45 protein-coding genes are annotated in these 50059 nt (G+C 27.3%); 28 read left to right on the forward strand and 17 right to left on the reverse strand.

Annotation, left to right across the window (positions count from 1 at the left end; all coding sequences use genetic code 11):
- Positions 1-152 precede the first annotated feature (152 nt).
- From CRU91_RS10100 to CRU91_RS10110, 3 genes are all read left to right on the forward strand, one after another.
- Positions 153-1118 (forward strand): helix-turn-helix domain-containing protein, encoded by a 966-nt coding sequence (locus CRU91_RS10100; protein ID WP_235826996.1) that lies wholly within the window; start codon positions 153-155, stop codon positions 1116-1118.
- Positions 1119-1188: 70 nt separating this feature from the next.
- The gene (locus CRU91_RS10105; RefSeq protein WP_113895103.1) at positions 1189-2424 is read left to right on the forward strand and encodes a BaiN/RdsA family NAD(P)/FAD-dependent oxidoreductase; all 1236 of its coding nucleotides are present in this window, start codon (positions 1189-1191) and stop codon (positions 2422-2424) included.
- Positions 2425-2438: 14 nt separating this feature from the next.
- The gene (locus tag CRU91_RS10110) at positions 2439-3281 is read left to right on the forward strand and encodes a YitT family protein (RefSeq protein WP_113895104.1); all 843 of its coding nucleotides are present in this window, start codon (positions 2439-2441) and stop codon (positions 3279-3281) included.
- A gap of 17 nt (positions 3282-3298) precedes the next feature.
- On the opposite strand, the gene CRU91_RS10115 is transcribed toward CRU91_RS10110, so the two are convergent.
- The gene (locus CRU91_RS10115; RefSeq protein WP_113895105.1) at positions 3299-5239 is read right to left on the reverse strand and encodes a methyl-accepting chemotaxis protein; all 1941 of its coding nucleotides are present in this window, start codon (positions 5237-5239) and stop codon (positions 3299-3301) included.
- Positions 5240-5531: 292 nt separating this feature from the next.
- Between CRU91_RS10115 and CRU91_RS10120 the strand changes: the two genes are divergently transcribed.
- The 6 genes from CRU91_RS10120 to CRU91_RS10145 are packed head-to-tail and all read left to right on the forward strand — an operon-like array spanning position 5532 to position 9374.
- On the forward strand, positions 5532-5957 hold the full coding sequence (locus CRU91_RS10120; protein ID WP_113895106.1) for a TerB family tellurite resistance protein: 426 nt from the start codon (positions 5532-5534) through the stop codon (positions 5955-5957).
- A gap of 17 nt (positions 5958-5974) precedes the next feature.
- Positions 5975-6169 (forward strand): hypothetical protein, encoded by a 195-nt coding sequence (locus tag CRU91_RS10125; RefSeq protein ID WP_113895107.1) that lies wholly within the window; start codon positions 5975-5977, stop codon positions 6167-6169.
- Positions 6166-6375, forward strand: a complete 210-nt coding sequence (locus CRU91_RS10130; protein ID WP_113895108.1) for a hypothetical protein — start codon at positions 6166-6168, stop codon at positions 6373-6375. The genes CRU91_RS10125 and CRU91_RS10130 overlap by 4 nt, the downstream gene beginning before the upstream one ends.
- 19 nt (positions 6376-6394) lie before the next feature.
- Positions 6395-6805: a hypothetical protein gene (locus tag CRU91_RS10135; RefSeq protein WP_146951611.1), complete on the forward strand. Its 411-nt coding sequence runs from the start codon at positions 6395-6397 to the stop codon at positions 6803-6805.
- Entirely contained in the window at positions 6802-8649 is a 1848-nt protein-coding gene (locus CRU91_RS10140) for a primosomal protein N' (RefSeq protein WP_113895110.1), read from the forward strand. Before CRU91_RS10135 ends, CRU91_RS10140 begins: the two co-directional genes overlap by 4 nt.
- A 35-nt stretch (positions 8650-8684) precedes the next feature.
- Positions 8685-9374, forward strand: a complete 690-nt coding sequence (locus CRU91_RS10145) for a tetrahydrodipicolinate N-succinyltransferase N-terminal domain-containing protein (RefSeq protein ID WP_113895111.1) — start codon at positions 8685-8687, stop codon at positions 9372-9374.
- An 11-nt stretch (positions 9375-9385) separates the two neighbouring features.
- Here CRU91_RS10145 and CRU91_RS10150 read toward each other — a convergent pair whose 3' ends face one another.
- Positions 9386-9580 carry a hypothetical protein gene (locus CRU91_RS10150; protein WP_113895112.1) on the reverse strand — a complete coding sequence of 65 codons (195 nt, stop codon included), beginning with the start codon at positions 9578-9580 and terminating at the stop codon, positions 9386-9388.
- 290 nt (positions 9581-9870) lie between these two features.
- The gene (locus CRU91_RS10155) at positions 9871-11124 is read right to left on the reverse strand and encodes an ATP-binding protein (RefSeq protein WP_113895113.1); all 1254 of its coding nucleotides are present in this window, start codon (positions 11122-11124) and stop codon (positions 9871-9873) included.
- A 197-nt stretch (positions 11125-11321) separates the two neighbouring features.
- Between CRU91_RS10155 and CRU91_RS10160 the strand changes: the two genes are divergently transcribed.
- Together CRU91_RS10160 and CRU91_RS10165 are read left to right on the forward strand one after the other, a co-directional pair.
- Entirely contained in the window at positions 11322-13082 is a 1761-nt protein-coding gene (locus CRU91_RS10160) for an ABC-F family ATP-binding cassette domain-containing protein (RefSeq protein ID WP_113895114.1), read from the forward strand.
- A gap of 75 nt (positions 13083-13157) precedes the next feature.
- A complete protein-coding gene (locus CRU91_RS10165; protein ID WP_113895115.1) occupies positions 13158-13859 on the forward strand; it encodes an MOSC domain-containing protein in 702 nt (233 codons plus the stop codon).
- Here the strand turns inward: CRU91_RS10165 and pdxR are convergent.
- On the reverse strand, positions 13840-15231 hold the full coding sequence (gene pdxR, locus CRU91_RS10170; protein WP_113895116.1) for a MocR-like pyridoxine biosynthesis transcription factor PdxR: 1392 nt from the start codon (positions 15229-15231) through the stop codon (positions 13840-13842). The two genes, CRU91_RS10165 and pdxR, sit on opposite strands and share 20 nt — an antisense overlap.
- Positions 15232-15325: 94 nt before the next feature.
- Here pdxR and CRU91_RS10175 point away from each other — a divergent pair, with 94 nt between their 5' ends.
- The 3 genes from CRU91_RS10175 to CRU91_RS10185 are packed head-to-tail and all read left to right on the forward strand — an operon-like array spanning position 15326 to position 16649.
- Positions 15326-15646 (forward strand): antibiotic biosynthesis monooxygenase family protein, encoded by a 321-nt coding sequence (locus CRU91_RS10175; RefSeq protein WP_113895117.1) that lies wholly within the window; start codon positions 15326-15328, stop codon positions 15644-15646.
- Between the two features lie 21 nt (positions 15647-15667).
- Complete coding sequence (locus CRU91_RS10180) at positions 15668-16033, forward strand: FMN-binding protein (RefSeq protein WP_113895118.1); 366 nt, start codon at positions 15668-15670, stop codon at positions 16031-16033.
- A gap of 10 nt (positions 16034-16043) precedes the next feature.
- Complete coding sequence (locus CRU91_RS10185; RefSeq protein WP_113895119.1) at positions 16044-16649, forward strand: pyridoxamine 5'-phosphate oxidase family protein; 606 nt, start codon at positions 16044-16046, stop codon at positions 16647-16649.
- A 9-nt stretch (positions 16650-16658) separates the two neighbouring features.
- On the opposite strand, the gene CRU91_RS10190 is transcribed toward CRU91_RS10185, so the two are convergent.
- Complete coding sequence (locus CRU91_RS10190; protein ID WP_113895120.1) at positions 16659-18263, reverse strand: YcaO-like family protein; 1605 nt, start codon at positions 18261-18263, stop codon at positions 16659-16661.
- A 251-nt stretch (positions 18264-18514) separates the two neighbouring features.
- On the opposite strand from CRU91_RS10190, the gene CRU91_RS12285 reads away from it, so the two are divergent.
- The 3 genes from CRU91_RS12285 to rhuM all read left to right on the forward strand — a co-directional run bounded on the left by CRU91_RS12285 (position 18515) and on the right by rhuM (position 21921).
- Positions 18515-18721 carry a hypothetical protein gene (locus CRU91_RS12285; protein ID WP_222718454.1) on the forward strand — a complete coding sequence of 69 codons (207 nt, stop codon included), beginning with the start codon at positions 18515-18517 and terminating at the stop codon, positions 18719-18721.
- A gap of 184 nt (positions 18722-18905) precedes the next feature.
- Positions 18906-20855: a TonB-dependent siderophore receptor gene (locus tag CRU91_RS10195; RefSeq protein WP_222718455.1), complete on the forward strand. Its 1950-nt coding sequence runs from the start codon at positions 18906-18908 to the stop codon at positions 20853-20855.
- Between the two features lie 220 nt (positions 20856-21075).
- Positions 21076-21921 (forward strand): virulence RhuM family protein, encoded by an 846-nt coding sequence (rhuM, locus tag CRU91_RS10200; protein WP_113895121.1) that lies wholly within the window; start codon positions 21076-21078, stop codon positions 21919-21921.
- 42 nt (positions 21922-21963) lie between these two features.
- Here the strand turns inward: rhuM and CRU91_RS10205 are convergent, their stop codons facing one another.
- Together CRU91_RS10205 and CRU91_RS10210 are read right to left on the reverse strand one after the other, a co-directional pair.
- Positions 21964-22467 (reverse strand): peptidylprolyl isomerase, encoded by a 504-nt coding sequence (locus tag CRU91_RS10205; protein ID WP_113895122.1) that lies wholly within the window; start codon positions 22465-22467, stop codon positions 21964-21966.
- 14 nt (positions 22468-22481) lie between these two features.
- Positions 22482-24335: a peptidoglycan D,D-transpeptidase FtsI family protein gene (locus CRU91_RS10210; RefSeq protein ID WP_113895123.1), complete on the reverse strand. Its 1854-nt coding sequence runs from the start codon at positions 24333-24335 to the stop codon at positions 22482-22484.
- A 42-nt stretch (positions 24336-24377) separates the two neighbouring features.
- On the opposite strand from CRU91_RS10210, the gene CRU91_RS10215 reads away from it, so the two are divergent.
- Together CRU91_RS10215 and CRU91_RS10220 are read left to right on the forward strand one after the other, a co-directional pair.
- On the forward strand, positions 24378-25649 hold the full coding sequence (locus CRU91_RS10215; protein WP_113895124.1) for an FtsW/RodA/SpoVE family cell cycle protein: 1272 nt from the start codon (positions 24378-24380) through the stop codon (positions 25647-25649).
- On the forward strand, positions 25646-26671 hold the full coding sequence (locus tag CRU91_RS10220) for a UDP-N-acetylglucosamine--N-acetylmuramyl-(pentapeptide) pyrophosphoryl-undecaprenol N-acetylglucosamine transferase (protein ID WP_113895125.1): 1026 nt from the start codon (positions 25646-25648) through the stop codon (positions 26669-26671). Before CRU91_RS10215 ends, CRU91_RS10220 begins: the two co-directional genes overlap by 4 nt.
- Here CRU91_RS10220 and CRU91_RS10225 read toward each other — a convergent pair.
- Positions 26660-27430, reverse strand: a complete 771-nt coding sequence (locus tag CRU91_RS10225) for an undecaprenyl-diphosphate phosphatase (RefSeq protein WP_113895126.1) — start codon at positions 27428-27430, stop codon at positions 26660-26662. The two genes, CRU91_RS10220 and CRU91_RS10225, sit on opposite strands and share 12 nt — an antisense overlap.
- Complete coding sequence (locus CRU91_RS10230; RefSeq protein ID WP_113895127.1) at positions 27427-28095, reverse strand: MqnA/MqnD/SBP family protein; 669 nt, start codon at positions 28093-28095, stop codon at positions 27427-27429. The genes CRU91_RS10225 and CRU91_RS10230 overlap by 4 nt, the downstream gene beginning before the upstream one ends.
- 71 nt (positions 28096-28166) lie before the next feature.
- Between CRU91_RS10230 and CRU91_RS10235 the strand changes: the two genes are divergently transcribed.
- The 5 genes from CRU91_RS10235 (at position 28167) to CRU91_RS12520 (ending at position 33779) form a co-directional block, all read left to right on the forward strand.
- Positions 28167-28388: a MoaD/ThiS family protein gene (locus CRU91_RS10235; RefSeq protein ID WP_113895128.1), complete on the forward strand. Its 222-nt coding sequence runs from the start codon at positions 28167-28169 to the stop codon at positions 28386-28388.
- A gap of 2 nt (positions 28389-28390) precedes the next feature.
- Positions 28391-28840 (forward strand): molybdopterin synthase catalytic subunit, encoded by a 450-nt coding sequence (locus CRU91_RS10240; protein WP_113895129.1) that lies wholly within the window; start codon positions 28391-28393, stop codon positions 28838-28840.
- Positions 28837-29640 carry a histidinol-phosphatase HisJ gene (gene hisJ / locus CRU91_RS10245; RefSeq protein ID WP_113895130.1) on the forward strand — a complete coding sequence of 268 codons (804 nt, stop codon included), beginning with the start codon at positions 28837-28839 and terminating at the stop codon, positions 29638-29640. The genes CRU91_RS10240 and hisJ overlap by 4 nt, the downstream gene beginning before the upstream one ends.
- A gap of 340 nt (positions 29641-29980) precedes the next feature.
- Positions 29981-31408, forward strand: coding sequence for a type I glutamate--ammonia ligase (gene glnA, locus CRU91_RS10250; RefSeq protein ID WP_113895131.1), 1428 nt, complete (start codon positions 29981-29983; stop codon positions 31406-31408).
- Positions 31409-31793: 385 nt separating this feature from the next.
- Entirely contained in the window at positions 31794-33779 is a 1986-nt protein-coding gene (locus CRU91_RS12520) for a TonB-dependent receptor domain-containing protein (protein WP_235826997.1), read from the forward strand.
- 159 nt (positions 33780-33938) lie between these two features.
- On the opposite strand, the gene mscL is transcribed toward CRU91_RS12520, so the two are convergent.
- Entirely contained in the window at positions 33939-34367 is a 429-nt protein-coding gene (gene mscL / locus CRU91_RS10260; RefSeq protein WP_113895133.1) for a large conductance mechanosensitive channel protein MscL, read from the reverse strand.
- A gap of 188 nt (positions 34368-34555) precedes the next feature.
- Here mscL and CRU91_RS10265 point away from each other — a divergent pair, with 188 nt between their 5' ends.
- On the forward strand, positions 34556-37477 hold the full coding sequence (locus CRU91_RS10265; protein WP_113895134.1) for a methyl-accepting chemotaxis protein: 2922 nt from the start codon (positions 34556-34558) through the stop codon (positions 37475-37477).
- A gap of 16 nt (positions 37478-37493) precedes the next feature.
- Here the strand turns inward: CRU91_RS10265 and CRU91_RS10270 are convergent, their stop codons facing one another.
- The 7 genes from CRU91_RS10270 to bioD form a co-directional block, all read right to left on the reverse strand.
- Positions 37494-38330, reverse strand: a complete 837-nt coding sequence (locus tag CRU91_RS10270; RefSeq protein ID WP_113895135.1) for a DUF5718 family protein — start codon at positions 38328-38330, stop codon at positions 37494-37496.
- Between the two features lie 137 nt (positions 38331-38467).
- Positions 38468-39964 carry a fumarate hydratase gene (locus tag CRU91_RS10275; protein ID WP_113895136.1) on the reverse strand — a complete coding sequence of 499 codons (1497 nt, stop codon included), beginning with the start codon at positions 39962-39964 and terminating at the stop codon, positions 38468-38470.
- Between the two features lie 170 nt (positions 39965-40134).
- Entirely contained in the window at positions 40135-41118 is a 984-nt protein-coding gene (locus tag CRU91_RS10280; protein ID WP_113895137.1) for an HpcH/HpaI aldolase/citrate lyase family protein, read from the reverse strand.
- 33 nt (positions 41119-41151) lie between these two features.
- Entirely contained in the window at positions 41152-42210 is a 1059-nt protein-coding gene (locus tag CRU91_RS10285; RefSeq protein WP_113895138.1) for a MaoC family dehydratase, read from the reverse strand.
- Positions 42211-42219: 9 nt separating this feature from the next.
- A complete protein-coding gene (locus CRU91_RS10290) occupies positions 42220-44739 on the reverse strand; it encodes an aldolase/citrate lyase family protein (protein WP_113895139.1) in 2520 nt (839 codons plus the stop codon).
- A 19-nt stretch (positions 44740-44758) separates the two neighbouring features.
- Entirely contained in the window at positions 44759-45892 is a 1134-nt protein-coding gene (locus CRU91_RS10295; protein WP_222718456.1) for an HpcH/HpaI aldolase/citrate lyase family protein, read from the reverse strand.
- A 170-nt stretch (positions 45893-46062) separates the two neighbouring features.
- Entirely contained in the window at positions 46063-46695 is a 633-nt protein-coding gene (gene bioD, locus CRU91_RS10300; protein ID WP_113895140.1) for a dethiobiotin synthase, read from the reverse strand.
- Positions 46696-46767: 72 nt separating this feature from the next.
- Here bioD and CRU91_RS10305 point away from each other — a divergent pair, with 72 nt between their 5' ends.
- Genes CRU91_RS10305 through CRU91_RS10315 form a run of 3 tightly spaced genes read left to right on the forward strand, consistent with a single transcriptional unit; the run spans position 46768 to position 49825 of the window.
- Positions 46768-47067 carry an ATP-dependent Clp protease adaptor ClpS gene (locus CRU91_RS10305; protein ID WP_113895141.1) on the forward strand — a complete coding sequence of 100 codons (300 nt, stop codon included), beginning with the start codon at positions 46768-46770 and terminating at the stop codon, positions 47065-47067.
- Positions 47068-47069: 2 nt separating this feature from the next.
- The gene (clpA, locus tag CRU91_RS10310; RefSeq protein WP_113895142.1) at positions 47070-49280 is read left to right on the forward strand and encodes an ATP-dependent Clp protease ATP-binding subunit ClpA; all 2211 of its coding nucleotides are present in this window, start codon (positions 47070-47072) and stop codon (positions 49278-49280) included.
- Between the two features lie 56 nt (positions 49281-49336).
- Entirely contained in the window at positions 49337-49825 is a 489-nt protein-coding gene (locus CRU91_RS10315; protein ID WP_113895143.1) for a c-type cytochrome, read from the forward strand.
- The last annotated feature ends 234 nt before the right edge of the window (positions 49826-50059 follow it).

Here is a 50059-nt window from a genome sequence, read left to right on the forward strand (position 1 = left end):
ATTTGCATATAACAGTGAACTTACAAATAGTGATGCAAGTATTAACTTTCTTTCCATTTTTATTCCTTTCACCCGATTTTAAATAAGTTTGAATTATAATGATAAACACTATTTGTTTCAAGGAATAGTTTCTTATATAAGGATTAGTTTTTATGGAAAAAGTGCTAAATAGATTTTCATTTGAAAATATGAATGAGTTTATATCTTCTTCATCATCTGAAAAAAACTTATTTTCATTGCCAAATAATTTAGGATATATGTTTTCAGAAAAAAATATTATCTCGGAAAATATCTATCTTTTTAAATCTATTTCTAAATTAAATAAAAAATATTCAATTGAAACCAATTCTAAATTCGATAGTTTATTTATAAATGTAATATTGCAAGGAAGTATAAAATCTCAAAATAAAAATTCAAAAAAGATAGAAACTGTAAGAGTAAATAGTTCTTATATCAAATATGTAGATGAATGTAATGTAATCTCAACTTTCAATGAAAACTCTTCTAAATCAATAGAAATAATGATAAAAAAAGATTTTCTTGAAAAGAACTTCTCTAAACTTCTTGAGATTCACTCAAAAGATTTTGCTTCACTTCCTAGTATAACTTTAAAAAATCAAACTTCAAAAAATATTCATCTTGCAAATGATTTGTATAATTCACCTTTTGAAGGTGAACTTCAAAATATATATTTGCAAAGTAAAGTTTTAGAGCTAATTTACAATGAATTTAGTGAAATGTTAAATAAAGAAGAAAATGAAAAATATAAAACAGTTAAATTAACTCAAGATGATATAGAAGCTCTACATAAGGTGCGAAATTTTATTTTATTAGAAAATGATTTCTCAGATTTGATGACATTTTCAAGAAAAGTGGCTTTAAATGAATTTAAACTGAAATATGGTTTTAAACAATTGTTTAAAACTACAATAGGACAACTAATACTAGAACAAAAAATGACTTATGCAAAATATTTATTAGAAACTAGCGAATTTTCTATCTCTGAAATTTCACATTTTGTTGGATACAAACATCAACAAAACTTTTCAACTGCATTTATCCAATTTTTTGGAATCAAACCTAAAGATTTAATGAAAAGTAGAAAATACTACTATTGATTTTTATATATCAAATTGATAAATTTGTAATAACTAGCTAAAATTTCAACTATTTAAAAAAAGGTTTATTTTGAAAAATATTTATGATTGTGTAGTTGTTGGTGCAGGAGCTGCTGGAATAATGGCTAGTATAAGTTGTGCCAAAAATAATAATAGAGTTTTACTTTTGGAAAAACTTCCTAAAATTGCAAGTAAATTAAAAGCAACTGGTGGTGGAAAATGCAATCTTACGAATACTCTAAGCCAAGATGAATTTGTAGCTAAATTTGGCAAAAATGGAAGATTCATCCAAAGTGCTTTAGATGAATTTAGTCAAAAAGATTTGCAAGATTTTTTTGCTTCTATTGGAGTTGAAACTATTGCAAGAGATGGTTTTAGAATATTTCCTATAAATCATAGTTCAACTATCATATTAGAAGCTTTAAGTAAAGAGTTAGAAAACCAAAAAGTTGAGGTAAAAACTTCAATAGAGATATTGGAAATAAAAAAAGATGAAGAACTTTTTGAAGTAAAAACTTTAAATGAAACTTTTAGGGCAAAAAATATCATAATAGCAACTGGTGGTTTAGGTTATCCAACACTTGGAGCAACTGGAGATGGATATAAGTTTGCTTCAAATTTTTCTCACACAATCACACAAACTCATCCAGCTATGATGCCACTTTTTACAAAAGAGAAAAACTTTGCATCTTGCAAAGCTGATACTATTTCAAAAGCTATTTTAAAAGTAAATATTCCAAAATATAAAAATTTAAAGTTAGTGGGTGATTTGATATTTACGGCTCAAGGGCTAAGAGGTCCAGTAATCTTAGATTTTGCTAGAGAAATAACTCCAATTTTAGCAAAATTTGATGAAGTTCCACTTTTGATAAGTTTCTTAAAAGGTAAAAATGAAGAAGAGATTTATAAGCATTTAAAAGATGAAATAGTAAAAAATCCACAAAATAATATCTTACAAAATTTAGAAACATTACTAGCAAGTAGTGTAGCAAATGAGATTTTAAATATCTGTCAAATAGATTCACATTTACGATTTAAACAAATTGAAGGTTTTAAAAGAGAAAAGTTAATCAAAACCTTATCTTGGACTCCTTTTACTATTATAGGTCATGATGGATTTAAACAAGCTATGATTACAAGAGGTGGAATAAACCTAAAAGAAATAGATTCTAAAACTATGCAAAGTCGTTTAATAGATGGTTTATATTTTTGTGGAGAAGTAGTTGATATTGATGGACCATGTGGTGGATATAATCTTCAATGGTCTTTTTCAAGTGGGTATTTAGCTGGTAAATTATTAAATTAAAATTTAGGAAAAATATGAAAAAAATAAATTTAAAACATTATATATTTATAGTTTTGGGTTCATTAGCAATGGCATTTGGAACAGTGTGCTTTTTATCTCCAAATCAGATAATTACAGGTGGTGGAGTAGGTATTTCTTTACTTTTACATGCACTTTTCCCTCAAATCACTTTAGGTATTTTTATGGCGATAGTTAGTATTCCATTTTTGATTATGTCTTATATTTATTTTGGAAAATACTATTTATTTAAGACTTTTATTGTTGTTATTCTTCTATCAACTTTTACGGATATATTTAAAGAAATTTTACAAATAAAAGCCATGACAAATGATATTTTATTAGCAGCTATTTTTGGTGGGATTTTTATAGGTTTAGGTGTAGGATTAGTTATAAAAGGAAGAGCTTCAACTGGAAGTACTTCGGTTGTTGGAGAAATAGTTGCTAAAAAGACAAAATTCAAAGCAGCTGAAGTTTTATTGGCTATTGATGCAACTATTATGTTTGCTTCAGTTTTTGTATATAACGATATAGATAAATCACTTTATAGTATGCTTAGTGTTTATGTTGGAATAAGAGTTATAGATATGATTTTAACAGGGCGACCTTCAAAGAAAATAGTAAATATTGTTTCAAATAATGTAGAAGTTTTAAAAGAGCAAATCAGAGAAAGAATTGAAGAGCATGGTACTATTTTAACTGGAATTGGACTTCATCAAGGACAAAATAAAACTATTATTTATGTTACAGTTGAAGCTAGTAAGATTGATTTGCTAAAAAACTTGATAAGTAAATATGATCCAGATGCTTTTATGATAATTACAGAAGCTTCAGAGTTTTTAGGTAGAAGTTCAAAATAATCTAAAATAGACAAGTTTTAAAAACTTGTCCATTCCTCGTCATTTTCTTTTTTTTGAGGAGCTATTTTTTTTATCTCTGTTTTAGCTATATTTGGAATTTTAATTTCTTGATTATTAGAAAGTACTTTAGCTTTTACTTCATTTTTTCCTATAAATTCTTTATCATCAGCATTTGCAACAATTAACTTAGCCATAGTATCTGTTTGAACAGCAATATCATAAGTTTGAGTTGCAATAGCTGCATTTTGTTGAGTTTGACTATCTAAAGAACTTACAGTATCATTTATTTGTTCAATTCCAGTAAGTTGTTCTTTACTTGAAGCTTCAACCCCTTTTATTAGTTCTATTGTTGCATCTATATTTTCGCTTAAATCTTTATAACCAATTATCATATCTTCGGCTATTTTTTTACTTTGATCTGCTTTTAAAGTTGCACTTTCAACTAGGTTTTTTATTTCACGTGCAGCTTCAGCACTTCTTGAAGCTAGATTTCTAACTTCTTGTGCAACAACTGCAAATCCTTTTCCAGCTTCTCCTGCTGTTGCTGCTTCAACTGCTGCATTTAGACTTAGAATATTTGTTTGGAATGCTATTTGGTCAATTACACTTATTGCTTCATTTATGGCATTTACTTCTTTATCAAGTTCATTCATAGCCTGTGTTGTTTGATTTGCTAATTTTTCACCTTGATTAGCCGAAGATGTAACATTTGAAGCTATTTTTGACATTTGAATAACATTATTTGTATTACTTGAAATATTACTTGTAATCTCTTCTATTGCAGCCGCTGTTTCTTCTAAAGCAGCCGCTGCTTCATTTGAATTTTTATTTAAAATATCAACATTTTTTAATAAAATCATACTAGTTTCATTTAATGTTAAACCATTTGATTTATTATCCACTAACATTTCACTTATAATATCTGCAAGTTTATTCAATCCCGTAGTAACACCACTTCTACAATTAGGTATTCTATATGTAAAATCTAGTTTTGCATAGCTTTCAAGTGCTTGTGTAACATGATTTATATTTGTACAAATTTTTATTTGTAAACTATGAAACATATCATTTAAATGTTCTCTTAGAGATTCAAGATTGTGAGATTCAGCTTTATTATTTAGTCTTTTATTTAAAAAACCATTTTTTATATCTTCTGCAATTGCATCAATTTCACTTAAAAATCTTTTGTCGGATTCTAAAGTTATTTTAGTTTTTTCAATATTTTCATTTACAACTCTTGCCATAGTACCGAATTCATCTTTTGAACTATCATCCAAATATTCTATTTTAGCATTACTATTTTTATTGATAAAATCAAAAAAACTCAATAGCCCTTTTTCAAAATTGGCTAAAGATTTAATGAGTTCATTTGCAAGATACAATGAGAAAGTTGCAAAGAAAATTATAGATAACAAGATAGTTATAATAAGCGCAATATCCATCTCTTTAATTGTTTTATCTCTTAGTTCAGCAGATTTTATACTTATCAAATTTAATTTATCTTCTAATATAAGACCTACATTTGCAATTTCTTTTATACTATTTGGAAGTTTTTCTTTATTTTCTAAATTTCCATTTGATTCATCAATTTTTATAGGATACATTCTGTCAAATAGATATAAATATCTTCCAGATAAATCTAAAAGTTCTCCAACTAAAACTATATTGTCTTCTTCTATTAATTTAGTTTTCAAATCTCTAAGATTTTCTTGAAGTTCTGAAAAATTATTTCTAACATTTAATACAGCTTGTTGATCTGGATTTTGTAAGAATTGATAAACAGAAATTCGCCCTTTTAACATTTGTTGTATTAATACATCTGTTTGTTTAACGACATTTTGTCTTTTACTTGCATTGCTCTCAAAATACAGAAATATCGAGGTACATGCAATAATTACAACAACAAATACTATCGGCAACAAAAATAACTTTTTTCTAGTAGAAACATTTTTCAGCATAGGGTTCCTTTGATGGAGTTTAAATAATTATTTTAAAATATAAACAAGTTACTTATAACAAGATTAAAAAAAGAAAAAGTTATAAATAAGATAAAAGAATCTTATTTGAAATATTCATTTAGTTACATTTTTATTGTTTTAAAAACTAATATTTTATAAATTAAATATAAATTTATTTTTATAGAATCCTAAAATAAGAATTAAATAATAAAAATTGAAATTTATGTTTACCACAAATTAGAAAAAATATACTATAATAAGGGAATATTATAAAAATTATAGGATATAAAATATGTTATTGATGAAACTTCAAGCAAGAGAAAAATTTGCCTTTTTACAACTAGCACACTATTTAGCAAGAATTGATAATAATTTTGGAAAAGATGAAGAAGATATTATATTAGAGTATTGTGATGAAATGGGTATTGAAAATATTGATTCTTTTGATATTAGTAGTTTTAGTTTAGAAGATACTTTAAAAAATTTTAAAAGCTTAAAAAGTAAAAAAATAGTTATCTTAGAGTTGATGATTTTAATACATATTGATAGAAATTTCAATATAAATGAACAAATTGTGATAGATAAATTAGCAAAAGACTTTGGAATTTCTGCTGAAGAAGTAAACAATTACTCAGCGTGGGGAAAATCTGTTGCAACACTTTATGAAATTGCAAAAGTTTATATTAAAGATGATAATTTAGAAGAGTTTGTATCATAAATAATTTGGAAAAAAGAATGGAAATTATTAAAATTTTAAATGATAGAATTGATAATTTACTGTATGAACATGAAAAATTAAAACTTGAAAAAATAGCTTTGGAGCAACAAATTCAAGAATTGATAGATGAAAATGATAAATTAGAAAGAAATAATCAAGATATGATTTTAAAAATAGATAGTACACTAACACTTATAAAGGCTCAAAAGTGACTAAAGAACTAACTTTTCATATAAATAATATGGCTTATACGATAACAGCTGATGAAGAGCTTGAACAAGAGCTTTGCAAGTATTTAGATATAAATAAAAACAATGAAACAAAAGCTTTATTACTTGCATATTTAAAACTTACTCAAGAGTATAGAACTTTTAAAAAAGAGGTTGAGGATATTGCAAATAAACTTGCAGGAGTTTAAACTCAAAGCATTTTCAACTTTGGAAATCGTCATAACCATTGTAATAGTGGCTATTTTATTATCTTTTATTTTACCAAAAATGAGTGTTTATTTAGAAAAAAATGATATTTTGAAATTGAAATCAGATATAGTTTTAATAAAAAATGCTTTGCAAAAAGAGAAGACAAAAAGGGTTTTAGCACAAGAAAATAGTTATATAAATTCTTTAGATAGTGCTAAAATAGATATAAAAAATGAAGATTTGTTTTCAAATATTTTAAAAATGCCTATCATATCTACATCAACAAAAGATAAAGAAAAAGGCTCTTGGGCAAAAGTATCAAATAGTAAATATATATTTTTTACTTCTTCAAAAACTTATGAGTTTTATTTAGACAATGGTGATTTTATCTGTTCAAGTAAAGAAATAGATTGTAAAGAGTTAGAATGAATTATTATGAACTTGCTATATTGAAATCGCCTTTGCAAAATCTTACTTTTCAAAGTAAAGATGATATTTTGATTGGTTCAAAAGTTTTAGTGCAACTTGCAAATAGGAAAAATTTTATTGAGGCAGTTGTTATAAAAGAGGTTGAAAAACCAGAGTTTAACTGTAGCAATATTTTAGAAATTTGTGATGAATTTTACTCTGTTTATATGATTGAAATAGCAACTTTTATATCAAAATATTATGTTTGTTCTCTTGGTTATGCTTTGAGTATTTTTCAAGGATTCAATAAAAATATAAAAGATGAAAATATTGATTTAAACATAGATAGTTCAATTAAATTATCAAGTTTTCAACAAAAAGCAAAAGAGTTTTTAGATGAAAAAAAACAAGCTTTACTTTTTGCTTCAACTGGAGCTGGAAAGACTGAAATATATATAAAAACTATTGAAGAAAATTTAAAAAACAACTCTCAAGCTATACTTTTGATGCCTGAAATATCTTTAACTCCACAAATGCAAAAAAGATTGGAGAAAGTTTTTGGAGATTGTGTTGCTATCTGGCACTCAAAAATAAGTGCTAAAAAGAAAAAAGAGATACTTTTAGGACTTCAAAAAGGAAGTATAAAATTAATCGCAGGAGCAAGATCAGCACTCTTTTTACCATATTCAAATCTAAAACTAATTATTGTAGATGAAGAACATGATGATTCATATAAAAGTGATCAAACTCCAAGATATAATGCAAAAGATTTAAGTATTTACATAGCTAAAAAGTATGATATAAGACTTATTTTAGGAAGTGCAACACCATCTATTGGTTCTTTTTACAAAATACCATATTTTAACCTTGACAAGACATTTTTTGAGACAAAAAAAGAGTATATTTTTGAAGCAAATTGCCAAACAATCAGTCCCAAAAGCTTAGCTAAAATAGATAATACTTTAAAAAGTGGGAATCAAGCAATAGTTTTTTTGCCAACTCGTGCAAATTTTAAACATCAGATATGTTTTGATTGTGGGAAAAGTGTTGAATGTCCATTTTGTAGTGTTTCTATGAGTTTACATAAAAATGATTTGGCATTGAAGTGCCACTATTGTGGATATACTCAAAAAATACCAGAGTTTTGCCCCTCTTGTAAAACTGGAATCATCAAAAATCATAGAGTTGGAACAGCCGAAATTGAAGAGTTTTTAAAACTAGAATTTCCAAATAAAGTTATAAAACGGTTTGATAAAGATGAGATAAAAAGTGAAAAAGTATTGAAAAGTACACTAAAAGATTTTAATGACAATAAAATAGATATTTTAGTTGGTACTCAAATGCTTTCAAAAGGGCATGATTATCACAATGTAAAACTAGCAGTTGTTTTAGGAATAGATTTTGTTTTAAATATGAATTCATATAAAGCTAGAGAAAAAGCTTTATCTTTACTTATTCAAATATCAGGAAGAAGTGGAAGAAGTGGATTTGGTGAAGTTATAATTGAGACAAAAAATGAAGATTTTTTCAAATACTATTTGGAAGAATCAAACTATTTGGAATTTTTACAAAGTGAGATGGAGTTTAGAAAAGATTTATATCCGCCTTTTGTAAAACTTGCACGTGTAGTTTTTTCAAATAAAAATGGCTTAAAAGCAAAAGATGAAACTTTTGAAGCTGTAAATATATTTAAAACTATACAAGATATTGAAGTTATAGGTTTTGGAGAGTGTGCTATTTTTAAAATCGCAAACAAATACCGATATGAGATTTTACTTCGTTCAAACAATACAAAAGCACTATTAAAAGCTTTACACTCTATAAAATCAAGTGATGCTTCCATAGATATGGATACTATTTATTAAAAATTTAGTAAAATCAACAAAACAAAGGAGATAAAATGGTAACTACAAAAGATGATTTTAAAAATTTAGTTGAAGATATAAAAAAACAAAGTTGGTACAAAGAGCCACTAGCATTTGCAATAGCTAGAGTAAGCAGAGGAGTTTTGAATAAAAATAGTATCTTAGAAGTTACATATCCTACTATAAACTGGAATGAAAATAGTGCAAGTGCAGCAATTTTTTTAAATGCTATAAAACAAAGTGGAGTTGTACTTGATACAACAAAAAGTGAAGCAGTTTTTGATTTGACTGATAGTTTTTTGTCATATTGTGTAGAGAGTTATAAACCATTTTATGAAGAAAAAGAGCAACATAAAAACTTGCAAGTTATATCAACTTTAGCATCTTTACCAATAGAAAGTGGACTTAGTCCTGATGATTTTAAAGTTGTATTTATTTTTGAAGATACAAAACCACAAAGTGTTGAAACAGCATATTTAAAACTTTATGCAAAATATAGTAAAAATATCAATGTAAATTTAGATGGAATTGATGATTTACTTACAACTTGTGCTTGGATAGATGGAGTTCCAGTTGAGCTTGATTGGTTAAGACAAAATGAAATTTTGCTAAAAGTTGCAAATAAATATCCAAAAGTTGAATTTGTAGGAAAATATTCAAGAGTTTTAAAACATATAATTCCAAATGAAAATGAAACATATAGTTTTGAAAACCTTTTAAAGTAGCTTTTGCTACTTTATTTTTTAATTTTAAATTTCTCTTCTAACTCTTTTAGTTCATCTGCATTTTGTTGAGCTTTTTTTACTGCTTCTTCAAATGCAAAACCTTTCATAACTATTTCATAAAGTCTTGGTTTATCTTTTTTCCAATTTCTTAGTGTCATTGGGGTAATATTTAATATTCTCGCTATATCTTGTTGGGTTAGTTTCATACAAAGATGATATAAAATTAATTATATAAATAAAATTCGATAATAATTTTGTTTTATATGTATATAAAGGCAAATAATTTGCTTTATTAAGTTCTTATTGGATAATATTTTATATGAAATTGAAGAAAAAAGAGAAAAATATTTTCTATAAACATAACAAAATAAAAAATCTTGAGAGTTTATTTGTAACATTTCTTACATTTATATTTTTAATAATATGTATATATTTTATCCTTAATGGATTTTCTTTTGTACATTAGGTATAACGAAAAATTATTACTATTTATAAGTTAAATCAACACTTTCAAAGGGATTAACCAAAATTGATAATCTTCAATTTTATATGGTAAAACTTTATCTCCACCATAAAAAATAATCCCTCTAAAATTCTTGCTTTTTATAGTTTTAGCAAGAGTTAGTAAACCTTTAAAATTTTCATTTTTTATATTTGTACCAGATTTTACTTCAATTGCAACAATATCACCAAGATTTGATTCAAGCACAAAATCAACCTCTTTTTGAGAACTATCTCTAAAATGGTATATTTCTACATCTTCATTTGCATTTGCTTGATGTTTTATAAGTTCACTATACACAAAAGTTTCTACCAGATTTCCTAAATGCTCATTTTTACCAATCATAGAAGCTTCAATCGTAGCATTTAATAAAAAACTTGCAAGTCCAGAGTCTATAAAATGTACTTTTGGGCTTTTTGTTACTTGTTTTAATATATTGTTGGAGTACGATGGGACAAGTTTTACTATATACAAAGCTTCTAATATTTTTATATATTTTGCCACAGTTTTATCTGCAATTCCTATACTTTTTGAAATATTTGTATAGTTTACAAGAGAACCAACTTGTCCTGCGAGTATTTTTAAAAGTTTGGCTAAGTTTGAAAGAGTGTCTATTTGTACATTCTCAATAGATGCTATATCTTTTGTAATTCTTGCTTTTATATAAAAATCATACCAAGCTTTTTTTGTTTTTAATGGTAGATTATAAACTTCTGGGTATCCACCATTTATAACTGCACTTATAAACTCTTCTTTGGAAATAGTTTCAAAATCTATATCAAAATAATTAAAATCATCACTAAAAAGTTTATCAATAATATTTATATCTCTATGGTTTATTTCACTATATGATAATGGATATAGATTAAAACTTACCATTCTTCCAGCTAAAGACTCTTTTATTTTAGAGTTTTTAAACATATCTGAACTTCCTGTTAGTAAAAACATACCTTTTTTATTTTGTTCATCTACACTTATTTTAATTGGCAATATTATCTCTGGTATCATTTGAACTTCATCAAGAGCAATACTTTCATCTTTTGAAATATATTGAATAAAGCCTTTTGGGTCGTTATTTGCTGTGCTAAAAACATCTATATCATCAAAAGTATAGTATTTCATATTTTTATTTTTTGCTATTTTTTTTTGAAGTGTTGTTTTACCTGATTGTCTAGGACCATTTATAGATACTATTCTAAATGTATCTAACATTTGTATTATTGTTTTTTCTAATTTTCTTTCTATCATTTTTCTTCTTTTACGAAATGTTTATATATTATTACGGATTTTATAAAGTAATATTACGAAATTTATTTATATATAATACGGATTTTATACTTAAAATTAGATTTTAAGAAAATAGTTCTTAATAAAAATCTCAAATAAACTCTCTATAACTAAAAATTTAATATAATCTCGCCCTAAAAAATAAAAAAGAGAAAAATATGATAGAACTAATAAACATATCAAAAAGTTATCCAACAAGCCAACTTTACAGTGATTTAAACTTACGACTAAATAAAGGTGATAAAGTTGGACTAGTTGGGAGAAATGGAACTGGAAAATCTACATTGTTCAAACTTATCCTTGGTGAAGAACATCAAGATAGTGGAGATATAGCAACACCAAAAAATTATAAAATAGGTGCTTTAAAACAATATTTTGATTTTACAGAAAAAACTTTGATAGATGAAACAGCTTTGGCTTTAAATGAAGATGATAAATACAATATTTATAAAGCTGAAAAAATACTTTTTGGACTTGGATTTAGTGAAGAAGATTTACAAAAAGAGCCAAAATCTTTTTCTGGTGGTTACCAAATACGAATCAATTTAGCAAAATTACTTTTAACTGAACCAAATATGTTACTTCTTGATGAGCCTACAAACTACCTAGATATCCTTTCTATTCGTTGGCTTAGAGAGTTTTTAAAAAGCTTTGATGGTGAAGTTATACTTATCACTCACGATAGAGATTTTATGAATAGTGTTTGTACTCATACTATGGGGATTATTAGAAAAAATGCTTTTATTATTGCTGGTGGAACTCAAAAATTCTTTGAACAATTAGAAGCAAATGAAGAGCATTATGAAAAGCAAAAAATTGCTCAAGAGAAAAAAATCAAAGATTTAGAAGAGTTCATCGCTAAAAACAAAGCAAGGGCAGCAACAGCTACTTTAGCTCAATCGAAAGTAAAAATACTTGAAAAAATGGATATTTTAGAAGATATTGAATATGACAAAGATTTAAAATTTGATTTTAACTACAAAGATACAAGTGCCAAGTTTTTACTTGAAGTAAAAGATGTAAGTTTTGGATATACAAAAGAAAATCTACTTTTTAAAGATATAACTTTTGCACTAAGTCGTGGTGAAACTTTGGGAATTATAGGAAAAAATGGAAAAGGAAAATCAACACTTTTAAATGTAATTGCAGGTGAGTTAAAAGCTTTAAGTGGAAATATTGAATATCATCCAAGTACAGTTTTTGGGCATTTTGGACAAACAAATATAAACCATTTAAATATGAACAATACAATTATGGATGAAATTCACTCTGTAAATGTGAAGTTAGCTGAATCAACAATAAGAAATATTTGTGGAATTATGATGTTTAGTGGAGATAATGCAAAGAAAAAAATCTCACTTTTATCTGGTGGAGAAAAAAGTAGGGTAATGCTAGGAAAAATTATAGCAAAAGATGTAAATCTACTATTTCTTGATGAACCTACAAATCACTTGGATATTGAGTCTATTGAAGCACTTACAACAGCAATAAAAGATTTTGCTGGTTCAAGTATCATTGTAACTCACAGTGAAGAGTTACTTAGAAAAGTTTGTGATAGATTGATAGTTTTTACAAATGATGGAGCTGATTATTTTAATGGAACTTATGATGAATTTTTAGAAAAAATAGGTTGGGGTGATGATATTGATGATAAAAAACCTACAAAAACTTCAAATAAAGATGAAAAAAAAGATAATCCAAAGATAAATAAAAAAGAGAGTAAAAAGTTAAGGGCTGAATTAGTAGCTAAAAAAAGCCAAGATTTAAAACCACTCAAAGCTAAAATTGAAGAATTAGAAAGCCTTGCTTCTACACTTTTTGGAGTAGATAAAACAAAAGTAGAAAATGAAATTTTAGAAGTTATGCAAAAAATTGAGAGCATAAATAGCGAATTTGAAGCAAAGATGAGTGAACTATAAAATTAGCAATTAACAGATTGTAAAAACTCTTTCATTTTTCTATACTTCCAATATACAAAATTTGGAGTATGGAAAATGGCTACAAAAATATCAACTATTTTATACATAAAAGTAGGAAATGTAACTATCACAAAACTTGAAAATCAAAAAAGGCAAGAGCTTGTTTCTGGTATAAAAAAATATCCAGTTTCAAAAGCATACCTATCAAAAAGTGGTTTTATTGATGATTTTCAAGCTGATTTACTCCATCATGGAGGAGTTAATAAAGCACTTTTCTTATTTTCAAAATTAACTTATCAAAATATAAATTCACATTTTAATAATAGTTTTGATATGACAAATATGGCATATTTTGGGGAGAATTTGATACTTGATGAAATTTGTGAAAAAGATATTTGCATTGGTGATATATTGCAAATTGGTGATACACAAGTACAAATAACACAACCAAGACAACCTTGCTGGAAACTAAGTATTAATACAGAACAAAATAATATGACAAAGTTTATTTTTGAAAGTGGATTTACAGGATTTTATGCAAAGGTTCTAAAAGAAGGAAATATTTCAAAAGGTGATGAAATTTACCTAGAAAGTAGGATAAATCCAGAATTAACTATTGAAAAACTAAATAAAATCATAGTAAACCCAATGATTGATGAAAATTTGACTTTAAAAGCTTTAAATTGTGAAGAGTTAGGATATCAATTTAAAAACTCTTTACAAAAAAGATATGAAATGGGTGATAAAGATGAACAATTTAGTTATTATCATACATAAGATTTTGTTTTTTAGCTTCAAACCAAATCTTACTGAAAGTTTTTATTGCATCTTTTATTTCAAACTCTTCAAATCCACCAAATCCTAAAGCTATAACTTTTTCTAAATCGAGAAATTCTTTAAAATAGATTTTTATTTTATTTTTAAGACATAACTCTTCTAAAAGATCTAAATTCATAGTAAAAGTTGGTTTTATTAGGATGTTTAATCCACTTCCTTCTCGTAAGATTTTTATATCATCACCTAAGAATTCTTTTAAATAATCTTTCATAATGTGGTGTTTTTTTCTATTTATATTTCTAATTTTTCTTAAGTGTTTGTCCCAATAACCTTCTTTTAAAAATAGTGTTAAAGTTTTTTGAATATCAATAGAAATTTGAGAAAATCTAAAGTCAAAAGATTTTTTATAAATATGAAGTAATTTTGTAGGTAAAACTATATAAGAGATTCGTAAAGCTGGAGATAGAGCTTTTGAAAAAGTTCCAAGATAGATGACATTTCCAAAATTATCTAAACCTTGCATAGATGGAATAGGGCGATTGTAGTAGCTTAGTTCACTATCATAATCATCTTCTATTATAAAAACACTATTTTCTTTTGCCCAATTTAAAAGTTTTATTCTATTTGAAATTGGTATAGTAACTCCCGTTGGAAATTGATGTGAAGGAGTAAGGTACAAAGCTTTTGAAGAAATATTTTGTAAAAGTGATAAATCCAATCCATTTTGGTTTATTGAAATATCTTCTATTTCAAAATCTTGTAATTCAAATACTTTTCTAGCAGTTTTATAGCAAGGCTTTTCAACAGCAACTTTTTTTGTAAAAGATTTTAAAATAGTTGAAACAATAAATAAACTATCTGTAAAACCACTTGTAAGAATGATTTGTTCAGGTTTACAAATAACATTTCTTGAAGACGAAAGGTATTTTGCTAGCTCTTCTCTTAACTCTAATTCTCCTTGAATATCGTGATAAATTCCATAGTGAATATCATCTTTTATTACTTTGTTGTAAAGCTTTGACCAAGTTTGTTTTGGAAAAGAGTTTTTAGATAAACTTGCAGGAAAAAAATCTATTTTATAACTATTATCCTCTATTACATCTCTTTCTTTATTATCTAAATTTATTTGAAAATTTTGAATAATATCTTCACAAATAAAATAGCCACTATTTTTTTTACTTTCTATATAACCTTCAGCATAAAGTTGGTTATAAGCCGTTTGTACAGTTGTTTTACTTAGGTTATATTCATTTGATAGTTTTCTAATAGAAGGTAGTTTTGCTCCTGCTTTTAGTTTAGTTTCTATATCTTCTTTTATTTGATTATAAAGTTGTAAATAAAGTGGAGTTTGATTTTGTTCAAATTTATACAAAAGTGTCCTTATTAAAATAATAAAAAATGTATCTTTTATAAAGTACAAATAATTGATATTATACAAACAAAAAACTTAGGAAGGAGTGTTTATTATGTTTGGTGTAATTTTTGAAGTTGAGATATTGGAAAATAGAAAAGATGAATATTTGAAAATTGCTTCTATCTTAAAAGAACAATTAATAAAAGAAAAAGGATTTATTAGTATAGAGAGATTTCAATCTTTAGCTAATGAAAATAAGCTTTTATCTTTGTCATTTTGGGAAGATGAAAAATCTATTTTAAATTGGAAGAAAAATATTGACCATGTAGCTGCACAGAAAAAAGGTAGAGAATCTATTTTTAAAGACTATAAGATAAGTATTGTAGAAATTAAAAGGGATTATACTTTACAAACAAGCACTTTTAATAAGTGAAAAATATATTTAGGAAAGAATATGAAGAAAAAAATAGAATCTATTTTAAACTATGAAGGAGTTTTTAGTGTTGTAGCTAAAGGTGATGAATTTCCTCATATTGTAAATACTTGGAATTCATATGTGATTTTCAAAAATAATGAGATTTTTGTTCCAGTTGCAGGAATGTTTAAAATGGAAGAATCTCTTAAAAATGATAATAAAGTTATAGTTGTAATTGGAACAAAAGAACTTATGGGACTTCATGGAATGGGTATGGGTATTAAAATAATTGGAAAAGCTTTTATTCAAAATGATATAAAAGAATATGAAGATATAAAGTCTAAATTTGAATGGGCAAGAGCAGTTATGAAAATAGAGATTTTAGAATCTTATCAAACAACATAAAAGGAATAAAATGAGAAGAACAGAGTTTGATGTAAAAGATGAAAATAGTATAAATGAAGTTTTAGAAACTTGTGAATATGGAACCTTGAGTTTGATTAGTAAAGGAAAACCATATTGTGTAGCTTTGAATTTTGTATATTTTGAAGGTTCTATTTACTTTCATGGAAGCAATGAAGGTAAAAAAATAGATACTATAAAAGAGAATCAAAATGGTGCTTTTTTAGTTGTACAGCCATACTCTACTATTCCCTCATATTTTTTTGATACAGTTGCTGCTTGTCCTGCAACTCAATTTTTTGCGTCTGTTTTGCTTGAAGGAAGTTTAAGTTTTGTAGAAAATGGTGATGATAAAGCTAAAGTTTTAAATGCTTTGATGAAGAAATTACAAAATGATGGTGGTTATGAAGAGATATCTTATGATAAAGCAATGTATACAAAAATGTTGGATAAAGTTACTGTTATTAGGTTAAAACCACAAAATATATCTTGTAAAATCAAAGTAGGGCAAAACTTAAATGATGAAAAAAGAGATAAACTCACTCAAAAGTTAGAAAATAGAGCTTCAAATATAGATATGCAGACTATCAAGAAGATGAAGTTTTATAACAAACACTAAAAAAAGAAATTAAAATTTCTCTTTTTTAGAATCAAATAAAGCTAATATATTTTTATATTCATCTGCAAATTCCAGATTTATTAAAGAATTTTTACCTTCTATGATTTCTAATGCTTTTTTAACATCTTTTTTACTAAAAATATTATCAAGTGCTTCGATATAATCTTCTAAATTTAGCTTGTTTTGGTACATTCTTAGAAGTTGTGATAAAAGATAGTTAAAGCTTTTATTTGTTTGTTCTAAATTAAAAATGGCTTCTTCATACTCTTTTAGTTTTATTAAAATATCAGCTTTAAATTCAAAAAGAGAAAAGTCTTCTTTAAAAATAACACCAATAAATGCTCCAACATTTACAGAATCATCATAACCATCAATTTGAGTTAATAAATCTTCTAAATCGTAATTATCTTTATTTAAAATAAAATCACGGATTAATTTCCCTTGGTTTTTATTGTTATAAATCATATCTTCAAGTGGATAAACTTCAGAAAAATTTGGAACTATCATTTGACAAGAGTAAAATCCTAAATAATCATATTCTCTTAAATATATAGTTTTATTTTTTTTATCTAAAATCTCTTTTAAAAATATAAATTGTTCAGCACTATTTTCATTGTGGAATTTCCATGGAGTATATAAATATGATTTCTTTGTACTTAAAAATTGTATTCCTACTTTTGCATTTGAGTCCACAAAATGTGATTCTAAATTCGATGATGAACTTATCTCTCTCATATCAAAAGATGGTTTTTCAAAGCTATCAAGTTCATTTATTTCTCTTCCTTGCAATAGTTCAGTTAAAGTTCTTTCAATTGATACTTCTAAAATAGGATGGCTTCCAAAAGATAAGAAAAGTGTATTGTTTTTTGGGTTTATAAAAGCTATTGCAGTTACTGGAAAAGTTCCACCAAGTGAGGCATCATAAACTTTTAATTTATAGCCATTTTGTTCTAATGATTTTATATCTTCTTTTATTTTTGGAAAATTTTCTATAATTTCTTTTGGAAATTCTGGTAAAGCCAAACCTTCTTTTATAACTTTTAGTTTTACATATCTTTCAAAAATCTCACAAAGAGCTTGAACCTTTGCTTCATTTTGTGTATTTCCAGTAGATAAGCCATTACTTGCAAAAAGATTTGATAAAAGGCTTGTAGGGAAATATACTTTTTCTTTAGTAGTTTGATTTACAAATGGTATAGATACTATTTTATCGAAGCTATTTGAATTAAAATCCAAAAAATCTTCATTTTCAAAATCTTTTGTATCATATTGCTTTTTTAATTCATCTGGGAAAAAATCTTCATCAATACTGAACTCTTTTTGATCAGGAAAAAACTTTCTATCTTCCAAATAAAAGTCATTGAAATATAGATTTGTTTGTAATCTTTCTATAAATTCTCCATAAGCACTAGCTAAACAAGAATTTAATATTGAACCTTTTCCATTTGAAAATATATAATTATTTGCTCCTTCAAAGCTTAGGTTTATAGAGAAGCTATTTTTTACTGGATTCTTTTCTTTTGATAGTTTTACTTTATATCCAAAATCATCTAAGATTTTTTTCATTTTTGATATTGAAACTTCTACTGGTGCATCTTTTGATACTATATTCATAATATTTGTTCTTTACTTTCTTAAAAATTTTGCAAAGTATAGCTAAATGGTATTAATTTATAGGTTTATATAAATTCTTATGATTTCAAATCTTATAGAATTTATTACTAAACATATATAGTTTTGTTACCAAAAGTAACCTGAACTAATAAATTTCAAAATTCTTTTGCAAAAATTGTCCATTTTTTTCATTTAAATCGTCTTACTATATAGAGAAACAAATTCTCAAAATTAATACAAAGGATTAGAAGATGAAAAATAGAGTTTTCATGTCAGTTGTAACATCGTTGATGTTAGGAAGTTCTTTTGCAAATGCAAAAGATATAAGTTTGCAAGAAGCAGTAGAGAATATAGTAAAGAAATATAATGTAACATATATTTCAAAATCAAAAGATTTGAAGAATAAAATAGTAGATTCAGAAAAGTTAAGTTTCGGGGGGGGGTACGGTATTAGATAGTTTAAATAGTATATTAAATCCAAATGAATTAAAAGCTATTCAAGAAGATGGTGTAATATATATAATAGAAAAACCAAAATATCAAAACTTTGGTAATACTACTGTTTTAGATGAAATCTCTGTAAATAGTGGAAATTATCTAGGAAGTACAACAGAAAACTCAAATTCATACACAACTGGAAGTATGAGAACAGCTACAAAATTAGATTTATCAATTAGAGAAACTCCACAATCAGTATCAGTTATAACTCAACAAATGATAGAAGATAAAAAAATAGATGATTTTAAAACTTTGATGAAAAATGTTACAGGTGTAAGTTCTAATGATGATGCTGATTTTAGAGAAAGTTATAGTTCAAGAGGATTTAGAACAAATTTTTATTTGGTAGATGGTATTCCAACATTTATAAATGCTTATTCAAATGATGAATACAATATGGATATGTTTGATAGAGTTGAAATTGTAAAAGGTGCAAATGGTTTAACATCAGGAACAGGTAATCCAGCTGTTTCAATTAATATGGTACGAAAACATGCTAACTCAAAAGTATTTACAGGAGATATAGATATAAGTGCAGGGACTTGGGATATGTACAAACTAAAAACAGATATTCAAACTCCTTTAAATCAAGATGGAAGTGTTAGAGCAAGATTAGTAGCAAGTTATAAAGAAAAAGACTCTTTTGTAGATAGAGTTAATCAAGAAAATAGTTTAGTTTATGCTGTTATAGATGCTGATATTACAGATAATACTACAATTTCAGCAGGGGCAAGTTATGAACTCGATGCTAGGGATGGTGTTCTTACAAATCTTCCTCCATTTTATGCTGATGGAACAAAAACTAATTTTGATAGATCAAAAAATACTACTCCAGATTGGGCTTCTTGGGATACACAGAGAAAATCATATTTTATAAGTGCAAAACATTATTTTGATAATGATATATCTATCAATGCAATATATACGCACAATGATATGAAAACAAAAGATAGATTGAATAGTTTTCTTTATACAAATCCACTAAATAAAGATGGTACGGGTTTAGAAATGGGTTGGTTTTATATGCCACAAAATATAAAACAAGATAGCTTAGATATTTATAGTTCAATTCCTTTTAAACTTGGAAATAAAGAGCATGAAATAATAGCAGGCTTTCAGTACTATAAAAATAAAGCAAATAATACATATAAAAGTGGCAATGCTTTTACAATAGATAATTATTATATTTCAAATGGTAGTGAATTTTCTAAACCAGATACAAGTGGAGGAGTTCCTTATGAAGAAGGTGAAGAGAAACAAACAGCATTTTACTTAAATGGTAAATTTGAAATTCTTGATGATTTGAAATTAATTCTTGGTGGAAGATTATCAAATTATGACTATGAATCAATGATGATGAGTGAACCAGACCAAAAATTTGATGCTAAAAATGAGTTCACACCTTTTGTAGGATTAGTTTATGATATAGATGAAAATCACTCTGTTTATGCTAGTTATACAGATGTTTTTCAACCAAATAGTGTAAAAGATGCAAACAATAAACTTTTAGAACCAATTTTAGGAAAAAACTATGAAGTTGGATTAAAAGGGCAGTATTTTGATAAAAGACTAAATACAAGTTTAACTTTATTTAGAATAGAGCAAGATAATGTGGCTGTATTCAATAGTTATGATCCTGTTTTGGATAGACTTATTTATGATTCAAAAGATGGAGTGACTTCAAAAGGAGTAGAGTTTGAAATAGCTGGGAAAATTACTGATAATTGGGATTTAAGTTTAGGATTTGCAAACTTTGAAGCAAAAGATGCTGATAAAAATAAAGTAAATACTACAACACCAAGAAATAATATAAATCTTTTTACAAAATATAGTATGGATGCATTTAGTTTAGGTGTAGGAGTGAATTGGAAAAGTAAAGGATATGATAAATTTGAAGGTAGAGGAGAAATTAAACAAGATGCATATGCAACTGTTGATTTGATGGCTTCTTATGAATTTACTAAAAATTTATCTGGACAGATAAATATAAATAATTTATTTGATAAGAAATATTATGCAGGATATAATGTTTTTAATGGCTACTCATATGGTGAACCAGTTAATGGAATGCTAAGTATTAAATATAAGTTTTAAAATATGAAGAGAGTTTTTTGCTCTCTTTGTACTTTTAAGCATGGGTTTCAAAGTATTTATTTAATTTTGAGATTAAAATTTCGATATAAAAAATATACTTTCCTTTTTACTTTGGAACTCATACTTAAGGGTATAAATAAAATCTTACAAAATGTAATATTCTTTATACAATTTTTCTTTTTATGATAGAATTTTAGAATTGTTATCATAAGGATATTAAATGGAAGATTTATCAAATTTGGTAGTTTACAATGATGGAGAACTAGAACTAAAAGTTTCTGTAAATAGCCAAACTGTTTGGCTAAATAGAAATCAACTATCTGAACTTTTTGGAAGAGATGTAAAAACTATTGGAAAACATATAAACAATGTATTTGTTGAAAAAGAATTGGAAAAGTTTTCAACTGTCGCAAATTTTGCGACAGTTCAATTTGAAGGTGAAAGAGAAGTAAAAAGAGATGTAGAATATTATAATCTTGATGTAATAATCTCTGTTGGATATAGAGTAAAATCACAAAAAGGTGTTAAGTTTAGACAATGGGCAACTTCCATTTTGAAAAGTTATATCCAAAATGGATATGCTATCAATACTCATAAAATAACTGAACAAAGATTATTATCATTAGAAAATGATGTAAAGATTTTAAAATCTAAAATAAAAGATAATAAACTTGAAAAAGATAGTGGAATATTTTATGATGGACAAACATATGACTCATACAAATTTGTAAATGATTTATTAAAACTAGCACAAAAAGAAGTTATTTTAATAGATAATTATATAGATGATACAGTTTTTACTTTGTTTTCAAAATATCCAAATATAAATTTTACTATTTATACAAATACTATAAATAAACAACTAAATTTAGATTTTGAAAAATACTCTAAACAATATAAAAATATAACACTAAAAACTTTTAAAAATTCACACGATAGATTTATGATTTTAGATAAAAAAGAGATATATCATTTGGGTGCTAGTTTAAAAGATTTGGGTAAAAAATGGTTCGCTTTTTCTAAAATGAGTTTGGATATAGATGAAGTTTTACAGAAGTTGAAATAAAAGATTTTATATAATTTAAAGAGGAATTTTCCTCTTTAAAACTTATTTAGTTTCTAAAATTTCAATAGAAACTATTTTATCACCTTGTTTTATAGAATCTAAATTTTTAAAGCTTTCTGTATCACCTTCTTCAATCCCACCAAAAACTGTATGATTTCTATCTAGGTGAGGGCAAGGTACAAAACATATGAAGAATTGGCTTCCACCAGTATTTCTTCCTGCATGTGCCATAGATAAGCTACCTTTATTATGAACTTGTTTTGGAGCATCTATCTCACATTTGATAGCCCAATCAGGACCTCCCATACCAGTTCCATCTGGACAACCTCCTTGTGCCATAAATCCAGATATTACTCTATGAAAATTTAAACCATTATAAAAACCATCATTTGCTAAAGTTGCAAAGTTTGAAACTGTATTTGGTGTTGCATCATTGAAAAGTTTAATCCAAATAACACCTTTATCAGTTGTGATTTTTGCATAGTTAAATTTTGCTAACTCTTCTTTTGAGTAGTTATATTCTTTTAATTCTTTTTTAAAAAACATATTTTTCCTTTTAATTAATTTTCCGAGATTATATCTTCTTTTGGATATAAGTAGTTTAATTTAATAAGATTTTGAATAATCTCTTTAAAAACTGGAACAGCTGATTGTGCTGCATAGTAATGTGGACGAACTGGAAGAGGATTTATAACTGTTACTCCAATAGTATATGAGTTACCTTTTTCATCATTTACAAATCCTATAAATGATGATATATATTTTTTTAAATACCCTGTTCCACCAGCAATTTGGGCAGTTCCTGTTTTTCCACCTATTTCAAGACCATCTATCCTTGCACTTCTTCCTGTACCATCTGTAACAGTTTTTATAAGCATTCTTTTCATCTCTAGGGCAGTTTCTTTTGATATTACTTGTTCAGGTGCTTGAAAATATGGTGATTCATATTTCTTACCATCACGGCTTAGAAATGATACAATTTGTGGAGTTACCATTTTACCATCATTGTTAAATACAGAATAAGCTTTTATTAGTTGTATAAAAGTTGATGTCATACCTTGACCAAAAGATACCGTTGCTTTATAGATATTATCTCTTTTTTGCTTATCTCCTACAGAAAATTGCCAAAGTTTTGGCATAACACCTTTTTTTTCATAAGGTAAATCAATACCTGTTTTTTGTGTAAAACCAAATTTTTTCATACCTTCATAAAATTCTGGTCCAGACAGTCTTTGTGCAATTTGTAAAGTACCAATATTTGAAGAAAATATCACAACATCATCAAGTGAGATATTTCCTTTTGGAAACGCATGGTCATCTTTGATTGTAAATTTACCAATTGGATAAGCACCTTTTACACTAGATTGATTGTATGCTGAAAAATACTCATTTTTTCTTATCAAACCTTTGTCCATAGCCAAAGATATAGATAAAGGTTTGATAACAGAACCAGGCTCAAATTGATACTCAACTGCATTTACATTTAAATATGGAATATCTGATTGTTTGATTTTTTCTGGATTAAATCTATTTGAAGATGCCATAGATATGATTTTACCTGTATGACTTTCCATAATAGTTAGTAAAATTTCATCGGCATGAGTTCTTTTTTTATGAATATCTAGTGTCGTTTCATTGTTTTTTTGAAGTTTTAGAGGAATATTTAAATTTAGACTATAACCATCTATACTATGTGACATAATAGAGTTTTTATCAAAATAGATATATGAAATAACATCTCTAAATCCTTTTAATACTCCATCTTTTGAGTCATTTAGATTGTTATTATATATTCTTTCTAGTCCTTTTACCCCATTTACTTTTGTTTTTCCATCTTTTGATTCAAATTTTGAGTTATATCCTAGAACTGGAGTCAAAGTATCATCATAAGAGAAAGTTCTTTTTTCTCCACTTTCACTTATTTCCAATCTTCTAATTAAGCTTAAACTACCACCTTTTCGCGGTATAAATACATTTAGCTGATTTAATTTTATGTCTAATTCTTTTAGGTTCTTTGCTGCTCTTGAGTCAATGTTATAAGATAAAACTACATATCCTGGTGATTTTTCTGCATCTTTTATTTTCTTTTCTAACTCCTGATAGTCCATTCCACTATAAATAGAAAAAAGTTTTAAAAATAGCTCTTTTTTCTCAGGATTTAAATATCTTGTATCAAGTCCAGCTTTATATACTTTTTTTGAAGATACGAGGTTAAAATTGTCTTCACTTACTATATTTCCACGAACAGCCAATTCACTTTTTTCACCTTTTAAAGATGGAAGAGTTCTTTTTTCATGTACAGTTCTGAAAAATGAGAATGTTACTATAAATAGCCCTAAAGCAATCAGAAAGAGTAAGATTATAATTTTTCTTTTTTTCTTTTTGTTTTCTATAAATTTTTGTTCTAATTGCATTTTTTTGAAGACATCTTTATCCATAATATTATATAATAGGGTATGAATTATATCAAAAATAAGATTAAATTATTAACTACAGGTGCCAATTTAGGTGAACCTGATTACCTTTTGTTTATTTTAGTGTCAATGTTAATTATAACAAGTATAATTTTTTCATATTCACTTACAATATATACGGTAGAATTTATGGGATATGGACAGTTTCATTATGTGTTCAGACAAGGATTAGTAGGTGTTTTTTGTATCTTTTTGATGTGGTCAATGGCAAGGCTAAATCCAGATAAAATAATGTTCAAAGTAGGAATAACACTTTTTATAGTGGGTTTTTTACTTATGGTTGCTATGCCATTTTTACCAGCTTCTTTGGTAACTGCTTCTGGGGGAGCAAATAGATGGATAAGATTACCAGGATTTTCTCTATCTCCTATTGAACTTTTTAAAATAGGATTTATATATTTTATTTCTTGGTCATTTTATAGAAAAGTTATTCACCAGCCAAAACAAGGACTTTTTGGAGATTTATTACTCTTATCGCCTTATTTTTTACTATTTTTTGTAGTTGTATTTATAGTTGCATTTTTACAAAAAGATTTAGGGCAAGTTGTACTTTTGGCTTCGATTATGCTTATTTTAATACTATTTGCAAATAGGTCTTTTAAGATTATTTTAGTTTTATTTGTTGTAGCTATTGTAGGTTTTTTAGGGCTTATTATAGCTGCACCACATAGGATAAATAGGATACATTCTTGGTGGTCTATGGTGCAAGATGGAATATTGTCTGTTTTACCAGCATCCTTAGAACCATATTTAAGAATTAAAAACTTACCAGAACCATATCAAGTTTCGCACTCTTTAAATGCTATTCATAATGGAGATTTTTTTGGTCAAGGTATCGGAAATGGTAATTTAAAAATGGGATTTTTATCAGAAGTTCACACGGATTTTGTTTTAGCTGGAATTACTGAAGAGATAGGTTGGATAGGATTTTTTTGTATTGTTTTTATACTATTTTTAATTATTTTAAGAATTTTCAGAATTAGTAGAAATGTTGAAAATAAAGTATATTATCTTTTTACAACTGGAGTTGCATTGATGATAATTATAGCTTTTTTGATAAACTCTTCTGGGGTTGCAGGGATTATCCCTATTAAAGGTATTGCTGTACCATTTTTATCTTATGGTGGTTCTTCTTTATTGACGACTTCCTTTGCTATTGGTTTGGTTTTATCAATAAGTAGAACATCAAAAAAACAAATTCCACAAAAAAATATTCCGAAACCAAAAGTTAATCAAAGGATTATAATAAGATGAAAAAAGAGTATATTGTTGTAACTGGTGGTGGAACTGGAGGGCATTTAAAAGTTGCAGATGCTTTTATAGAAGAGCTAATAAATAGAGATTTTAATGTCATTTTTATAGGTTCTACAAAGGGACAAGATAAAGCTTGGTTTGAAAATGATAGAAGATTGAGTGAAGCATTTTTTTTAGATACTAGTGGAGTTGTAAATAAAAAAGGTTTAAGTAAGATATTGTCTTTGACAAATATGTTTTCAAAATCTTTAGAGTGTTTAAAAATATATAATAAATTTAAAGTAAAAAAAGTTATTTCTGTTGGAGGCTTTTCAGCTGCTCCTGCTAGTTTTGCAGCTATTTTTAAGAGAAATTGTAGCTTTTTTATACATGAACAAAACTCTAAAATGGGAAAATTAAATCAAATTACATCAAAGTTTGCAAGACAGATTTATTCGTCTTTTTTAGAAAATTCAAAAGTTAAAGATTATCCTGTTGATTTAAAGTTTTTTGAAAACTCAAGAATAAGAAAAGAGATAAAAACAATAGCATTTTTTGGTGGTTCACAAGGTGCAATAGCTATCAACAATTTTGCACTAAAAGTTGCACCAAAACTAAATGAAATGGGAATAAAAATAATTCATCAAACTGGTAAAAATGACTTTGAAAGAGTAAAAGATTTTTATCAGCAAAATAGTATAAATGCTGATGTTTTTGATTTTACAAAAGATATTATGAGTAAAATGAATGAAGCAGATTTTTGTGTAAGCAGGGCTGGAGCTTCTACACTTTTTGAGCTTTGTGCAAACAATCTACCAACATTTTTTATACCTTTTAAATATGCTGCAGCAAATCATCAATATTTTAATGCAAAAGAACTTTTTGATAAAAAATTATGTTTTTTGCAAATAGAAGATGAACTTGATGAAAACTACTTTTTCCCTTGCCTAAATAGTGATATTGAAAAAATAAGCACTGGTTTAAAAGATATTATCAAACCAAATGCTATAAAAAATATTGTTGATGATATTTTAGAATATTAAGAGAATCAAAACCCCAAAAAATATTCTATAAATTCCAAAAGCTACAAAAGTAAATTTTTCTAAAAATTTTAAAAATAGCTTTATTACCAAATAAGCAACTACAAATGATACTACAAATCCAACAGCTAGATTTAATAAATTTCCATCTTGTAGTATTTCATTATGATGTTTATATATATCATAAAAAGTTGTTGCACACATCACAGGAACTGCAAGTAAAAATGAAAATTCAGCACTTGCTTTTCTGTTTAATCCGACAAGCATCGCACCTATTATACTTGCTCCTGCTCGACTAGCTCCTGGGATTAATGCAAGAATTTGAGCAATTCCGATGAATATTGCTTGTTTTAAACTCACTTTTTCTACATCATCAATCAATGGTTGTTTATCATCGTAAAAAAACTTTTCAACTATTAAAAAGATTATCCCCCCAATTATAAATGCCCAAGCAACTATTGTTATACTAAATAAACTTTTTATTTGACTTGCAAATAAAAAACCAACAGCACCAATTGGAATAAATGCAATAGCTATTTTTACCCAAAGATTGATATGCTTAAATGTAAATTTTGATGGATATACAAAAACTAAAGCCATAATTGCTGCAAATTGGATAATTATCTCAAAAGCTTTATTTACATTGTTTTGTTCAATTCCTAAGAATTTACTTAAAACTATTAAATGTCCAGTTGAAGATACTGGTATAAACTCTGTAACTCCTTCAAGAATTCCTAGCCAAATTGCGTCTAATATTGTCATAAAATAATTCCTTTTTCTTTTGTAAGTTTTAAAAATAGTTTTAAGGCTCTTTTTTCTTTATATCCCAAATCATAATCTATTTTTTTTAGATAATTTAAAATATTTTGTTTTGAAATACCACTTCTTTTTGAGTATATATCTAAAATATATTGTGGGATTTTTATATGTTTTTTGTTAAAGTTTTTTGTGATTTTCTTAAGTCTATTTTCGTGTTTGTTGTAGCATAATACTGCAAAAACAAATGGTAATTTATATTTTTTTTGCCATGTTTTTGCTAAGTCAATAATCCTTTCATCTTTATTTTCACAATAAAATTTCAAAGCTTTATCACCAATGATTACTTCACCATCAAGCTCTAAAACTTTTGCTAGTGCATTTGAAGTTTTTGATTGAAAATCATCTTTTGAAACTCTATTTGGCAAAACTAAAACGGATAAAACTTCATCTCTTGCGACTATTCCAAAATCCAAAAACTTTTCATTTCTTGAGCCAATAGATGAGATAAATGCACTATGAACTCTTCTTTTTTTGAAATTGTTTGTTATAACTGATGGATAAGATTTTTTATATTCTATACTTGACCTAAGTTGGTTCGATTTTATATTTTTTTTGATATAAATATGAAAGGGTAATAAGTTTATAAAATCAATTTTTGAAAATATCATAAAATTGTTGCCTTAAAATGTTTTAAAATTAAGTCGATATAATAGTATAAAGATAATTAGAAAGGATTAAAATGGTAAAAGTCGAATTTTTAGGTCCTATAAATAAAGAAGATATAAATTTAGATATTAAAAATTTAAAAGAATTAAGTTTAATTTTAAAAGATGATGAAAGTATCTCTTCTTGGCTTGAAACTTGTGCAGTTGCAGTAAATGATACTTTAGTTTTTTCAAAAAATTATGAGTTAAAAAGTGGAGATAAAATATCTTTGTTGCCACCAGTTTGTGGGGGTTGATAGTGTTTAGTGAAGATTTACAAATACATAAAGACGATTTACCAGTAGAAAAAATTCATAATGCTTGGTATGAAAAATATATAAATCTAAATTATGGAGCATTTATAACTTTTGTTGGAATTGTAAGAGATGAAAATAGTATCGAAGGTTTATCTTTTGATATTTATGAACCTATTTTAAAATCATGGTTTAACTCTTGGCAAGAAAAAGCTAAAAAACAAAATGCAATAGTTTTTATGGCTCATAGCTTGGGAGATGTAAAAAATCATCAAAGTTCATATATAGCTGGAGTTTGTAGTCCAAAAAGACGAGTTGCTTTGGAGCTAATTGATGAATTTGTAGAGGATTTTAAAGCAAATGCTCCAATTTGGAAATATGATATTTTAAATGGCAAAAGAGTTTATGCAGAAGATAGAAGTCAAAAAATAAATGGTGCAGGAATATTGCTATGAAAGATATAAAAAGAGTAGATTTGCACAATCACACAATTTTGTGTAATCACGCTACAGGAACAGTTTTTGATTATGTAGAAAAAGCTATAAAACTGGGTATAGATGAGTATGGATTTTCATGTCATGCCCCTATGAATTATGACCCAAAATATAGAATGAGTTTATCTCAAAAAGATATTTATGAAAGATGGATAAAAGAGGCAAAAGATTTTTATAAAGACAAAATAAAAATTCTTTTTGCATACGAAGTAGATTATTTAGATGGGTTTTTACTTGATGATATAATAAATGCTAAAGTTGATTATCTAATAGGTTCTGTTCACTTTTTAAAAAATAAAGATGATATGTGGGGATTTGATAATCCAGAATTTATAGGAGTTTATGAGTCAAAAGATATAGATGGTATTTGGCAAGAGTATTTTAATGCAATTGAATCTATGGCAAAAACTCAACTTTTTGATGTTGTTGGACATTTTGATTTGATAAAAGTTTTTAAATTTTTACCAAAAAAAGATGTGAGAATTTTGGCAAAAGATGCTTTAAATCAGATAAAAAAATCAAATATGGTTTTAGAGATAAATCCAGCAGGTTTACGAAAACCAATAGGAGAAACATATCCATCAAAACAGCTTTTAGAAGTGGCTTTTGATATGGGAATAAATATAACATTTGGATCAGATGCCCATAGCGTAGAACATATTGGTTTTGGATATGAAGAGGCTACAAATTTGGCAAAAGAGATAGGTTTTACAAAATGTATGACTTTTGAAAATAAAGATAGAAAATTGGTGAATTTTTAATATATTACTCCATAATAAAATAAATTAATTTTAGCCACATTTTTACCATCAATTTTTGTTTGAAATTTATGAAGACATACATCGTATGTTGAGTAAAATTTGGACAAAAAGAATGTGTAAATAATGTGAGAGAAAACATCAAAATGTTAGTTTTATTATAAATATTTTTTGCGTTGAAAGTTATCGCTTACACAATGGTAAGCTTCTATCTTTCGCCTTAAAAATACTCACAATAAAACTACTAAAATTTCATTTATTTTATTTGTGGAGTAATAGTATAAATCAAGAATTTTGTTTTAATTTGGTAAAATATCAGCTTAAATTTTTTGGAGATAAACAGATGGGAAAATTTGTAAATAGTATAGATGAGTTTAAAAGTTTTTGTAGTGAAAATGAAGTGAAATTTGTAGATTTTAGATTTACTGATATGAAAGGTATGTGGCATCATGTTACATATAATTATAAAGCAATAAATGAAGATTTATTAGCAAATGGTATGCCTTTTGATGGTTCATCAATAGATGCTTGGCAACCAATTCATAAATCAGATATGATTTTAAAACCAGATGTTCCAACTGCATTTTTAGATCCATTTACAGCTGATAGTACAATAGTTGTAATCTGTGATGTTTATGATATTTACAAAGGACAAATGTATGAAAAATGTCCACGATCAATAGCTAAAAAAGCAGTAGAGTATTTAGCAGAAGCAAATATTGGTGATGTTGCATATTTTGGACCTGAAAATGAGTTTTTCATTTTTGATGATGTAAAAATTAAAGATAGTGTAAATGAGTCATCTTTTAGAGTTGATAGTGAAGATGGTGAATGGAATGACTCTCGAGATTATGAAGGTGGAAATATAGGACATAGAGCAAGATTAAAAGGTGGATATTTCCCTGTTGCTCCTATTGATAATGGTGTTGATTTAAGAGCTGAAATGATGCAAGTTTTAGAGCAAGTTGGTCTTGAAGTTACTCTAGGTCACCATGAAGTTGCTCAAGGACAACACGAAATAGGAATTGTATTTGGTGATTTAATTGAAGCTAGTGATAATGTTCAAAAATTAAAGTATGTAATTAAAATGGTTGCACATTTAAATGGAAAATCAGCAACATTTATGCCAAAACCACTTTATGGAGATAATGGAAGTGGTATGCACGTTCACCAAAGTATTTGGAAAGATGGTAAAAATCTTTTCTATAAACAAGGTGAATATGGAAACTTAAGTGATATGGCAAGATGGTATATTGGAGGTATTTTTAAACATGCACGAGCTGTTGCAGCATTTACAAATCCATCTACAAACTCTTACAAAAGATTAATTCCAGGATTTGAAGCACCCTCAATTTTAACTTACTCTTCACAAAATAGAAGTGCATCTTGTAGAATTCCTTATGGAGCAGGTGAAAAATCAACAAGAGTAGAGATGAGATTCCCTGATTCTACTTCTTGTCCATATTTAGCATTTTCATCTATGCTTATGGCAGGAATTGATGGAATAAAAAATAAATATGAGCCAATAGGACCTATGGATGATGATTTATTTGAGTTATCGTTAGATGAGATTAGAGAGCGAGATATCCCTCAAATGCCTCATACTTTGAGAGGTTCATTGGAAGCACTTATTAGATATAATGAATTCTTGAAACCTGTATTTACAAAAGAGATGATAGATACTTATCAACACTATAAGTTCTCAACACAAGTTTGGCCTTATGAAGCTAGACCTACACCTTTTGAATTTAAAACTATGTACTCTTGCTAAAAAGCTATGGATTTAATCCATAGCTTTTTTATACTGTTTCTTCAATAACTATTATTACTTTTATATTCTTTTAAGTTTAATATATTAATATTTCATTTACTTTTTGATAATTAATATACCAATTATTAAAATGTAAAAAATCAAGATAAATTTCCCTAAAGATTTATCGAAATTTTAATCAAAAATTTAACAAAAAGGACAGGTATGAATATACGAATTGCTAAGACAGTAGCAACTGCTTTACTAGTATGCGGGGGGGGGTAACCTACTAAGTGCTAATGAAACTACAAAACTTGATGATATTCAAGTTGTAACTACTGCTGGTGGATATGAACAAAATATCGCCGATGCTGCTGCAACAATTTCAGTTATTACAGCTGAAGAAATCGAAAAAAAATCATTTACAGATGTAACAGATGTTTTAAAAAATGTACCAGGCGTTTATGTAAATGGTGGTGGAAGTAACCAATCTATATCTATTAGAGGTATGAGTGCTGATTATACTTTATATTTAATAGATGGAAGACCTATGCAAGATAATCAAGCATTCTCTCCAAATGGTAGCCATGCTGGGAATCCTATTAATTTTTTACCTCCATTAGAAGCTATTGAAAGAATTGAAGTTATAAGAGGACCTGCTTCATCTTTATATGGTTCAAATGCTATGGGTGGAGTTATAAATATTATCACAAAAAAACACTCTGATAGAGTAACTGCTAATATAAATGTAGAGTATTTAAAAGCTGATTCATCAAACAAAGTAAATAATGACTCAAAAAATGTTAGTACATTTATAAATGTTCCAGTAGTAAAAGATTTATTGTCTGTACAATTAACAGCAGGAATTTTAGATACAGATGAAAGTAATTATGCAAGTAGTGGAGCTTTGAAAGCTGGTTCAGATCCTGATTACAAAAGAACTAATGTTGGTGGTAAAGTTATATTAACTCCAAATGAACATAATACAATCACAGCTGGATATACATATAAAATTCAAGAAAGAACATCTAATCCTTGTAAAAGTATTGCTTGCGAAGGTTCATTTAGAGGTAGTACAGCAAATGGATATAGTGTAGATGCAAATGGAAATATATTGGATTCAAATGGTAGAGCAGTTGGTTGGGATGGAAAAATTTCTAAAGGTACAGTTACAGGTAAACAAAAAAATTCTTCTTCTTTTCAAAAATCAATAAATTATAATTATGATTTAACTCATGAATTAAAATATGATGAGTTTTTATTAAATTCATATTTAACTTATGAAAAATCACAAAATCCAACAAGAGCAAATTCTAGAACTGGAAATGGTATTGAAATGGATACTATTACAGCAAATTCTCAAGGTACATACTTTTTTGATACAAACTCTTTAACTATTGGAGCAAACTATAAAAAAGAAAATCTTGAAGATGGTGCTACAAATGCTATTACAGTTGGTGGCGTAACTGATGATAGTATTACTAAAATGGAAAGGTATCAATGGGCATTATTTGCTGAGGATACTTGGAGTGTAACCGATGATTTGGCTTTAACTTTAAGTGGAAGATTTGATAGAAATGAATTTTTTGGAAGTAATTTTTCTCCAAAAGCTTATGCTGTTTATAGCTTAACAGATAATTTAAACTTAAAAGGTGGAGTTACAACTGGATATAAAGCACCAAGTTTAAGACAAGCTGCTCCTAATTTTGCTGGAATTTCTGGTGGCGGAGGTCCTGCTGTTGCAATGGTTGGTAATCCAGATTTAAAACCAGAAAAAAGTAGAAATTATGAGTTAGGATTTGCTTATGATAATTCAGATTTAGGATTTGGAACAAGTTTAATGGTATTTCAAACAGATTATAAAAATAAAGTTCAATCAAGAGATGGTACTGATATTTTACCAGGTGATGCGAAACAATATTGGTATAAAGGTGAATATTATGGAGGAGGAGTTAAGTTCTATGAAAATGTTGATAAAGCAGAAATTAAAGGTTTAGAACTTACAACAGATTGGAATATTTTAGATAATTTAAAATATAGACATTCTTATACATATACAGATAGTGAACAAAAGTCAGGGGCAAATGTTGGAAAACCTTTAAATAATATTTCTAAACATATGTTTAATGCTGGATTAGATTTTGATGTAACTTCTAAAGTTTTATTATGGACACAAGCAAATTATAGGGGTAAGACTGCTGGTAGTGGAACTAGTGCTAGTAAAACACCATCTTATACATTTGTTGATTTAGGAGCAGTTTATAAATATGATAAAAATTTAAGTTTTAATGCAGGTGTTTATAATATAGCTAATAAAAATGTTTTAGATGATGGAAACTCAAATGTTTTAGATGGTAGAAGATATAGCGTTGCTATGAATTTGAAATTCTAAAATAATTAAAAATATTCATTCCCAAGTATTGGCGACATTTGGGAAGTAGATCAAACGCCATTTATTTTCATTTTCGACAAATAGTCGAAACTTTTCTTTTTTTATTGCAGGTTTTTTAGGATAAACCTGCAATTTTAATAATATAAATATATTAGTAGATTAAACTGTCGTATTTCCACAATGTCCACATTTTTTAGCAGCTACTGGAATATCCATAGCACAATCATCACAAGCTTTTGTTTTTGGTGTTTCTTCTTTTTCACCTTTTAATTTATTGTAAGATTTGATAAACATAAATACTACAAATCCTAAAATTATGAATGATATTGTATCATTCATAAATACACCAAGTTTTATTGCAGGTGCTCCTGCTGCTTCTAAAGCTGCTAAATTAGTATAAGAATTTCCATCAAGTGGTATAAACAATTGAGAAAAATCAACTCTTCCAAGTAATAGTCCAATTGGAGGCATTATTACATTTTCTACCATAGATTTTACAAATGTTGCAAATGCTGCACCAAATATAAAACCTATTGCCATATCAACTACATTTCCAGAAATAAGAAATTTTTTAAACTCTTTAAACATTTTCGTCCTTTTTGATTTTTTGAGATTATATTTAAAAATAGGTTTATAGATAATAAAAGTGTTTATTTTTTATAAAATAATCAATAAATAATCCTTTGATTACAACTTAATTACAGCTTAAAACTATATAACCCCATATTTATAAAATAAAGAGTAAATTGCCAAAAATATAAATTGGGGAAATGTAAATGAACAATTTAAAATTAAGAAATAAAATCTTTTTGATATTAGTTTTACCAATGATGGCAATTTTTATGCTCTCTTCTGTTTTGATTTTTGAGAAATATGAAAAAGTTGTAGATATGAATAAAACTTCTAGTTACATAGACTTTACAGTTGAAATCTCACAATTTCTAAAAGATTTACAACAAGAAAGAGAAATCGCAGTTTTATATATAAAAAACTATGGAGATACAATATATAAAGAGAAGTTAGAAAATCAAATAAAAGTAAATATTACATCACAAAAAAAGTTAGAAGATTTTATAAATAATTTTGAATTGATTAAAAAAGATAAAAATTTGTTAGATAAACTTGATACTTTGAGAAAAAACATATCTTTAATAGATGAAAAAAGATCTAGTGCCTTGGATTTAAAACTAGATAGTAAAACTTTAGAAAATTTTTACAATGAAGTTATAACTAATTTAATATCTTTTTTTGATGAGTTATTGGTTTATTCAAAAAGTAAGGATTTACTGAAAGCTTCTCAAACATATATTTCAATCATAAGTATAATAGAAAAAACATATAAAGAGAAAGATTTAATAAGAAATATTTTCAACTACAATACAATTTCAAATAAAGATTATAATAGTTTTATATCTTTGTTGATTTTTCAAGATTCAGATATAAACGAATTAAAAGAGAATTTGACAAAAGAACAATTGGAGTATGTTTATAAAAGATTTGAAGATGATATTTTTAAAAAGATTGAAGATTCAAGAAGAGTTATATTTTTAAAAATAGAAAAGGAGAGCATTATAAACACTATAAAAGATGGACTAGGATATGGTGGATTGATTCATTTGTATAAAGATTTTATTTTAACAAGTGATGAAAATATTTTAAATCAAATACAAAGAAATCATACAAAAACATTAAGAGCAATAAAAGATTATCAAAAATTAGAACATTTAGATGAAGAAAAAGAACTTTTAAATGATATTCAAAGTGCAATAGACTTATATATGTCAAAGGCTTTTAATAGTGAATATTTGGAAGACACAAAAGAGTTAGATTTAAAAACTCTAAAAGCTTTAGAATTTTTATCAAAAAATATATATGGTGCAAATATTCAAGATTGGGAAAATAGTTCTTTACAAAAGATACAAATACTAGAAGAGATAAAAGAGAAAATTGTAAATGATACACTGTTGTTTATTGATACAAATGTAAAAGAAGGTGATACTCAAATATTATTATTTTTTGTATCTTTGATAGTTTTAACTTTATTAATTTTTCTTGTAATTATGATAATGACGAGTAATGTTACGAAATCTATTAAAAAATTTGAGAATAATCTAAATCAATTTTTTTCTTACTCTATGAAAGAAAAAGATGAAATAAAGTTAAATAAACTTGAAGGTAAAGATGAGTTTGCTTTGATGACAAGAAATATGAATGAGCAAGTTGTAAAAATAGAACAAATAACTCAAAATGATAAACAAGCCATTCTTGAAATAGCAGATGTTATAGGAAAAGTTAATAATGGTTTTTTTGAATACTCTATAAAAGCTAAACCATCTACAAAAGAGTTACAAACTTTAGTAGAAATAATAAATAAAATGTTAGATAGAACAAGATTGAAAATAGATAATTTAAATTTTTTATTGAGCCAATATAGTGAAGGAAACTACAAATTTAAGTTAGATGAGATTCATACAAAAGGGATGTATGGAGATTTTGGAATACTTTGTAATTCAACTATACTTTTAGGGCAATCTTCATCACAATTAATTGCTATGATTACAAATGCTGGAAAGAAATTGGAAGAGAATACGAAAATTTTAACTAACTCATCAAATGAATTGGCTATTTCATCTTCAAATCAAGCTTCATCTTTGAAACAAACTTCCGCTTCTCTTGAAGAAATAACACAAAATTTAAAAAAGAACAATGAAAATATGAATAAGATGCAATTAATTGCTGATGAATTAAATGTTGCTGTAATACAAGGAGGTAAATCCGCAAATCAAACTTTTAATTCAATGGATGAAATAAGTAAAAAAGTAAAAGCTATAAATGAAGCTATAACTGTAATTGACCAAATAGCTTTTCAAACAAATATATTAAGTTTAAATGCGGCAGTTGAAGCAGCAACGGCTGGAGAAGTAGGCAAAGGATTTGCAGTTGTTGCTAGTGAAGTAAGAGAGTTGGCAAATAAAAGTGCAAATGCTGCAAAAGAGATAAAAGATTTGGTTGAAAGTGCAAATATTGAAACAAATGATGGAAAAATAGTTGCTGATACTATGATAAAAGGTTATGAAAATCTAACTTCAAAGATATTAGAAACAAAAGATATTATTCACAATGTAACTTTATTTAGTAAAGAGCAAGATATTGAAATTGTACAGATAAATGAAACAGTTTCAAGGCTAGATTTTGCTACACAAGAAAATGCTAAAACAGCTTCAAATATTGATAAATTATCAAATGAAGTTTCACTTTTATCAGATAAATTACTTCAAATTACATCACAATCGAAAATAGAAGATAAATATTATGAAATGGTTGAAAATGTAGAATTAATTAAAGAAATTTCAAGATATAAAAATGATCATATAAATTTCAAAAAAAGATATTTCAAAACTTTAGATAAATTTGAAGATTGTATGATAGATAATTGTAGAATGTGTAATTTAGGAAAATGGATAGTAAGTTGTGAGAGTAAAAAAGAGATTTTTGTAAAGGATGAAAAATGGCAAAATTTAAAAACTAACCATGAAAATATGCATAATAAAATACAAGAATATATAAGTCAAAATGCAAGTAGAGTAGAAAATCAAGTTTTACGAAAAATAGCAAATCAAGTAGAAGAAAACACAATAAAAGTTTTTGATAGTTTAAATGATATTTTGTATCTTGAATCAAGAAATTATAAAAAATAGCACAAGCTATTTTCTACTATTTTACTATTTGGTGAAGTTTAGAACATTGTCCTAAATATGTATCCATACCACACATATCATTCATAATATCTTGAAAACTATGAGCATTTGCATTATAAACATAAACAAAAATTTCATCGCCTTTTTTTAAGAAGTTTTTTTTACCAAAATCTGTATATGTTGTTGCACCTGCTGCTATAACTATACCTTTTGCAGAATGTGCATATTTTAAAAATTGTCCCAATTCTTCCAATGGTCCACAATCCTCTTGGCAATTTAGCATATCAACCATCCAGTTTTTAAGTTTGTGGAAAAAGTAACTATAAGATTTTACAGAGCAAGTTGTACCATAATCATAAACTATACCATCTCTTTTTATAAATGAAGCAATATGATATTTGCTTAAAATACCATTTTCACTAAAATCATCAATAGGAATAATATCTTGTGATATTCCTTTTGTTTTAGCTCCCCAATTTTTTTTAGTGCTTAATTTATTTCCATTTTGAACTCTTATCGAACAGTCATTAAATGCACTAAAATATTTTGGTATGATATCTACAACTTTATCATCTTCATATACAAAATCACATATTAAAGCTACTTCAGCTTCTATTTGTAGATTATCTGCTTCTCTTTCATGAGTTAAGATAATATCATCACATAGAGGATAAGTTCCTAAAAAGCTATTATGACCTTTTATATAAAATGGGAAAAGTCCTTTTGGTGCACCTTCTTCTTTTGTTTTTATTATTGAAAACTCATCAGCTTCACCTGCTGCATTTAAATGCCCTGCAAAATTTCCTGCAACAGCAAAACCTAAGTAATCTTTTAAATCTTCAATTAAATTCATCATAAATCCCAATACATTTTTTTGAATTGACATAATAGCAAAGTTTTTAGTTAATAAAGTTCAAAAAAGGGATATAGTTTACGAAGTTAAGGTAAATTTAAGAGATTTTACAAAAGGTGTTACCTTTTGTAAAATTATTATTTAATTGATCTCCATTTAGCTGGACCAGTTGTGTGAATAGAATTTCCTTGCGTATCAACTGCAACCGTTACAGGCATATCTTTTACTTCAAACTCATAAATAGCTTCCATTCCAAGCTCTTCAAAAGCCAAAGTTTTAGCTCCTTTTATTGATTGAGCAATCAAATATGCAGCTCCACCAGTTGCAATTAAATATATAGATTTATACTCTTTTATTAAGTCAATTGTAGGTTGTTTTCTCTCACCTTTTCCAATCATACCCATAATACCAATATCCATCATATCTTTTGTAAATTTATCCATTCTTGTAGATGTTGTTGGTCCTGCAGGTCCTACAACTTCATCTCTAACTGGATCAACTGGTCCAACATAGTAGATGAATTTGTCTTTTAAATCTACACCATTTGGAAGAGGCTTACCTTCATTTTTGTATTCAACTATTTTTTTATGAGCAGCATCACGTGCAGTTAAAATTTTTCCTGAAAGTAAAAGAGTATCTCCTGATTTGAATTGAGATAAGTTCTCTTTTGTTAAATCTTCAATATTTACTCTTTTAATTGTATCCATTGGAAGTTCAATATCTGGCCAAAGATTTAAATCTGGTTTATCAAATTTAGCTGCTCCATTACCATCTAATTCAAAATGAATATGTCTTGTTGCTGCACAGTTTGGAATCATAGCAACAGGTAATGAAGCGGCGTGACATGGGTAATCTAAGATTTTAACATCTAAAACAGTTGTTAATCCACCAAGTCCTTGTGCTCCAATTCCAAGTTTATTTATATCTTCATAAAGTTTTAATCTTAACTCTTCAAGAGGATTTTGAGCCCCTCTTGCCTTTAATTCGTGGATATCAACATGTCCCATTAAAGACTCTTTTGCAAGTAACATAGCTTTCTCAGGGTTTCCACCAATTCCGATACCTAAAATACCAGGAGGACACCATCCCGCACCCATATCTTTTACATTTGCCATAACCCAGTCATATATACTATCAGATGGATTTAAAACTGTAAATTTAGATTTATTTTCACTTCCTCCACCTTTTGCAGCAACAGTGATTTCTAATTTATCAGAGTTATCTGTTGAGATATGAATAACAGCTGGAGTATTATTTTTTGTATTTACTCTTTTTCCAGCAGGGTCTGAAACAACCGAAAATCTAAGAGTATTATCTGGATCTGTATAACCTTTTGCCACACCTTCATTTAAAACATCTTCTAAATTTCTACTTAAATCTAAGTTTGCTTTTAAACCAATTTTTACAAAAATATTTACACTTCCTGTATCTTGACAAAGGGGTCTATGACCCATAGCACACATTTTTGAATTAATTAATATTTGTCCAATAGCATTTTTTGCAGATTCACTTTGTTCTTTTTCATAAGCTTCAACCATCCCTTTTACAAAATCCTCTGGATGATAAAAAGAGATGTATTGACAGGCTGATGCAACCGAATCAATAATATCTTGTTCTGTGATTTTTTTGCTCATAAGTTTTCCTTTTTTTGTTTTATAAACCTTGAAATTATATCAATGCAGTTTTAAAGATAGGCTTTTTCTAAGCTATAAATTAGGATATTTTACAAAATTGTTTAGTTTAGAAATATCTTTTAAAATAAAAAAGCTACCCTTTAAAAAGAGTAGCTTTAAGAAATTAAAAATTAAGCAAAAAATCTTTTTTCTGCTTCATCTTGTAGTTTAACTCCAGAGAATTTAGCTCTTTGAACTAATTCCCAAAAATATCTATAAGTTGCTCTATCATGTAACTCTCCATCATATTGGATTGGTCCCCATTCTGCATCTTGAGCTTTTATTAAAATATTTTGTGCAGCTTCAAGTTCTGTAAAATCTGGTTTCATTGCATCAACTATAGCTTGAACTTGTGTTGGATAAATTGACCACATTCTCATAAATCCAAACTCATTTCTAGCACGTTCAGCATCTTTATATGTTTGATATGGATTTTTAAGGTCAAGTGTTACATTGTGGCAAGGAATTACACAATTTTGAATAGCAGCTTGTGCAACTCTTGCTTTTGCAGCACCTATTAATCTATGTTCAAATTGTCCAGGACTTCTCATATTTATTGCAGGAATCGCTCCTTGATAACCACTTACAAAGTCCATTAAACCAAAATCAAGCACTTGTAACCAAGGTAAAGTTGCGATTTTTTCAACATCTTGTAAAGCACCGTGAGTTTCTATAAGTACGTGAATTGGAATCTCTTTTTTAATTCCAGCTTTTTTTGCAACACTTTGAATATACTCTATTTGAGTTTTAGCATCTTCATAACAAGTTGATTTTGGTAAAGTGATATATGCTAAATGTTCTCCAGCACCAGTAACTAAAATATCAACATCTTGTCTCCAGTCAGGATGTGAATGATCATGGATTCGTGTACCTGCCATTTTATACGGGTTTTCACTTGAATTTACAACTCTAACTATCATATTTGCGTGTTCAACTTCTTTTCCAGTTTCAGCACCATCTTCACAATCACAAGTAATGTCAAAAACAGGACCTAGTTTTTTTTGCATCTCAAAACCTTTTAGGATTAGCTTTTCGCTTCCTGCAAAGTGTTCACAAGTTGGAATAATTGGTAAAGATTTACCAGATTCAAATAAAGCTTCTTTTGGGTGTGTCATTGTTTTTTTTCCTTTTCTATTGAATTTAATTTTTTATTTTTTTGTAGATTTTTTTGGGATTACAACTGTGTAATCCAAATCTAAAATAACATTTGGTAAATACTTACCATCCTCATCTTTTGCATTTTCAATCTCTTTTGGAGTTTTATTTTTAAGTGCAATAGTTCTAAGTCTTAAAAGTCCTAAATCTTCTCTTTTATGCTCAATTTTCTCTAAAATTTCAGTATAAGCATATATTGTATCTCCTGCATAAGTTGGATTGCAGTGATTTCCACTATTTATTGCATATATCCATTGTGCATTTTGAAGTCCATTAAAAGATATTGTTCTTGCCGTTGATATAACAATTCCTCCATACATCAATCTTTGTTGCATTGGAGTAGATTTCATCATATGGTCATTGAAGTGTACTTTTGCATTGTTTTGATATAACTTTGTTGCTAAAGTATGGTCACTATTATCAATTGTAATTCCTTCTGGATGGTTTAATCTTTCTTTTTCTTCATAATCTTCAAAAAAATACTTCCCACCAGTAGCATCTGTATCAACTACTTTTATTGTCGGAATGTTTATTTCATCTAAAATTGGTGTTGAACTTCCAAAAGTTGGAATTTCATTTATATCACTCTTTGTTGAATGGTCTTTTTTATGAACCATAACCCATCTTTTTAAATTTAAAACTTCATTTCCATATTGATTTACACCAATAGAATGAACATATACAACTCCACTTTTTCCATTTGAATTCTCTTTTAATCCTATAACTGTTGAAGTCATACTAACCGTATCTCCAACAAATACAGGATTAGCAAATGATATTTCAGCATAACCTAAATTTGCAATAGCATTTAAAGATATATCTTGAACTGTTTTTCCAAATGTTAAATGAAACATCAAAATATCATCTAATGGTTTTTTTTCATATCCAATTTGTTTTGCAACAACATCGCTAGAGTGAAGAGCAAATCTTGAACCAGTGAAAGCAATATATAAAGATACATCACCATCACTGATTGTTCTTGGAAGTGGATGAACTATTTTTTGTCCGATTTGAAAATCTTCAAAATAGTTACCAAAATTAATTTTTGACACATTCTCTCCTTATTTATTAAATAAATTTTGCCCTAAAGCTTTATAAGTTTCATATAACTTAATCATCTTTCTAGCCCATTTAATTCTTGATGAATCTACAAGTTTATTATTATGTAAAATTACCTCTTTACCTTCTCTTGTGGCTTCTTCATATTTTGCAATCATATCTTCATAATCTTCTACTTCACTTTGTTTTGGAGTAAAAATATCGTTAATATATTCAATTTGTACTGGATGTACTAAAGATTTTCCATCAAATCCTAGATTAAATGCATCTTTTGTCGAGTCCTCACAAGCAAATTCATCATGAACATCAAAATGTGGTCCATCAATCACAGTTTTTCCATAAGCTTTAGCTGCAAGTGCAATTTGAGATAGATAAGTAACGATTGCTTTTGAACCTCTTTTTATATCTATTTGAAGTCTATTTGCTAATTTATTTGAACCTACTACAACAACTTCAACTTTAGGACTAGCTGCACAAATTTCTTGAATATTTAAAACAGATAATGGAGTTTCAATCATAATCATAAGTGTAAGATTTGGATTTACTTCATTTATTAATTTTACAGCTTCCAAAACATCTTCTTTTGAGTCAATTTTAGAGAATAATAAACCATCAATTTCTAACTCTTTTGCTAAAGCTAAATCTTTTTTCAAATCTTCACTTATTAAATTATTTATTCTTAAAACTCTTTCGCTTTCTCCAAAGTTTGAATTAAACTCTTTGAATACTTCTCTTAAAGTTTCTCTTCCCGCTTCTCTTTGCTCCGATAAAATAGCTTCTAAATCAAAAATCACTGTATCAGCTAGAATCGATTTTGCTTTTTCAACATTGTGTTTATTGTATGCTGGAACCAAAATCATAGATCGTCTAGCTTTATATTCTATAACTTCTTCACCTTTAACAACAGCTCTTTCTAAATCATGTAAATCTTTTACAAGTTGTTTTCTAAGAACTTTTCCATTCTTTGTTCTTGGATAATCTGTCATTGTAAAGATTCTTTTTGGAGCTTTATATTTTGCTAGGTTATTTTGTGAGAATTTTAAAATCTCTTCTTCTTTTTCTTTACTAATTGGTGAATGCCCAATAACAGCAATAGCAACTAAAGTTTTATCTTTTTCAATATCAAGTCCGAAAGCAACACAATCAGCAACATCATCGTGAGTTTTTACAACTCTTTCAATTTCGTGTGGACTTACTCTAAAGCCAAAAGTATTGATAATATCATCTTTTCTTCCAATGAACCAAATATATCCATCTTTATCTTTTTTCGCATAATCTCCTGTAAAGAAATATCCATCATGTCTTGATTTTGCTGTTTCATCTTCTAATTGCCAGTATTCTAAAAATAATCCAGGGTCATCTTCTCCTATACAAATCATTCCTTCTTCTTCAACACCAACTTCTTCTAAAGTTTCGGGATTTAAAAGTTTTACAATATGTCCTGGTTGTGCAAATCCAGCACTTCCTGGTCTTATAGGATTATTTTTTGAGTGTGAGATATAGTAAGAACATTCACTCATTCCAATAGCTTCAAAAATATCTTGTTTAAATCTTTCTCTCCAAAGTCCTAACATTTCATCACTTAAATGTTCTCCAGCACTCATACAATATCTTAAGCTTGGGCAATCTTCGAGTTTAAAGTCTGTTTTTTGGATAATTTGTCTATATATTGTAGGTACTCCAATAAATATTGTACATTGGTGTTTTTTTATCAAATTTATCCAAGTTGAGGCATCATTTCCACCTTCATATGCAATAACTGTATGACCATTGTATAATGGATCCATTAATGCTGAACCTAAAACATAAGTCCAGTTAAATTTCCCAGAGTGCATAATTCTATCATTCTCTTTAAAATCGAACCAAAAATCAGTAGCAGGTTTTCTTCCTATTAATGAACGATGAGAGTGTAAAACACCTTTTGGATAACCAGTTGTCCCAGAAGTATATACTAAATATGCTGGTTCTCCTGATTTTGAATTGTAGTGTTTTGGTGTTGAATCTATATCTTTAAAAATTTGATTTAAAGCATAAACATTTATACCTTTAGGTGCTTTAAAATCTTCAACGCTATCAACTCCTGCAACAACAATAGTTTTTAAATTATCAAGATTTTCTAAATATGGAACCAAGTTTTCATACATAGTTGCACTCATAACAATAGCTTTTGCTTGAGAATCTTCAGCAAGATATTTAACCTCACTACCACTTAAAAGAGTCGAAGTTGGAACTGCAATAATTCCAGCTTTCATAACCCCAAAGAATGAAATAGGGTAAGCTAAAGAGTTTTTTAAACATACTAAAACTCTATCTCTTGGTTCTAATCCAATTCCTTTAAAGAAATTTGCAACTTGATCTGATTTTGTAGCTAAATCTTTGTAAGTGATTGTATCAGTACCAAGTTTATCATCTTCAATTATCATAGCTACGCTATTTTCTTTATTTGTCCCTATATGTTTGCTTGTACAAGCGACACCAATATTTAAAAATTCTGGTACTTCTAATTTAATTGTTTGACTCATTATAAAACTCCTTGTTATATTACAACTGACCGTATGGCCAATTTTCTTTAAATGTGTGTAATGGCATTTTGTTTAGAACTGATAGTGCAAATAATTCATCTTCTTTTGATAAGCTATTTAGTGCATAAGCTCTTAAAATATTTTGCAAAGATTTTCCAAACATCGGAGGATCAAGCATCTCTCCTTCATATCTTATCGCACCACTTAAAAGAGCATCAGCTTCAAGTGCAGCTTTCAAAATAGATACATCTTTTTCAATTTCATTTGGAGATGGAGTAAATGCAACTTTACAAATATTTATATGATTTGGAGTGATAACTTGTTTTCCTGTTAATCCCATAGCATTTTCTCTTAAAGCATGTGCATAAACATGTTTACTAGCTTCATCTCCATGTAAATCTAACCATCTTCTAATATCTTTTTTTTCAACACAATTATCAGGTAAAGAGTGAGGAGTAAGTAGAACTTCAACTCCACCAATTACACCTTTCCCTTTTATTCTTGCTTCCATTGTAAGTATGTTGAAAAACGTTTGTAATTCATCAATCCAACCTTTTGGAGTTATTTTATATGCCATCGCTTTTGAAAAATCATGAATTCCAAATACAATATGTTTTACTGTTGAGTGCTCCATTAGTCTATCTGCAATTTGGAGTGATTTTGGGTGTTCAACAATCGGTTGAATAGTAAGTTTACTTCCAATAGATACTAACCAAGATGATAAATCTCTTATTTCAGCACTTCCATAAACTTCTCCAGCTTTTGCCAAAACTATCACATCAATATATTGGTGTATTTGTTTTAACATTTTTAAATCCTCTTCATACTCTTCAGTTCTAAAAGGATTTATTCTTACAGCTATTTGAAAATCTCTTTGTGGGAATTTTGGTAACTCTTGAATTAGAAGCTCTCTACTCATGGCTTTTTGTCTACAGCCATCTTCTAAGTCAAATAAAACTGTATGAGCTTTTGTTTTATAAGCATGTTTTTGGAGTCTTAATTTTGCTTGTTCCATTGTTTCATAAGAACCATCAAGAGGATTATATTTAATTGGAGGGTAGTATATTTGAATACCTGGCCAATAACCACCTAAAACTGGTGTTAAATCATCTTTTTCTGTTAATTTAGATAAATCAATAGCAGAAGTCATCATTTTTTCAACCTTTCTATATTTTACAAATTCATTTTATATACAAAAGATATTATACATAAAACTAATACAGAAGTTATACACAAATTAAAATGAATAAATTTTATATCTTTTGAAATAGTAAATAAATTTAAGTTTAGTTTAATAAAATGCTTTAAAGTCCAGAAATAGGGCTATATGTCTTGTAAAAAGTTCAAATTCCTAAAATAATCTTTTAAAAATGGCTTTGAAACTTTCTCAAAACTATCAATATCTTGATATAAATTTATAAAAAACTCAAAATCTATGTTGTAATTTTTTAAAGTTTCTATTGAAAGTAGAGTGTCATTTATACAACCAAGTTTTGAAGGAGTTATTAAAAATGTTTTGCAATTAAACTCTTTTATCAAATCAATCATAAAAAAATCTTTTTTTATAGGTACAAACAATCCCCCAGCACCTTCAATTATCAAAATATCACAAAAATTTTGTAGATATTCTTTTTTCTCTTTTAAAAATTCTATATCTATAGGTGTATCTTTTTTTGCTACATAAGGTGCTGCTGGAAGTTCAAATTGATATGGAACGATATCATTCATAGAAAAATTCTTAAAATTTGGATTTAGTTCTTTTGTTAATTCAAACATTTTACTACCATCAATAGGTTTATTGTTTATAACTCCTGTTTCAATAGGTTTGAAATATCCTACTTTATAACCTTGTTTAGCAAAATATTTTAAAAATTTCTCACAAGCATAGGTTTTTCCAATATCTGTATTTGTAGCAGTTATAAATATAGTTTTAGAAGGTTTTATATTATTTTTCATAAATAATCTCTTTTTTGTTATAATTTGGCGATTTTTAGAAAATGATTTTATCATAAATTATAAGGGTTTAATGTGAGTAATGAAATAGAAATAGAATTAAGTGATGAGATAGAGTTACAAGAGCCAAAAAAATATAATGTTTTTTTATTGAATGATGATTATTCAACTATGGATTTTGTAATTGATGTTTTGATAAAAGTTTTTAGAAAAAATTTAAATGAAGCAGAAGCCATAATGCTAAGTGTTCATAATAATGGAAAAGGACTTTGTGGAGTTTATACTTATGAAATAGCTAGTACTAAAGTTGCACAAGTAAAAACTATGGGTAGAGATAAAGGCTTTCCTTTAAAAGCTGTAATGGAAGAAGAATAAAAATGATAAGTAAAGAGTTAAGACACATTTTTGCACAAGCTGTTGGTTATGCAAAAACTAATAAACATGAATATTTAACAGTAGAACACATATTTTTAATGTTGATAAATGATTTAACAATTGAAGGGTTATTTATAGATTTAGGGCTAAATTCTCAAGAATTATTTGAAGAATTGAAAAAATATATAGATGAAACTACTCCAAAAGTACCTGAAGATATTAATGATGAACCAATAGAAACTTTAGCTTTATCTTCAACTATAGAATATATGGTGGCTCATGCTCAAGGGAGTGGAAAACAAAATGCAAGTGTTGAAGATATGTTTGTTGCAATTTTAAAAGATGAAAAAGCATATTCTACATATTTATTGAGAAAATATGGAGTTCAAAGAGTTGATATTTTAGAAGAAATTTCGCACAAAGATGATGAAGAAAAAAGTGAAGAAACTTCTCAAAATGATAAAATTTTAGAACAAAATTCTAGTGAACTTGTTCATATTGCTACAAAAGGTCAAATTGACCCAGTTATTGGTAGAGATAAGGAGTTAAATAGAGTTATTGAAATTTTAGGACGAAGAAAGAAAAATAATCCTATTTTAGTTGGGGAACCTGGTGTTGGAAAAACAGCTATTACTGAAGGTTTAGCTTTAAAAATTGCTAATAAAGAAGTTCCACCATTTTTAGAAGATTCAAAAGTTTTTTCACTTGATATGGGTTCATTAGTAGCTGGTACAAAATATAGAGGAGATTTTGAAAAAAAATTAAAATCTTTGCTAAAAGAGATTTCAAAAATTCCAAATGCAATTTTGTTTATAGATGAAATTCATACCATTGTAGGAGCTGGAAGTGTAGGTGGAAGTGCAATGGATGCTTCAAATATACTAAAACCACTTTTAGCAAATGGAAAATTAAGATGTATTGGAGCTACTACTTTTGCAGAGTTTAGAAATGATTTTTCAAAAGATAAAGCACTAAGTAGAAGATTTGCAAAAGTTGATATAAATGAACCATCTATTGAAGACTCTATATTGATTTTAGAAGGCTTAAAATCAAAATATGAAGAGTATCATAAAGTAAAATATTCAAAAAGTGCCATACAAAGTGCAGTTGAACTTAGTAAAAAATATATTCAAGATAGATTTTTACCAGATTGTGCGATAGATGTAATAGATGAGGTTGGTGCCGCTAAAAAAATAGAATTATCAAAAACTTTAAAAACACAAAATGATTCAAATATTACAATAAGTGCAAAAGATATTGAGGAAACTATTTCTAAAATGGCACATATTCCATTACGAAGTGCTACAAAATCAGATTTAAGCTTACTTAAAAATTTAGAAAAAAATATGCAAAAAAGAGTTTTTGGGCAAGATTTAGCAATTACAACTATTGTTCAATCAATTAAAAGAAATAAAGCTGGATTAGGTTTGGATAAAAAACCTATAGGAAGTTTTTTATTTACAGGTCCTACTGGAGTTGGAAAAACAGAAGTTGCTAAAGAGTTATCATTACAATTAGGAATTCACTTTGAAAGATTTGATATGAGTGAATATATGGAAGCTCATACAGTTTCAAGACTTATTGGAGCACCTGCTGGATATGTTGGTTTTGAACAAGGTGGACTTTTAACTGAAGCTATAAGAAAACATCCACATTCAGTATTATTACTTGATGAAATTGAAAAAGCACATCCTGATTTGATGTCTATTTTACTTCAAGTTATGGATAATGCACAATTGACTGATAATAGTGGTAATAAAGCAGATTTTCAAAATATTATTTTGATTATGACTTCAAATTTAGGTGCAACTGAAGCAAATGTTATGGGGTTTGCAAAAAATGAGAAATTAAATGAAAATAAAGCAATAAACAAATTTTTTGCTCCTGAATTTAGAAATAGACTTGATGCAGTTGTAACCTTTGATAGTTTATCTTTGGAAATTGTTTCAAAAGTTGTTTGCAAATTTATAGAAGATTTGGAACAAAAACTTGAAGATAAGAAGATAAAAATAGAAATTAGTAAAAAAGCAACTGATGAATTGGCAAAATTAGGTTATGATAAATCTATGGGAGCAAGACCATTAAATAAGGTTATCTCAGAGAAAATTAAAAATGTTTTAACAGATGAAATACTATTTGGAAAGCTAAAAAAAGGTGGAATTGTAAAAATAGATTTCAAAGATGAATTTATTTTTGAATATGAAAGTTTATAACACAATTATTTTACAATTTATTTGATACAATTCCAAACAAAAAATAAAGGTATGATATGAAAAAGGGTTTAATTATAACTGCAACTACATTATTGTTATTATCTGGCTGTACAGAAGATAAACAAGAGCAAAAAGTTGAACAATCAACTAAAACGCAAGTGAAGCAAGAAGTTAATGTAGCAGTTGAACAAGAAAAAGAAAAAATTGTAGAAGAAGTTAAAAAAATAGAAGAAAAAAGTACTGATACACAACAAGAAAAAAAAGAAGAAGCAAAAATAGATTTAAAAGTTGAAGATACAAATTTAGCAGATGCAGAAACTATGTTTAAAACATGTGCATCATGTCATGGAACAAAAGGCGAAAAAGAAGCTTTAGGAAAATCTCAAGCAATAGCTGGATGGGATAAAGACAGAACAATAAAAGCTTTAAATGGTTATAAAGATGGAACTTATGGTGGTGTTATGAAAGGAATTATGAAACCTCATGTTGAAACAAAAACACCAGAACAAATTGATGTTTTAGCAGATTTTATCTCAAAACTATAATATATATAGATAAAAGAAAGTTCTTTTATCTATAAAAACTCTTATAAAATCGAATATTAAACAATTATTATTTGTAAATTCAGAAATTTAAGCCAATATTAAGCGCTAACCCCTTGACAAAGACAGAAAAAGCGATTATAATTCCCGTCCAATTTGACCAGAGATGGTTAAAATAATCCGGCATAGCTCAGCGGTAGAGTAGATGACTGTTAATCATTTGGTCCCTGGTTCGAT

Source organism: Aliarcobacter vitoriensis (assembly GCF_003316695.1).
Lineage (GTDB): Bacteria > Campylobacterota > Campylobacteria > Campylobacterales > Arcobacteraceae > Aliarcobacter > Aliarcobacter vitoriensis.

Excerpts from the sequence above, each read along its gene's own strand:
- CRU91_RS10100 (WP_235826996.1), top strand. The coding sequence starts at position 153 with ATGGAAAAAGTGCTAAATAGATTTTCATTTGAAAATATGAATGAGTTT.
- CRU91_RS10110 (WP_113895104.1), top strand. The coding sequence starts at position 2,439 with ATGAAAAAAATAAATTTAAAACATTATATATTTATAGTTTTGGGTTCA.
- CRU91_RS10115 (WP_113895105.1), bottom strand. The coding sequence starts at position 5,239 with ATGCTGAAAAATGTTTCTACTAGAAAAAAGTTATTTTTGTTGCCGATA.
- CRU91_RS10120 (WP_113895106.1), top strand. The coding sequence starts at position 5,532 with ATGTTATTGATGAAACTTCAAGCAAGAGAAAAATTTGCCTTTTTACAA.
- CRU91_RS10125 (WP_113895107.1), top strand. The coding sequence starts at position 5,975 with ATGGAAATTATTAAAATTTTAAATGATAGAATTGATAATTTACTGTAT.
- CRU91_RS10140 (WP_113895110.1), top strand. The coding sequence starts at position 6,802 with ATGAATTATTATGAACTTGCTATATTGAAATCGCCTTTGCAAAATCTT.
- CRU91_RS10145 (WP_113895111.1), top strand. The coding sequence starts at position 8,685 with ATGGTAACTACAAAAGATGATTTTAAAAATTTAGTTGAAGATATAAAA.
- CRU91_RS10150 (WP_113895112.1), bottom strand. The coding sequence starts at position 9,580 with ATGAAACTAACCCAACAAGATATAGCGAGAATATTAAATATTACCCCA.
- CRU91_RS10155 (WP_113895113.1), bottom strand. The coding sequence starts at position 11,124 with ATGATAGAAAGAAAATTAGAAAAAACAATAATACAAATGTTAGATACA.
- CRU91_RS10160 (WP_113895114.1), top strand. The coding sequence starts at position 11,322 with ATGATAGAACTAATAAACATATCAAAAAGTTATCCAACAAGCCAACTT.
- CRU91_RS10165 (WP_113895115.1), top strand. The coding sequence starts at position 13,158 with ATGGCTACAAAAATATCAACTATTTTATACATAAAAGTAGGAAATGTA.
- CRU91_RS10175 (WP_113895117.1), top strand. The coding sequence starts at position 15,326 with ATGTTTGGTGTAATTTTTGAAGTTGAGATATTGGAAAATAGAAAAGAT.
- CRU91_RS10180 (WP_113895118.1), top strand. The coding sequence starts at position 15,668 with ATGAAGAAAAAAATAGAATCTATTTTAAACTATGAAGGAGTTTTTAGT.
- CRU91_RS10185 (WP_113895119.1), top strand. The coding sequence starts at position 16,044 with ATGAGAAGAACAGAGTTTGATGTAAAAGATGAAAATAGTATAAATGAA.
- CRU91_RS10190 (WP_113895120.1), bottom strand. The coding sequence starts at position 18,263 with ATGAATATAGTATCAAAAGATGCACCAGTAGAAGTTTCAATATCAAAA.
- CRU91_RS12285 (WP_222718454.1), top strand. The coding sequence starts at position 18,515 with ATGAAAAATAGAGTTTTCATGTCAGTTGTAACATCGTTGATGTTAGGA.
- CRU91_RS10195 (WP_222718455.1), top strand. The coding sequence starts at position 18,906 with ATGAGAACAGCTACAAAATTAGATTTATCAATTAGAGAAACTCCACAA.
- rhuM (WP_113895121.1), top strand. The coding sequence starts at position 21,076 with ATGGAAGATTTATCAAATTTGGTAGTTTACAATGATGGAGAACTAGAA.
- CRU91_RS10205 (WP_113895122.1), bottom strand. The coding sequence starts at position 22,467 with ATGTTTTTTAAAAAAGAATTAAAAGAATATAACTACTCAAAAGAAGAG.
- CRU91_RS10210 (WP_113895123.1), bottom strand. The coding sequence starts at position 24,335 with ATGCAATTAGAACAAAAATTTATAGAAAACAAAAAGAAAAAAAGAAAA.
- CRU91_RS10215 (WP_113895124.1), top strand. The coding sequence starts at position 24,378 with ATGAATTATATCAAAAATAAGATTAAATTATTAACTACAGGTGCCAAT.
- CRU91_RS10220 (WP_113895125.1), top strand. The coding sequence starts at position 25,646 with ATGAAAAAAGAGTATATTGTTGTAACTGGTGGTGGAACTGGAGGGCAT.
- CRU91_RS10225 (WP_113895126.1), bottom strand. The coding sequence starts at position 27,430 with ATGACAATATTAGACGCAATTTGGCTAGGAATTCTTGAAGGAGTTACA.
- CRU91_RS10230 (WP_113895127.1), bottom strand. The coding sequence starts at position 28,095 with ATGATATTTTCAAAAATTGATTTTATAAACTTATTACCCTTTCATATT.
- CRU91_RS10235 (WP_113895128.1), top strand. The coding sequence starts at position 28,167 with ATGGTAAAAGTCGAATTTTTAGGTCCTATAAATAAAGAAGATATAAAT.
- hisJ (WP_113895130.1), top strand. The coding sequence starts at position 28,837 with ATGAAAGATATAAAAAGAGTAGATTTGCACAATCACACAATTTTGTGT.
- glnA (WP_113895131.1), top strand. The coding sequence starts at position 29,981 with ATGGGAAAATTTGTAAATAGTATAGATGAGTTTAAAAGTTTTTGTAGT.
- mscL (WP_113895133.1), bottom strand. The coding sequence starts at position 34,367 with ATGTTTAAAGAGTTTAAAAAATTTCTTATTTCTGGAAATGTAGTTGAT.
- CRU91_RS10265 (WP_113895134.1), top strand. The coding sequence starts at position 34,556 with ATGAACAATTTAAAATTAAGAAATAAAATCTTTTTGATATTAGTTTTA.
- CRU91_RS10270 (WP_113895135.1), bottom strand. The coding sequence starts at position 38,330 with ATGAATTTAATTGAAGATTTAAAAGATTACTTAGGTTTTGCTGTTGCA.
- CRU91_RS10275 (WP_113895136.1), bottom strand. The coding sequence starts at position 39,964 with ATGAGCAAAAAAATCACAGAACAAGATATTATTGATTCGGTTGCATCA.
- CRU91_RS10280 (WP_113895137.1), bottom strand. The coding sequence starts at position 41,118 with ATGACACACCCAAAAGAAGCTTTATTTGAATCTGGTAAATCTTTACCA.
- CRU91_RS10290 (WP_113895139.1), bottom strand. The coding sequence starts at position 44,739 with ATGAGTCAAACAATTAAATTAGAAGTACCAGAATTTTTAAATATTGGT.
- CRU91_RS10295 (WP_222718456.1), bottom strand. The coding sequence starts at position 45,892 with ATGATGACTTCTGCTATTGATTTATCTAAATTAACAGAAAAAGATGAT.
- bioD (WP_113895140.1), bottom strand. The coding sequence starts at position 46,695 with ATGAAAAATAATATAAAACCTTCTAAAACTATATTTATAACTGCTACA.
- clpA (WP_113895142.1), top strand. The coding sequence starts at position 47,070 with ATGATAAGTAAAGAGTTAAGACACATTTTTGCACAAGCTGTTGGTTAT.
- CRU91_RS10315 (WP_113895143.1), top strand. The coding sequence starts at position 49,337 with ATGAAAAAGGGTTTAATTATAACTGCAACTACATTATTGTTATTATCT.